The 57,671-nt window shown below is 66.3% G+C and carries 34 protein-coding genes (1 of these 34 only partly in view); 16 read left to right on the top strand and 18 right to left on the bottom strand.

The window, feature by feature from the left end:
• From trmD to ASD86_RS06955, 3 genes are all read left to right on the top strand, one after another.
• Positions 1-641: the 3' portion of a tRNA (guanosine(37)-N1)-methyltransferase TrmD gene (gene trmD / locus ASD86_RS06965; RefSeq protein WP_082578129.1), read on the top strand. It extends 196 nt beyond the left edge of the window; 641 of the gene's 837 nt are visible here — the last part of the coding sequence; its start codon lies off the left edge, out of view; it ends in the stop codon at positions 639-641.
• Between the two features lie 125 nt (positions 642-766).
• Complete coding sequence (rplS, locus tag ASD86_RS06960) at positions 767-1,171, top strand: 50S ribosomal protein L19 (protein WP_056108634.1); 405 nt, start codon at positions 767-769, stop codon at positions 1,169-1,171.
• Positions 1,172-1,469: 298 nt separating this feature from the next.
• On the top strand, positions 1,470-1,835 hold the full coding sequence (locus ASD86_RS06955) for a hypothetical protein (RefSeq protein ID WP_157476264.1): 366 nt from the start codon (positions 1,470-1,472) through the stop codon (positions 1,833-1,835).
• Between the two features lie 58 nt (positions 1,836-1,893).
• On the opposite strand, the gene ASD86_RS06950 is transcribed toward ASD86_RS06955, so the two are convergent.
• Positions 1,894-3,432: an MATE family efflux transporter gene (locus ASD86_RS06950; RefSeq protein ID WP_056108627.1), complete on the bottom strand. Its 1,539-nt coding sequence runs from the start codon at positions 3,430-3,432 to the stop codon at positions 1,894-1,896.
• A gap of 261 nt (positions 3,433-3,693) precedes the next feature.
• On the opposite strand from ASD86_RS06950, the gene arsN2 reads away from it, so the two are divergent.
• Entirely contained in the window at positions 3,694-4,125 is a 432-nt protein-coding gene (arsN2, locus tag ASD86_RS06945) for an arsenic resistance N-acetyltransferase ArsN2 (protein WP_157476262.1), read from the top strand.
• Between the two features lie 771 nt (positions 4,126-4,896).
• Positions 4,897-5,319, top strand: a complete 423-nt coding sequence (locus ASD86_RS06940; protein ID WP_056108621.1) for an RNA-binding S4 domain-containing protein — start codon at positions 4,897-4,899, stop codon at positions 5,317-5,319.
• A gap of 251 nt (positions 5,320-5,570) precedes the next feature.
• Here the strand turns inward: ASD86_RS06940 and ASD86_RS06935 are convergent, their stop codons facing one another.
• Together ASD86_RS06935 and katG are read right to left on the bottom strand one after the other, a co-directional pair.
• The gene (locus tag ASD86_RS06935; protein ID WP_056108618.1) at positions 5,571-6,206 is read right to left on the bottom strand and encodes a DUF937 domain-containing protein; all 636 of its coding nucleotides are present in this window, start codon (positions 6,204-6,206) and stop codon (positions 5,571-5,573) included.
• A gap of 351 nt (positions 6,207-6,557) precedes the next feature.
• The gene (katG, locus tag ASD86_RS06930; RefSeq protein WP_056108615.1) at positions 6,558-8,738 is read right to left on the bottom strand and encodes a catalase/peroxidase HPI; all 2,181 of its coding nucleotides are present in this window, start codon (positions 8,736-8,738) and stop codon (positions 6,558-6,560) included.
• A 436-nt stretch (positions 8,739-9,174) separates the two neighbouring features.
• Between katG and ASD86_RS06925 the strand changes: the two genes are divergently transcribed.
• Positions 9,175-9,603, top strand: a complete 429-nt coding sequence (locus ASD86_RS06925; protein WP_157476260.1) for a hypothetical protein — start codon at positions 9,175-9,177, stop codon at positions 9,601-9,603.
• A gap of 184 nt (positions 9,604-9,787) precedes the next feature.
• Here ASD86_RS06925 and ASD86_RS06920 read toward each other — a convergent pair whose 3' ends face one another.
• Together ASD86_RS06920 and mutS are read right to left on the bottom strand one after the other, a co-directional pair.
• On the bottom strand, positions 9,788-13,153 hold the full coding sequence (locus ASD86_RS06920) for an AAA family ATPase (protein WP_235567686.1): 3,366 nt from the start codon (positions 13,151-13,153) through the stop codon (positions 9,788-9,790).
• A 541-nt stretch (positions 13,154-13,694) separates the two neighbouring features.
• Positions 13,695-16,256: a DNA mismatch repair protein MutS gene (mutS, locus tag ASD86_RS06915; protein ID WP_082578160.1), complete on the bottom strand. Its 2,562-nt coding sequence runs from the start codon at positions 16,254-16,256 to the stop codon at positions 13,695-13,697.
• A 184-nt stretch (positions 16,257-16,440) separates the two neighbouring features.
• Here mutS and ASD86_RS06910 point away from each other — a divergent pair, with 184 nt between their 5' ends.
• Positions 16,441-17,196 (top strand): hypothetical protein, encoded by a 756-nt coding sequence (locus tag ASD86_RS06910; protein ID WP_056108604.1) that lies wholly within the window; start codon positions 16,441-16,443, stop codon positions 17,194-17,196.
• A gap of 171 nt (positions 17,197-17,367) precedes the next feature.
• On the opposite strand, the gene ASD86_RS06905 is transcribed toward ASD86_RS06910, so the two are convergent.
• Together ASD86_RS06905 and ASD86_RS06900 are read right to left on the bottom strand one after the other, a co-directional pair.
• Positions 17,368-17,916, bottom strand: a complete 549-nt coding sequence (locus ASD86_RS06905; protein ID WP_056108602.1) for a C39 family peptidase — start codon at positions 17,914-17,916, stop codon at positions 17,368-17,370.
• A gap of 27 nt (positions 17,917-17,943) precedes the next feature.
• The gene (locus ASD86_RS06900) at positions 17,944-18,675 is read right to left on the bottom strand and encodes a hypothetical protein (protein WP_056108599.1); all 732 of its coding nucleotides are present in this window, start codon (positions 18,673-18,675) and stop codon (positions 17,944-17,946) included.
• Between the two features lie 353 nt (positions 18,676-19,028).
• On the opposite strand from ASD86_RS06900, the gene ASD86_RS06895 reads away from it, so the two are divergent.
• The 5 genes from ASD86_RS06895 (at position 19,029) to lnt (ending at position 26,611) form a co-directional block, all read left to right on the top strand.
• Positions 19,029-19,592 (top strand): ECF-type sigma factor, encoded by a 564-nt coding sequence (locus tag ASD86_RS06895; RefSeq protein ID WP_056108596.1) that lies wholly within the window; start codon positions 19,029-19,031, stop codon positions 19,590-19,592.
• A gap of 9 nt (positions 19,593-19,601) precedes the next feature.
• Positions 19,602-21,908 (top strand): serine/threonine-protein kinase, encoded by a 2,307-nt coding sequence (locus ASD86_RS06890; RefSeq protein ID WP_056108593.1) that lies wholly within the window; start codon positions 19,602-19,604, stop codon positions 21,906-21,908.
• Between the two features lie 402 nt (positions 21,909-22,310).
• Positions 22,311-23,399 (top strand): hypothetical protein, encoded by a 1,089-nt coding sequence (locus ASD86_RS06885; protein ID WP_056108590.1) that lies wholly within the window; start codon positions 22,311-22,313, stop codon positions 23,397-23,399.
• Positions 23,400-23,479: 80 nt separating this feature from the next.
• Positions 23,480-24,100, top strand: coding sequence for a hypothetical protein (locus ASD86_RS26495; protein ID WP_157476258.1), 621 nt, complete (start codon positions 23,480-23,482; stop codon positions 24,098-24,100).
• Positions 24,101-24,151: 51 nt separating this feature from the next.
• Entirely contained in the window at positions 24,152-26,611 is a 2,460-nt protein-coding gene (lnt, locus tag ASD86_RS06875) for an apolipoprotein N-acyltransferase (RefSeq protein WP_157476256.1), read from the top strand.
• Between the two features lie 122 nt (positions 26,612-26,733).
• Here lnt and ASD86_RS06870 read toward each other — a convergent pair whose 3' ends face one another.
• A complete protein-coding gene (locus ASD86_RS06870) occupies positions 26,734-28,173 on the bottom strand; it encodes a serine hydrolase domain-containing protein (protein WP_056108582.1) in 1,440 nt (479 codons plus the stop codon).
• 288 nt (positions 28,174-28,461) lie between these two features.
• Here ASD86_RS06870 and ASD86_RS06865 point away from each other — a divergent pair, with 288 nt between their 5' ends.
• Positions 28,462-29,880 carry an amino acid permease gene (locus tag ASD86_RS06865; RefSeq protein ID WP_056108580.1) on the top strand — a complete coding sequence of 473 codons (1,419 nt, stop codon included), beginning with the start codon at positions 28,462-28,464 and terminating at the stop codon, positions 29,878-29,880.
• A 41-nt stretch (positions 29,881-29,921) separates the two neighbouring features.
• Here ASD86_RS06865 and ASD86_RS06860 read toward each other — a convergent pair whose 3' ends face one another.
• From ASD86_RS06860 to ASD86_RS06815, 10 genes are all read right to left on the bottom strand, one after another.
• Positions 29,922-30,224, bottom strand: coding sequence for a hypothetical protein (locus ASD86_RS06860; protein WP_157476254.1), 303 nt, complete (start codon positions 30,222-30,224; stop codon positions 29,922-29,924).
• A gap of 524 nt (positions 30,225-30,748) precedes the next feature.
• Positions 30,749-31,516 carry a trypsin-like peptidase domain-containing protein gene (locus tag ASD86_RS06855; protein WP_056108574.1) on the bottom strand — a complete coding sequence of 256 codons (768 nt, stop codon included), beginning with the start codon at positions 31,514-31,516 and terminating at the stop codon, positions 30,749-30,751.
• A 16-nt stretch (positions 31,517-31,532) separates the two neighbouring features.
• Entirely contained in the window at positions 31,533-32,786 is a 1,254-nt protein-coding gene (locus tag ASD86_RS06850; RefSeq protein WP_056108571.1) for a hypothetical protein, read from the bottom strand.
• A 341-nt stretch (positions 32,787-33,127) separates the two neighbouring features.
• Complete coding sequence (locus tag ASD86_RS06845) at positions 33,128-34,576, bottom strand: MFS transporter (protein ID WP_056108568.1); 1,449 nt, start codon at positions 34,574-34,576, stop codon at positions 33,128-33,130.
• Between the two features lie 296 nt (positions 34,577-34,872).
• Complete coding sequence (locus tag ASD86_RS06840) at positions 34,873-35,928, bottom strand: NADP-dependent oxidoreductase (protein WP_056108565.1); 1,056 nt, start codon at positions 35,926-35,928, stop codon at positions 34,873-34,875.
• Entirely contained in the window at positions 35,925-37,658 is a 1,734-nt protein-coding gene (locus ASD86_RS06835; RefSeq protein WP_200957215.1) for an NAD(P)/FAD-dependent oxidoreductase, read from the bottom strand. Before ASD86_RS06835 ends, ASD86_RS06840 begins: the two co-directional genes overlap by 4 nt.
• 20 nt (positions 37,659-37,678) lie before the next feature.
• Positions 37,679-39,406 carry an NAD(P)/FAD-dependent oxidoreductase gene (locus ASD86_RS06830; RefSeq protein WP_082578126.1) on the bottom strand — a complete coding sequence of 576 codons (1,728 nt, stop codon included), beginning with the start codon at positions 39,404-39,406 and terminating at the stop codon, positions 37,679-37,681.
• Between the two features lie 96 nt (positions 39,407-39,502).
• On the bottom strand, positions 39,503-41,254 hold the full coding sequence (locus ASD86_RS06825; protein ID WP_082578125.1) for an NAD(P)/FAD-dependent oxidoreductase: 1,752 nt from the start codon (positions 41,252-41,254) through the stop codon (positions 39,503-39,505).
• Positions 41,244-50,732 carry an HSAF biosynthetic non-ribosomal peptide synthetase/polyketide synthase gene (locus ASD86_RS06820; RefSeq protein ID WP_082578124.1) on the bottom strand — a complete coding sequence of 3,163 codons (9,489 nt, stop codon included), beginning with the start codon at positions 50,730-50,732 and terminating at the stop codon, positions 41,244-41,246. The genes ASD86_RS06825 and ASD86_RS06820 overlap by 11 nt, the downstream gene beginning before the upstream one ends.
• 101 nt (positions 50,733-50,833) lie before the next feature.
• The gene (locus ASD86_RS06815) at positions 50,834-51,643 is read right to left on the bottom strand and encodes a sterol desaturase family protein (RefSeq protein WP_200957214.1); all 810 of its coding nucleotides are present in this window, start codon (positions 51,641-51,643) and stop codon (positions 50,834-50,836) included.
• Between the two features lie 701 nt (positions 51,644-52,344).
• Between ASD86_RS06815 and ASD86_RS06810 the strand changes: the two genes are divergently transcribed.
• From ASD86_RS06810 to ASD86_RS06800, 3 genes are all read left to right on the top strand, one after another.
• Complete coding sequence (locus ASD86_RS06810) at positions 52,345-53,118, top strand: ferredoxin--NADP reductase (RefSeq protein WP_056108560.1); 774 nt, start codon at positions 52,345-52,347, stop codon at positions 53,116-53,118.
• Between the two features lie 142 nt (positions 53,119-53,260).
• Positions 53,261-54,184: an arginase gene (rocF, locus tag ASD86_RS06805; protein ID WP_056108557.1), complete on the top strand. Its 924-nt coding sequence runs from the start codon at positions 53,261-53,263 to the stop codon at positions 54,182-54,184.
• A 769-nt stretch (positions 54,185-54,953) separates the two neighbouring features.
• Positions 54,954-57,482 (top strand): TonB-dependent receptor, encoded by a 2,529-nt coding sequence (locus ASD86_RS06800; protein WP_056108555.1) that lies wholly within the window; start codon positions 54,954-54,956, stop codon positions 57,480-57,482.
• The last annotated feature ends 189 nt before the right edge of the window (positions 57,483-57,671 follow it).

The raw sequence follows: 57,671 nt of genomic DNA, 5'->3' as shown, positions 1-57,671 counted from the left end.
CCTTGCGTGCGGCGATCCGCGCCGCGCGCGAGGCCGATCCGGCGCCGGCCCGGGTGATCTACATGAGCCCGCAGGGCGCGCGCCTGGATCAGGCCAAGGTCCGCGAACTGGCCGGGCATGAACGCCTGATCCTGCTGTGCGGCCGCTACGAAGGCGTCGACGAACGGCTGATCCAGGCCGAGGTCGACGAGGAAATCTCGATCGGCGATTACGTGCTGTCGGGCGGCGAACTGGCCGCGGCAGTGATCGTCGACGCGGTCGCGCGGCTGCAGGACGGCGCGCTGGGCGACGCCGAATCGGCGGTCCAGGACAGTTTCGAGGACGGCCTGCTCGACTGCCCGCATTACACCCGCCCGGTCGAACACGAACTGGGCACGGTCCCGCCGGTGCTGATGTCGGGCAATCACGCGGAAATCGCCAAGTGGCGCCGTCAGCAGTCGCTGGGGCGGACCTGGCAGCGGCGCCCGGACCTGTTCGACGAGGCCGCGCTGTCCAAGGCCGACCGCAAGCTGATCGCGGCCTTCCGCGCCGAATTGGCCGCGGCTCAGGCGGCGGAGCAGGGCGCCCAGGCGGCCGCTGGAAGCGTTTCCAGCCCCGAATCGGCCGTTCAGCCAGGCCCGCCGGCTGGCGAAACGCCCTGAGCCCCTAGCGCCGCAGGAAAAAAGCTCGTTATAATTAGTCGCTTAGCTGTACCCCTTTGCTGTACCGATGCCATGACGCGGGTCCACGTGCACTCGCGCAACAACTAATCCAACAGGCCGTAACCATGAACAAGCCCTCGCTCCACACCCTGCTGCAGAATTTCGAAGCCGAGCAGATCACCCGCAAGCTGCCCGACTTCAGCCCCGGCGACACCATCGTCGTCAACGTCAAGGTCAAGGAAGGCACGCGCGAGCGCGTCCAGGCCTATGAAGGCGTGGTCATCGCGATCAAGAACGGCGGCCTGAACTCCTCGTTCACCGTGCGCAAGATCTCGCACGGCTTCGGCGTCGAGCGCGTGTTCCAGACCCACAGCGCGATCATCGACTCGGTCGACGTCAAGCGCCGCGGCAAGGTCCGCGCCGGCAAGCTGTACTACCTGCGTGGTCTGCAGGGCAAGAAGGCGCGCATCAAGGAAGATCTGGCCGCGTACGCGCGCGCCAAGAGCGCCAACGTCGCCGCAGGCGAGTAATCCCCGCATCGCGCGCCTGCCGCGCAATGCCACTAACGGCCGCCGCGAGGCGGCCGTTTGCGTTTGCGCGCGGCACGGTGACAGCGGCCGGCATGGACGCGCGCGGCGCGAGCCGCCTCAGGGCGCTTGGCGTGTCGATCAAGCGCATCCGCGCGGGTCCGCATCGTGGTCTTCACGATGGCCGCGATTGGCCCGCTGCCTGGCCGCGGCGGCGCTGTGCGCCGCGCCCGGTTCGCGCTAGATTCCCGACGCGGCGTCGGCCGCCGGCAGTGCCGCCCCCGCGGCAGGAGAGCGCAACGTGAATCCGGGTTTGTCCGAAGGCGATATCTGCACCTATCAGCGCAGCGACGGCGCATGGGGCTTTTTCTGGGTCCAGCGCATCGACGCCTTGCCCGACGGCCGCGACGCGCTGTCGCTGCGCAAGTTCGACACCCATACCGCCGAGGAAGTGCTGCGCGAGCATGTCGCCGACGTCGACGAACTCAAGGCGTTGCGCCTGCTCGGCCACTTCCCGATCGTCGGTACCCGCGTGGCCGAGGTCGAACCGCGCGTGATCGGCCACATGCCGGTGCGCGACGCCGACCTGGAGGGCTACCGGATCTGGCGCGAGGCCTTCGACAAGGGCGAGGCAGGGGTGTTCACCGTGGCGTTGCAGGACATCTGAGCACGCCGATGGCCGCGGAACGCGGCTGCGTGTTGCCTGCGTCGAGCGGTGCGACGCGTCAGCGCGGCGGCCGTTCGGTTTCGGCGTCGTCGATATCGCGCGCCAGGTTGGCGAGCTCTTCCGGACTCGCATCGGCCACCGGCGCCGGCGGCTGCGCAGCGATTTCCGCCGGCGTGGCGATGGTCTGGGTGGCGATCGGCGCGACCGCGCGTTCGGCCGGGCTCATCATCCGCGAGCGCCGCCAACCGCCCCAGCGGTAATACGCCAGCGACATCAACATCGCGCAGAACGCGCTGACCGGGAAGCTCCACCACAAGGCGTCGGTGCCGATCACCGGCTGCAGCAAGGTCGCGAATGGCACGCGCACACCCCACAGCGCGAAGCCCAGGATCAGCAGCGGCGGCACCACCGCGCCGGTCGCGCGGACCACGCCGGAGATCACGAAGGTCACCCCGAAAAACAGGAACGACCAGATCGAAATATGGTTGAGGTGGCGGGCGATTTCGAACGACGCGCTGCCCTCGGGCAGAAACAGCGCGAGCGTATAGCGGTCGAAAAATATCAGCGGCGCGATCAACGCGCCGGTCATCAGGAAATTGAAACCGGTGCCGGTGCGCGCGGTCGCGTCGACCCGGTCCCAGCGTCCGGCGCCGACGCTCTGCGCGGCGATCGAGGAACACGCCGCGCCGATCGCCATCGCCGGCATCTGCACATAGGTCCACAGTTGCAGCGCCGCGCCGTAACCGGCGGCGGTGCCGGTGCCGTGGGCGTTGACCAGGCTGATCATCGCGATCATCGCCAGCGAGATCAGCACCATCTGCAGGCCCATCGGCACGCCCTTGACGATCAGCGCGCGCAGCACCGCCGGATCGATCTTGAGCAGATGCGCATCTTGCCGGCCGAGCCACAGTACGTGGCGCTTGCGCCGCAGGTACAGCAGCATCGCCAGCAGGCTCAGGCCCTGGGCGAAGAAGGTCGACGCGGCCGAACCGGCGATGCCCATCGCCGGCACCGGGCCCCAGCCGAAGATCAGCAACGGATTGAGCACGATGTCGAGCGCCACCGACATCAACAAGAAGCGGAACGGCGTGCGCGAATCGCCGGCGCCGCGCAGCGCGGCGGAGAAGAACGCGAACGCGTACAGAAACGGCATCGACAGGAAGATCACCCGCAGATAGCTCTCGGCCAGCGCGAGCGCGGGCGCCGGCGTGCCCATCGCGCGCAGCACGGTGTCGGCCATGAACCAGCCGGCGATCGCGATCAGCACCGACAGGGCGATGAAGAAGGTCGCGCTGGTGCCCATGACCTGGCGCGCGCGGGCGGTGTCGCGCGCGCCGATCGCCTGACCGATCAGGATGGTCGCGGCCATGCCGATGCCGAAGATCGAGCCGATCAGGAAGAACATGATGTTGTTGGCGTTGGCTGTCGCGGTCAGCGCCGCCTCGCCGAGGTAGCGGCCGACCCAGATCGAATTGATCGAGCCGTTGAGCGATTGCGCCGCGTTGCCGGCCATGATCGGCAGGGCGAAGGAAATCATGGTTCGGCCGATCGGGCCTTCGGTCAGCAGGTGGCTGCCGCGCGGGGTGCTGGGGGCCATGGCGGGATCCGGTCGGGGATGGCGCAGTATGCCGCCGCGTGGGGTGAGCGGGTCGTGGCCGCGCGATGTCGGGTTGGCGCGAGCGATGGATTATTGCGCGGGCTGGGTTGCGCGGATGTGGGAAAGGTCTCGGTGCCGAACAAGCATCAGTCGCAATGGAAGAAGTGATTGTCGGAAAAGTCCTGGTTCCTTTTTTCAAACGCGCTGTCCCCGATCCGTGTTGGTCAGTTAGGCTTCACAGCGGCCAACCAGGACCGCCCCATGACCGCAATCCGCCAAGCCACTCCGGGGGACAATGAGCGCATCTGTGCTCTCCTGGCCGCGGCCGGTCTGCCCACAGCGGATCTTCCGGTCCCTTCTGTCGAGCTTTGGGTGGCTGAAGAGGCTGACGGGATTGTCGGCGTCGTTGGTGTGCAGCACTTCGGGCAGGCGGGCCTATTACGCTCGCTGGTAGTCGATACCGCTCACCGCGGCTCGGGCCTCGGCGCTATCCTTCTCGGACATGCGCAAAACCAAGCGCGCGCCACGGGCTTGCGTGAGTTGTTTCTCTTGACCGAAACGGCAGCCGTCTTCTTTACGGCCCATGGTTATCGCGCGGTCGCTCGCGATTTGGCTCCGGCGGATGTGCTTGGCAGCTCTCAGTTCCGGTTGCTTTGTCCTGCGTCGGCCGTTTGTATGACCATGACACTCTAGAAAATAACCAGACGTCGCCACCAACACGGATCGGGGACAGGGCGTTTTCAGCATGGACATGATTTCTGGCGGCGCGAAGCGGTGCATTAGTGCTTCGTCCAAATGGGCATGATCGTCGTTGGGCGCGACGCAGTGCGTTTTCTCCTTGGAACAGCAGACGACGGGATTGGTTCTTTGCCTTCGTTGCGCGGCGATCCGCATCAAAAGCGAATCCCCCGCGCGAAAGCGACGCGATGACTGCACAGGTGCGCCGGGCGCTCGCCCCCTTTTTCAAAGTGGGCATGATTTTCGGGGGCGCGACGTGGTGCATTCCCCTTTCTCAAGGTGGGCATGACTCTCGGGCGCGATGTGACGGACGCGATCTTCGACAGGCGCGACGCGCTGCTTTTCCCCCTTTGGAAAAGGGGGGCAGGGGGGATTCGCTTTTGCCTTCGGTGCGCGGCGATCTGCAGGTAAAAAGCGAATCCCCCGCGCGGAAGCGACGCGATGACTGGATTGCGACGCCGGGCGCTCGCCCCCTTTTACAAAGTGGGCATGATTTTCGGATGCTCGACGTGGTGCATTCCCTCTTTCTCAAGGTGGGGATTATTCTTGTGGCACGATGCGATGCATTTCGCGTCGGTCCCTAACTGGACACGATCTTCGACGAGCGCGATGCAATGCTTTCCGCCCTTTGGAAAAGGCGCGGATTTCGCTTTCGCCTTCGATGCATGCGCCCACTTCGCACCTCCCGTCGTATCCTTCGACAATGCACCGCTATCTTCCGCATCGATGAGCAAGCAAGCCGAAACACCTGTCGCGTCGCCGGCCGCCTCGGTCCGCCTGGACCTGTGGCTGTGGGCCGCGCGTTTCTTCAAGACCCGCAGTCTCGCGCGGCAGGCGGTCGAGACCGGCAAGGTCGAGGTCGGCGGCCAGCACGCCAAGGCCTCGCGCGCGGTGCGGGTCGGCGACGGTCTGCGCATCGTGCGCGGCGAGGAAGTGTTAGAAGTCGCGGTGCTGGCGCTCAGCGACGATCGCGGTCCGGCCAGCGTGGCGCAGACGCTGTACGCCGAAACCGAAGCCTCGCGCCTGGCGCGCGAGCAACTGCGCGCGACGCGCATCGCCGAGCGCAACGGCTACCGCGCGCCGGAAGGTAAGCCGGACAAGCGCGCACGGCGCCTGATCAAGGCTCTGGGCGATATCGACGCGTTGTAGCGCCGGCGGCGTCGGTCGTCGCGTTCGCGCGCGTCCAACTCCAGCGGCGATTTCGGATTTCGCCGAACTCCGGCCGCGCCGAATCTGACAGTGCACGAATCTGATCGCGCAGGAATTCGACCGCGCCAGAATTCGACCGCACCGGAATTGAAATCCGCCGCCCAAAACGACGACGGCCGCGCCGAAGCGCAGCCGTCGTCCACCTGATGTCGCTGACACCGCGTCCAGCCGAAGCCGAACGGGATGCAACCTCAGCGCTGACCGCCGAGCAGGCCGCCGCCGATCTTGAGCAGGTCGCCCAGGCCGAGCTGGCCGTCGCCGTCCTGGTCGAGCACCGAGCTGAGCAGGCCGCCAGCCGAACCTTGTTGCTGGATGCGCTCGTGTTCCTGACCGAGCACGTTGCCGAGCTGCTGCGGCGAGGCCGCGGCCTGGCCGCCGCCGGAGAACATGCGCTGGGCCAGATACGACAGCACGATCGGCGCGAGCAGTTTCAGCAGCGTATTGGCCTGGCCGCCTTCCAGTCCGGTGGCTTGACCCAGGCCCTGCGCGGCGGTTTCCTGGCGGCCGCCGAAGATGTGGCCGAGGATGCCGGCGCCGTCGGTCTGGCGATTGCCGTCGCCACCGCCGAGCACCGCGCCGAGCACGCTGCCCAGGTCCAGGCCGCTGGCGGCCGCGGGCGCGGCATGGTCGCGCTGCAGCGCGCCGAACAGAGCTTCAGCGCCCTGCGGCTGGCTGGCGTTGCGGCCGAGCGCGCCGAGCAGCAACGGCAGCGCCGCGCTGACCGCGCTCTGTGTCTGCGGCTGCGACAGGCCGAGCTGGCTGCCCAGTTGCGCCAGCGGCTGGCCCTGAAGTTGGTTGAGAAGATCGTCGGTCAGCGAGGCGCTCATGGCGGGGTTTCCGGGTGCGAGGAAAGCAGATGCTAGCGCCGAATCGTGAGTGGCGGGTGATGCTGGCGGTCGCGAAATCGGCGGTGGCATCGCGATCGTGCAGGCGATGTGGGCGCGCGGTGCGATTGAGGCACTTGGGGCTTTCGTGCGGCGGGTCGGAGGCTTGCGGCCGCGAACGGCGGGCCGCGCCGGGGCGATCGGGCCTGCAACGACAGGCCTGGCGGTGTTTTCGCGACTCCGGCTTTTCCAGGCAACGCGGCCGCCACGGCGAACGGCGAAAAAAAGCCCGGCTGAGGTCGCCGGGCATAAAGTCACACAGGGTCTGTTGTCGGCGAACGGTTCGCCGGTCGATCAGCTCAGATCGAAGCGGTCGGCGTTCATCACCTTGTTCCAGGCCGCGACGAAGTCGTTGACGAATTTCTGCTGCGCATCGGAGCTGGCGTAGACCTCGGCCAGCGCGCGCAACTGCGAGTGCGAGCCGAAGATCAGATCGGCGCGGGTGCCGGTCCACTTGAGTTCGCCGGTCTTGCGGTCGCGGCCTTCGAACACGTCCTTCGCATCGGAATTCGCCTTCCACACCGTGCCCATGTCGAGCAGGTTGACGAAGAAGTCGTTGCTGAGCGCGTCGGCCTTGCGGGTGAACACGCCGTGCTTGCTTTGACCGGCGTTGGCGCCGAGCACGCGCAGGCCGCCGACCAGCACGGTCAGTTCCGGCGCGCTGAGGTTCAACAACTGCGCGCGGTCGATCAGCAGCGATTCGGCGGTGACGTCGAACTTGCCCTTGAGGTAGTTGCGGAAGCCGTCGGCGAGCGGTTCGAGCACCGCGAACGAATGCACATCGGTCTGTTCGGCGGTCGCGTCGGTGCGGCCCGGAGTGAAGGGCACCTTGACCGGGAAGCCGGCGTTCTTCGCCGCCTGTTCGACGCCGGCGGCGCCGGCCAGCACGATCAGGTCGGCCAGCGACACCTTCTTGCCGCCGCTCTGCGCGTCGTTGAATTCCTTCTGGATGGCTTCGAGCGCGGACAGCACCTTGGCCAGTTGATCGGGCTGGTTGACCTCCCAATCCTTCTGCGGCGCCAGACGGATGCGCGCGCCGTTGGCGCCGCCGCGTTTGTCGGAACCGCGGAAGGTCGAGGCCGAGGCCCAGGCGGTGGATACCAGTTGCGACACCGGCAGGCCGGAAGCGAGCACCTTGGCCTTGAGCGCGGCGATGTCCTGCTCGTCGATCAGCGCGTGGTCGACGGCCGGTACCGGGTCCTGCCAGATCAGCACTTCGGCCGGAACTTCCGAACCCAGGTAGCGCGGACGCGGCCCCATGTCGCGATGGGTCAACTTGAACCAGGCGCGAGCAAAGGCGTCGGCGAACTGATCGGGATTTTCGAAGAAGCGGCGCGAGATCTTTTCGTAGGCCGGATCGAAACGCAGCGACAGATCGGTGGTGAGCATGGTCGGCGCGTGGCGCTTGTTCGGATCGTGCGCGTCGGGGATCTTGTCCGCGCCGGTGCCGTCCTTCGCGATCCACTGGTGCGCGCCGGCCGGGCTCTTGCTCAGTTCCCACTCGAAACCGAACAGGTTGGCGAAGAACTCGTTGCCCCATCGCGTCGGCGTGCTGGTCCAGGTGACTTCCAGGCCGCTGGTGATCGCATGGCCGCCGATGCCGCTTTCGAAGCTGCTGGCCCAGCCCAGGCCCTGTTCGGCGATATCGGCGCCTTCGGGTTCGCGGCCGACGTGCGATTCGGGGCCGGCGCCGTGGGTCTTGCCGAAGGTGTGGCCGCCGGCGATCAGCGCCACGGTCTCCTCATCGTCCATGGCCATGCGCGCGAAGGTTTCGCGGATGTCGCGGGCCGCGGCGATCGGGTCGGGATTGCCGTTCGGGCCCTGCGGATTGACGTAGATCAGGCCCATCTGCACGGCGCCGAGCGGGTTTTCCAACACCCGGTCGCCGCTATAGCGCTTGTCGCCGAGCCAGGTGGTTTCGCTGCCCCAGTAAACGGATTCTTCGGGTTCCCACACGTCGGCGCGGCCGCCTGCGAAGCCGAAGGTCTTGAAGCCCATCGACTCCAGCGCGACGTTGCCGGTGAGGATCATCAAATCCGCCCAGGAAATCTTGTTGCCGTACTTTTGCTTGATCGGCCACAGCAGGCGGCGCGCCTTGTCGAGGTTGCCGTTGTCCGGCCAGCTGTTGAGCGGGGCGAAACGCTGCTGGCCAGCACCGGCGCCGCCGCGGCCGTCGAAGGTGCGATAGGTGCCGGCGCTATGCCAGGCCATGCGGATGAAGAGCGGGCCGTAATGGCCGAAGTCGGCCGGCCACCACTCCTGCGAGTCGGTCATCAGCGCGTGCAAGTCCTGCTTCACCGCGGCCAGGTCGAGGGTCTTGAACGCCTGTGCGTAATCGAAGTCGGGATCCGGATTGGACGGTGGCGCCTGCTGGTGCAGGACCTTGAGGTTGAGCTGGTTGGGCCACCAGTCGCGGTTCGACGTGCCGCCGCCGGCGGTGTGGTTGAACGGACACTTCGATTCGGTGTTTGACATGGGTTCTTTAGCCTTTCGCTGGTGACGGTGCGGGTTCGACGGCTGCGTTCCGGGTGACGCCCGAATGCCTATGCGCGAACGGGTCCGATCTCGGACCCGTTGCGGACGTTGCGCTGGTGTTGCGTCGACTGCTGATTCGGCCGGTGCTGCTGGAACGGGTCCTGGAACGGCATCGCCGCATGGGCGGTGAGGCTCAAGTGCCGGCCGCGCCCGCGCATTGGCGGGTTCGAGACGGCGGACGGTCCGGTCGGCTGGCAGTGGTCGTGCAATCGCATCGCTGGCGCTCGGGTGGTGTAGCGGTGACGGAAGGGGCTCCGTGGGGCGGGGTGTCGAGGTGGGTTGACGATAGGTCGGCGCCAATGACAAGTGAAATCGATATTTCCGACGTATTCGATAGAAGCTGGCTATGACGAAGCGGTTCGCGCCGCGGCGCAGCATGGGCGCGTTCGAATCATGGAAGGCCCGCGCCCTGCGATTCGTGATCGATGTGGCAAACGCGCCGGTCGGGCGTCGCGGCTTGCCGATCCGCGCGCGGATGCTGCTTTGCAGCAGCGTTTGTGCATGCCGGCGCCGGCTCATACTCGCCGCGAGCGTCGGCCGCAGCGCCGTGGCGCTCATCCATTCGACCAAGGAGGGAAACACGATGAAGGCAAACACGATGGGGAAGAGCGCGGGCCTGCGGATCGCCGCGGTGACGGCGTTGGTGTTCGGTCTAGGCCTTGGCGCCTCGGCGTTCGCGGCGGATCCCGATTGCATCAACGCCTGCCTGGAGATCAAGCGCGACTGCATCGCCCAGGCCGGCGGCGGTTCGATCCAGCATTGCAATCGCGCTTACCGCGAGTGCGCGGCGGGTTGCGAGTTCTGAGCGAGGCACATTGCGACGCGACAGGCGCCCGCGCGGCGCCTGTCGTTTTCATGTGGCGATCGGTTTGGCGCGCGCTCGCATCGCGCGGCGCACTTGGCCAGAGAGGGTCGGGCGCGCGTTGAACCTTCGGGCCGCGATGCACCCGCGGCAAGAGACCGGCGACGACGCCGGCCGGACGCTGAAATCAACCGCCCTGGATCACGTCGAATTCGCCCGCGAGCACGCGATCGAGCCGGCCGCTGCGCCAGCCGCGCACGCCGTCGCGCACCAACGGCGACGGCGATTCGCGATAGCGCCGGCAGATACGGCGTTCGCCATCCGGCGCGGCCTGGGCCACGCGCGCGCGGCCGGGCAGGTCGGCGGCGACCTGCACCGACAGCGAGGCGCGACGGGTGACACCGTCGTCGAGTTCCTCGAATACATGCAGGCCCGATTCGCCCTGCAGCAGATCCAGCGCGCCGAAACCGCTGACCGCCAACCATGCCTTGCAGTGTTCGGGATCCTGGCGCAGCACTTCGACGCGCATGTTGCGGCGTTGCGCCCAGGCCAGGTACATCGCCAGCAACTGCTGCCACCACAGGCGCAGATCGGCGCCCGAACGCAGCGGATCGGCGTCGCCGGTGTCGATCTGAATGAGTGCATCCTGCGGCCGTTGCTCGCGTACCGCGTCGATCGCCAGCCCGAGCAGGAACAGCAACTGGGCCAGACGGCCGGCGAACTCGCCGTTGCCGCGGTCCTGGCGCAGGCGCCGCTGCATGCGCTGGGCGGTGTCGAGCGCGCTTTCGATGCGGTCGCGGCGTTCGATCCGGTCGAGCACGCCGTGGCGGTCGCCGGCCGACCAGAAGTCGGATTCGCTCATGCGCGCGTAATCATCTTCGCGCGCGCGCACCCAGTCGGCCGATTCGATCGCCGCGTCGAGTTCGCGCAGGCGCGCATCCAGGCGCGCGATCGCCTCGGCATCGGCCGAGGGTGCGTAGACCAGGTCGCGCAGGTCGCCGGCCGCTGTCGGCGCGGTTGCGTCGGCAGTCGCGGCTTCATCGGCAGGCGCGACTTCGCGCACCTGGGGCGCGTCGGGATCGATGAACACCACATCGAGCTTGTCGCCGGCGCTGCGCACGAACAGGAACTGGTCGCCGCGCGGCGCGCGGTGTTCGACGATGCTGCGCGCCAGCGGCGCGAGCAGGTAGTGCTCGATCGCGCGGCGCAGCGGGCGCGCGCCCAGGTCCGGGGTGAAGCCGCGGTCGAGCAGGAATTCGATCGCCGAGGGTTCCCATTCCACCGCCCAGTCGCGATTGCGCAAGCCGCGTCGGGTCAGCACGCGGCCCAGTTCCTTGTGCAGGATCTCGCGCATCAGATTGCGGTCGAGCGGGTTGAACAACACCACGCGATCCAGACGATTGATGAATTCGCGGCGGAAGGTTTCGTACAAGGCCTTCTCGACCGCGCTGCGCGAATAGCCGCCGCTGACCGAATTGAAACCCGGCCCCGCGCTACGCGAAATGGTCGAGCCGACGTTGCTGGTCAGGATGATGATGCTGTGGCGGAAGTCGGCGGTGTGGCCGCTGCGATCGCTCAGGCGCGCGTCGTCGAACACCTGCAGGAACAGGTCCCACACCTTCGGATGGGCCTTTTCGAATTCGTCCAGCAGCACCACCGAGAACGGTTGCTCGCGGATGCGCGAGGTCAGCGAACGCACGCCGCCCTGACCGCCTTCGTCGGCGGTCAGGCGCCAGGCCGAGTCTTCCGACTGGAATTCGCTCATGTCCAGGCGCAGCAGGCGTTCGTCGCTGCCGAACAACAGTTCGCCCAGCGCCTTGGCCAGTTCGGTCTTGCCGGTGCCGGTGGGGCCGGCGAACAGGAACACGCCGATCGGCCGGCCGTTGTCGGTCAGGCCGGCCTTGAGCATCGCGATGCGGTCGAGCAGGGCGTCGACGGCTTCGTCCTGGCCGATCACGCGCTGACGGAAGAATGCGCGCAGACGATCGAGGTCGAGGCTCTGGCGGTCGTCGATCACGTCGAGAGGCAGGCCGCTGCGCTGGGCGATGGTCGCGAGCAGGCCTTCGGCGTCCAGCGGCAGGGCCGGCGGCTCTTGCGCGCTCGCGCTCTGCAGGCTGTCGCCGAGCAATCGCAGCAAGCGGCCGGGTTCCTGCTGTTCGGGAAAATACTGCGCGGCCATGCGCGCGGCTTCGGCCAGCACGCGCGCGTCGGCGACCGGGCGCCCGAGACGTTCGGCTTCGATCCGCGCCCATTCGGCCGCGATCGGCTCCAGCGCGAGCGGTTCGACCGGGGCGAGGTTGAGAATTTCGAAATGGTGCTTGATCACCGGCCGCGCGATCAGCAACTGGGCGAGCTGGCGCGGAGTGATTTCGCCGATCACCCGCAACTGGCCGCGTTCGATCGCCGGCAGCATCAGGTCGAGCAGGCCGCGCGGATCGCGCGAGTGCGAGCCCTTCGCCAGCAGGTCGAAGAAGTCCGGCGCGCGCCACAGCGCCTGCTTGCGATCGAGCACGGCGAGCATTTCGCGCACGCGTTCCTCGAGTTCGCCGATATAGCTCTGCCCGGACAGGATTTCCGCGGCGCTGGCTTCGAACACCAGCCAGCCTTCGTTTTGCAGGCGCTGGCTGAGCAGGTCGATCAGCACGCTCTTGCCGACGCCGTGTTCGCCGGCGACCAAGACCGAGGTCGTCGCCTCGTTGCTCAGCAACTCATGCACGCGTTCGAGCTGCCGCGCCAACGCGTCATGCACGATCCGCGTCTGCGGCTTGATCGCCGCGTTGACCCGGCCGAACGCGCCGAGCACGCGGCCTTCGCGGCGTGCGTTGGCGGCGCGTTCGACCTGCGCCAGCAGCGGATCGAGCAGCGGCGAGGCGAAGCGCTTGAGGGTGTCGCGCAGCTGGCTGGCCTGGGCCTCTTCGAGTTCGTCCAGCGCGGGCGCGGCCGGCGCATCGCCGAACTGCTGCGCCCATTGCAGGTAGTCGCGCAGGTGCTGGCGCACCGGCGCGAAGTCCCACCACCACGGCTGCGCGTGCCGCATCAGATGCGGCAGCGCCTGCGCGTCGCCGCGAGTGCGCAGGTAGTCGATCAGAAAATGCAGCGGGTAGCCGCCGAACTGGGCGGCGTGTTCGAGCACCGGCTCGAGCGCGATGTCGCCGCGTCGCGGCAGCACCGCGGTAATCATCGATTGCTGCACGTAGCCGCTGCCGCCGAGCTGGCGTACCAGTTCCTCGGCGCTGAAGGCCTCGCCGGCTAGCAAGTCCACGCCCTGGTGGAATTCGGGCACGGCCAGCAGGTCCTGCGGACGCTGGATGCGTTCGTCGACCGCGTCGATGGCGCGGAGCAACCGCAGCAGTTGATCGGCGGGTGTTTCGTTGTTGGCCGAAGAGGTTTCAATCGGCGCCTTGGCGTCGCTCGTGTCCTCCTCCTCGGCGGTTGAAGCGACCTGCGCCGGAGAAGCATCGGCAATAGCGGCCACGGCCACCGGCGTGGCCCGATAAAGGCGGGCGAGGATCAGACCGGCGACCACGCCGACGACGAATAGCAAGGCTTCCACGGGGGCTCCGGTGTCCATTCCGGGCGACAGTTTAGCGGGTCGGTCGGCGTGGGCCTTGGGCGGTGGCGGCGGGTGATGCGAAATATGCGACGGCAATGCGATTCGGCGCCGCGGCGCATGCGCGCCACTTCCCATCGTGGCGTCGTCGATCTTGGCCTGCGGGTCTCGCGATGGCGATCGTCGTGGCCATATCCCTGGATCGTTATCCGGGCACCGTCATCCCCGCGAAGGCGGGGATCCAGGGCTTCACCGCGACAGGACTCTGAAGTCTCTGGATCCCCGCCTTCGCGGGGATGACGAGCAAAGCCAGGCGACGCAGTGGCGCGCAAAGCCAGGCGACGCAGTGGCGAGCAAAGGCAGGTAGCGCAATGGCGAGCAAACGCAGGTAGCGCAGTGGCGAGCAAACGCAGGCAATCAAGTGACGAGCGCGAGCAAATGCGGATGTGACGAGCCAATGAAGTCTGGAATGGCGAGCAGAGGTTTCGTATCGGCCGGTTGTTCGCGACGACTTTACGAAACCCGACCTCGCCATGGCTTCCTATCAAACCAACGCCTTGATCCGATACAAGGCTTCCAGCGCTTGCTTCGGCGTCAACTCATCCGGGTCGACCTCGGCCAGCGCATCGAGCGCGGCCGACGACGGCGGCGCGAACAGGCCGAACTGCTGCGGCGCGTCCAGCGCGGCTTTGGCGAACGACGGCTTGGGCGTGTCGCGGCCTTGTTGCTCGAGTTCGATCAGCCGTCCGCGCGCCTGCTTGACCACCGACTTGGGCAGGCCGGCCAGCGCCGCCACCTGCAAACCGAAGCTGCGATCGGCCGGGCCGTCCTTGACCGCGTGCATGAACACCAATTGCTCGCCGCCGTTCTTGTCGTGATGCTCGACCGCGTCCAGATGCACGTTGGCGATGCCGTTGCCCGGTTCGGCCAACGCGGTCAGTTCGAAATAATGCGTCGCGAACAAGGTGTAGGCGCGGTTGCCGTGGGCGAGGTGGCGCGCGCAGGCCTCGGCCAGCGCCAAGCCGTCGTAGGTCGAGGTGCCGCGGCCGATTTCGTCCATCAGCACCAGCGACTGGTGGGTGGCGTGATGCAGGATGTAGCTGGTCTCGCTCATCTCGACCATGAAGGTCGATTGGCCGCGCGCGAGGTCGTCGCCGGCGCCGATGCGGGTCAGGATGCGATCGATCGGGCCGATCACCGCGCGCGACGCCGGCACGAAACTGCCGATATGCGCGAGCAACACGATAAGCGCGTTCTGGCGCATGTAGGTCGACTTACCGCCCATGTTCGGGCCGGTGATGACCAGCATGCGGCGGCCGTTGTCCTCGTCGAGGATCAGGTCGTTGGGTTCGAACGGTTCCTTGCGCACCGCCTCGACCACCGGATGCCGGCCGCGCTCGATCCGCAGGCCCGGCGCGTCCGACAGGTCCGGTCGCGACCAGTCCAGCGTGGCGGCGCGTTCGGCGAAACCGCACAGCACGTCGAGCTCGGACAAGGCCGCGGCGCAGCGCTTGAGCGGTTCCAGGCGCTCGTTCAGCGCGTCGAGCAATTGTTCGTACAGCAGCCGTTCGCGCGCCAGCGAACGTTCGCGCGCAGACAGCACCTTGTCTTCGAACTGCTTGAGTTCCTCGGTGATGTAGCGCTCGGCGTTGCTCAAGGTCTGCCGGCGGGTGTAGTGGGTCGGCGCTTTTTCCGCCTGCGCCTTGCTGATTTCCAGGTAATAGCCGTGGACGCGGTTGTAGCCGACCTTGAGGGTCGGGATGCCGCTGCTGGCGCGTTCGCGCGCTTCCAGATCGACCAGGAATTGATCGGCGTTGGTCGACAGCGTGCGCAGCTCATCGAGTTCGGCATCGAAGCCAGTCGCGAACACACCGCCGTCGCGCGCGAGCACCGGCGGCTGGGTGACGATGGCCTGCGCGAGCAGATGCGCGTGTTCGTCGTGTTCGCCGAGCGATGCGCACAGCGCATTGAGCCGCGGCGAATCCAGCGGGCGCAGGATCGCGCCGACGTCGGGTAACAGGCCCAGGCCGTCGCGCAAGGTCGACAGATCGCGCGGACGCGCGCTGCGCAAGGCGATGCGCGAAAGAATGCGTTCGAGATCGCCGAGCGCGCGGAAACGTTCGCGCACTTCGTCGCCGGCGCGGCTGTCGATCAGGGTCGACACGGCGTGGTGGCGATGGCGCAGCACGTCGCGGTCGCGCAGCGGCCGGTGCAGCCAGCGCCGCAGCAGGCGTCCGCCCATCGGCGTGACGGTGCTGTCGAGCACGCCGAGCAGGGTGGTGCGGCTGTCGCCGTCGATGCGGCTGTCGAGCTCCAGATGACGGCGGGTGGCCGCGTTCATCGCGATCGCGCCGTCGCCGGACTCGACCGCGATCGAAGTCAGATGCGGCAGGCGCTGCTTCTGGGTTTCTTCGACATAACCCAGCAACGCGGCGGCCGCGGCGATCGCCAGCGGCTTGTCTTCCAGGCCGAAACCGCTCAGGTCGTGCAGCGCGAAGAAACGCAGCAACTGGCGCCGTCCGCTGTCGACATCGAACAGCCACGGCGGACGCCGGCGCATGCCGTTGCGTTCGGCCACGAACGGCGCCCAGCCGTCTTCGTCGGCGACCAGCATCTCGGCCGGTTCCAGCCGCGCGATCTCGGCTTCGAGCGCGTCTTCGGTCGCGACTTCGTTGACCAGGAAACGGCCGGCGGCCAGATCGGCCCAGGCCACGCCGTACCCGTGCTTGCCGCGCGAGATCGCCAGCAACAGGGTGTCGCGGCGTTCGTTGAGCAGGGCCTCGTCGGTGACCGTGCCCGGGGTGATCACGCGCACCACCTTGCGTTCGACGATGCCCTTGGCCAGGGCCGGGTCGCCGATCTGTTCGCAGATCGCCACCGATTCGCCCAGCGCGACCAGCCGCGCCAGATAACCTTCGGCCGAATGGTGCGGCACGCCGGCCATCGGGATCGGTTGCCCGGCCGAATTGCCGCGTTGGGTCAGGGTGATGTCGAGCAGTCGCGCCGCCTTGCGGGCGTCGTCGTAGAACAGCTCGTAGAAATCGCCCATGCGGAAGAACAGCAGCACGTCCGGGTGCTCGGCCTTCGCGGCGAAGAACTGGCGCATCAGCGGGGTGTGTTCCGACACGTCTTTGTCAGTGCCGGATTTGTCCTTCGTATTCAAATATATACGCCAAATTCTGGGCCGGCATGTGTGCCGAATGGGGAGGTGTCGGGGGCGCTCGGGCGGTCGCTATAGCGCCTGCGTAGTCTACTGCGTTATTTTCCGGCCACGTAGCCAGGACGCGGCGTTGCGCCATGGCCGTACCCACGTCGCGGTACCGGGCCCGATCTTCGATTTCGATGAACGCAAGGAGCGAGTGGTGGGGAAAATCACCAGGATCGAGCACAAACCCGAGCGGGAAAGGTATTGGATATACGTCGACGGCAATTACTGCTGCAGCATCCGCGAGCGGACCTTTCCGGCCATGCAGCTGTCGCTCGGGATGGCCGTCACCTGCGATGAATTGATCGAGCGCGAGACGTTTTTCTGGAAACACCACTACGATCAGGCCGCCTGGAAGAAGGAAGCGGTGCGGCTCGGCAAGGTCAAGGCCTTGATCGATGGCGTCGATCCGCGTGCCGCGGCTCAGGTCGTGGGGTTCGGCGCGGGCAGCACCGAGTTCATAGCCGAGCATCCGAAACAGGCCGGGCGGCCCGACATCGAAGTGGTCAGCACGGATGGGCATCATCAAACCTTGCTTGCGGTCGAAGTGACCGGCACCGAGCAGATGCGCGGCGCGACCTATTGGGTCCGGCCCGACAAGCTCGATTACGTGCGGGCGCATCCGCAGCAGGAGGTCTGGCTGATCCTCCACTATGCCGAGCCGCAAGAGCGGTTCGTGTTCATTCGGCCGTCAAAAGACCAGCACTACCGTCCCGTCGAAAAGATGATTCGCGGCGCCAAGGAGCGGTATGTGGAGTTCACCGACGACAGTCCGGAGGTCGTGTCGTTCGAGCTGTTCAAGCGAAGCGTGATCGAGAAAATCAACACTGCGGCGGGATGATCGCGCAGTGCATCGGCGACCTGGCCGGCGTCGCCGCCGCGCCGCGCCGCGACGGGCGGCAGGGGAAATCCTCGCGGCCGCGCGCGAGCGCGCCGCCGGTGTCGCGACGAGGCGATCGCCGCGGCATCCGCGTTACCGCGCGCCCGCTCCCCGGAGCGGGCGCACAGCCTGTCAGTACTGGAGCAGGGAATCTTCCCAGTTGCGATCGCTCGACCGCACCGTCGCGGCGTAGGTCATGGTGTAGCTGCCGTCCCACGGGTCGTTGAAGTACACGTAGTTGCCTGAGTAGCCGGTCACCACCACGTCGTGCGCGCCGCCGCTGCTCCAGCGCCAGGACATGATGAAGGGCTTGTTGGCGTTGATGCGCGACTGCAGGCTGGCCTGGGTCAGCGAGCCGTTTTGCTGATAGAAGCGCTGGCTACCCCAGAAATAATTCATCGAATCGTCGACGTAGTAGTTCCAATTGCCCTGGTTGGCGTTGCTGTTCCAGTAGAAGGTGTTGTTGCCGCAGGCGTAGTTGATGCGGAACGACTGGTTCACCATCGTGCATTGCGCGACCCACTTGCCGTGGTACTGCAAGATCATCGAGGCCGACGCGGCCCAACACCAGTTGCTGTGTTCCTGCGTGTACAAGGGCACGTTCAACACGCCGGCCGATGCCGTGCCGACCGCGGTCAACGCCAGCAGCAGGGCGGTGGACAGTTTCTTCTTGAAATTCATTGGATGGCTCCGGGTTCGTTCGGTCGGTCAGCGCTGGCCGCGCTGCAGGTTGCCGCGCACGGCGGTTTGCAAGGCAGGCAACAGACTCTCGCTGCTCAGCGCCTGGTTCTTCGCCGAGGTGGCCGAGATCGACAGGGCGTGCTGCGCCGAGCGCATCGGCAGGAACCGCGAGCCACCGCCCGCGCCGCGCACTTCGACCAAGTCCGAGGTCGCCTGGTAGATGCGCACGAAGCGGAACGAACCGTCGCCGGTCATCGGCGCGGTCGCGGCGAGGTCGGCGGCGAGGTTGGAGGAACCGGCGCCGATCACCTGCCAAGCGCCGTCGACCTTGGCCACGTCGAGCAAGGCGACCGGCTTGCCGTCGGCGAGGATGAAGAACTTCCACGCGTCGGTGCCGCGCGCGATGCGGCTGAGATCGGCGTCGCGGGTGGCGTACATCAACGCCGCCGGATCGATGGTGTTGACCTCGAAGCCGACGCCGACCGAGAGCGTTCGCAGGTCGCCGTAGGTCGCCACCGGGATAGGAAAGCCGCTGGGCAGCTTGGCGCTGGCGACGTGGCCGCGGGCCATTTCGAGGGTCATGGCGCGCAGTCCGCGTTCGGCCGCCAGGCGCAGGCTGAGGTTGGATTGATCGCGCAACGCGATCTTGCCGACGGACGCCGGGGTCTGGGCGGACGCGGGCAGGGCGCTGGCGGCGACGATCAGCCCCAAGGCCATCGCCGGCGCCAACAGGGCGTGGTGCATGTAACCGGTTTTCATCTATTGACACTCCCGAGTGTGATTCTTGTGCGGCGCAACACTGCGACGCAGACGTTCGGTGCGCATCGTCGGGCCCTCCCCGAGTCACGAATCGATCCCGTCTTGTTGAATCACCCGGTCTGAGCGGGAATTCCGCCACCGTTCGGTGCTTGCTGCATTGCATCACTAAAATCTGTGACTAACGTTTGCTTTTTGAGCATGCAGGCGGCAAGAATTCGGCCATCAGGTTTGTGCCAAATGGCACCGTGAGTACACGCGATGCGGCAGTAGGCGGCGAACCACGGGGCGGCCGTCGCGGCATGTGAAGGACCCCATGCCATCGCTCGCGCCACATCCAGCGAGGCGCTTCAACCATGGGCGAAATCACCGTACTGCTCGGGCAGGCGCGCGGCGGCGACGCGGCCGCCTGGGACCGGGTGGTGCATCTTCTGTATGCCGATCTCAAGCGTCTGGCGCGCCGGGCATGCTGGGGTTCAGGAGGGCAGGACGTGACCGCGCTGGTGCACGACTGCTACCTGCGCCTGGATCGATCCGGCGCCGACGCGATCCACAGCGGCGCGCACTTTCTCTCGATCGCCTCGATGGCCATGCGCCAACTGATGATCAACCACGCGCGCGATCACATCGCGCACAAGCGCGGCGGCGCGCAGTCGCACACCACCTTGGGCAAGGCCGACCTCGACGCCTCGCGGGCGGCGTATTCGGAGGCCGAGGAACTGCTGATCATCGATGCGGCGCTCAAGCGACTGGGTCATACCGACGCGCGTCTGGTGCGGGTGGTGGAATGCCGGCTGTTCGCCGGCCTCAGCGATGAAGAGACCGCGACCGCGCTGGGTCTGCCGTTGCGCACCGCGCAGCGGCTGTGGCGGCAGGCGCGCGAGCGCTTGCGCGAGTTGGTCGACGACGAAGCGGCCTGAGCCGGCCGCATGTCCTTGCGCGATCGCCTGCTGGAACCGCAAGGGCTGCTGCGTGGCGCACTGTTTCGCGATCTGCTGCGCACGCGCTTCGCCGAGCAGGCGCTGCATCGCGACGATCGCATCGGCGTGTGGCGGATCGTGCGCGAGCTCGGCCGCGGCGGCATGGGCCTGGTGTACCTGGCCGAGCGCGGCGACGGCGAGTTCGATCAACGCGTCGCGCTCAAGCTGCTGCCGGACGCGGCGACCTCGCCCGACAGCGAGGCGCTGTTCCGGCGCGAGCGCCAGTTCCTGGCCGGCCTGTCGCATCCCAACATCGCCCGGCTGGTCGACGGCGGGCATACCGACGATGGCCATCTGTGGTTCGCGATGGAGTATGTGGAAGGCTTGCCGATCGACCTGCATGCGCGCACCGCCGCGCTGGACGAACGCGCGCGCGTCGCGCTGCTGCTGCCGGTGCTGGAGGCGGTCGAATTCGCCCACGGCCGGCTGCTGATCCACCGCGACATCAAACCGGGCAATGTGCTGGTCGACTCGCGGGGGCAGGCCAAGCTGCTGGATTTCGGCATCGCCGGACTGGCCCAGGAAAGCGATCAGGTCAGCGCGTTCACGCCGGACTACGCCAGTCCCGAGCAACGCGAGCTGCAGCCGGTGGGCACCGCGTCCGACGTGTGGCAGCTCGGCCGCCTGCTCGATGCGGTGCTGCGGGCGGGCACGCTCGCCGCGCCGTCGCGCGACCTGCAGGCGATCGTGGCCATGGCGACGAGGGACGATCCGGGTTCGCGCTATCAGACCGCGACCGCCTTCAAACACGAGTTGATGCGCTACCTGCAACGCAGGCCGGTGCATGCGCGTCAGGGCGGCGCGGCTTATCGCCTGCGCCGGCTGGTGCGGCGTCATCGGCTGGGCGCGGCCGCCGTTGCGCTGACCGCGTCGACCCTGGCGGCGCTGACGATCGGGTTCGTGATGCATTCGGCGGTCGAGCAACAGCGCCTGAGCCAGGCACGCGATGAAACCGCAGCGATCAACCGGTTTCTGAGCGAGGACATCCTCGGCGCCAGCGACCCGTTCGAAGGCCCGGGCGACCACAGGACGATGGCCGATCAACTGGAACTCAGCGTGCAACAGGCGCAGGCGCGTTTCCACGATCATCCCCGCATCGCCGGCCAGATCGTCGGCGCGCTCGGCAAGAGCCTGCTGTCGCGCGGTCGCTACGCCGCGGCCGCGGCCGCCGCCGATCGCGCCATCGCCTTGCTCCGTGCCTCGGGCGCCGACGCGCGCGGCACCGCGGACGCACGCCTGCTGCGCGCGACAGCGGACATGTACCGCGGCCTGCCGGATCAGGCGCAGCGCAGGCTGGACGAATTGCAGGCGCAGTTTCCGTATCGCGCCGACACCGGCTCGCCGTTGGAATGGCAACTGCAGATCGCGCGCGGCTGGAACGCGATGCTGCGCAATCGCCTGGGCGAATGCATGGACATTCATGCGCTCATCCTGGCGCGTCCGGGCGCGGTGGGCGACGGCGACCTCGGCGATGCCTACAACAGCCTGAGCCTGTGCCAGTCCGCGGCGGGCCGACCCGCGCAGGCCCTGGCCAGCGCGCGCCGGGCCGAACGCCTGGCTATCGCCGCCTACGGCGCCGGCAGCGGCAATGCGGCGATCGCGCGCATCCGCAGCGCCGTGGCGTTGAGCGGACTGGGCCGGCATCGCGAGGCCACGCAGGGGTTCCGGCGCGAAGTCGAAACCCTGATCGGGCTGCTCGGCGAGTATCACGGCACCACCGCGACCTACATGGACCACTTGGGCCTGCTGTACCTGTGCGGTGCGGACAACGCCAACGGCGTGACCTGGACCGGGCGTGGCCTGCGCGCGCGCGCGCGGGTGTTCGGGCCGCGCCATTCCTGGACGATCGGCGTGCGGGCGCAGTACGCCGTGGCGCTGCTGCGCAACGGCCAGGCCGATCTGGCCCGGCCGCTCGTCGCCGAGGTCGAGCGCCTGCAGGGGCAGGTGGACGATCCCGGTTCGCAGGTCGCGATGTATCGCGGCCTGGGCGAATGGCATCTGCGCAGCGGCGAATTCGAACGATCGATCGGCTACTACCGCGCGGCGCGCGCGCTCGCCGCGCGGCCGGGCATGCAGGTGCGCTGGAACCTGCATGCGATCGACGCCGGCCTGGCGCTGGCGTTGTCGCGCGCGGGCCACCGGGATCGGGCGCGCGAAGCGTACGCGTACTACGCCGGCAGCGCGCGCTACGACAACCGCTGCATCAGCCCGTTGCGGCAGGAGGCCGACGCGGACGCGCCGCGGTACCTGCGCTGATCGCGCGCGGCGGGTTTCGAAACGCAGCGGGTCTTCCCCGCGTTCGGCCGTGTGGATGCCAGCGGCGATGCGTCGGCGGCAGTGCGCAGGCGCGAAGGAACGCAGGGGCGCCGCAACGCGGGCCGTGGCCCCGCTGACGCGTCGTGCCGCCCGCGCGGTTTGCCGACGCGAATGCGAAAACGTGATGCAGCCCCCCGTCGCTGCTGCAGCGCACATTGCGTGCCGCCGGAACCGTACGCTAGCGTCCGGGGGGCGATGGCAGGGGGAGCGATGCCGGAACGTGTGGGCGTCCTCGCCGTCAGTCGGACTTCGCTGTTTCGTCGCATCACTTTCGTCGGACCACCTTCTCATCGGACACCAGCAGGTGTCCGCAGCGCACATCATCTCGAAGGGGAATTAAGGATGAAGACTCTGTTCCGCAACAAGGCGGGGCGGTTGCTTTCGGCTGTGGCGCTGATCGCGCTCGCGGCCCCCGCGATGGCCAATACCCTCAATCAGAACGTGTCGTGGACCATCGACCGGTCCGGCACCACCGCCAAATATCGGACCGTCGCCTATGGCGATTCGATCTTCGCCGGCTACAACGGCTCGATCAGCAACGCGGGCAAATACTCGGCGCCGACGGTGGACGCCGAATACCTGTCGGCGCGCTGGAACGCCGATATCGAAAGCGTGCGTCGCGCCAAGTCCGGCGCGGTGGCGCGCGATGTCTACGAAAACAAGATCGTGGCCGAGCGTTCCTACATGCAGGCCGCGTCGACCCGGGTGGTGAGCTTCGAGATGTGCGGCAACGACGGCCTGCAGGCGCGTTCGGCGTTCAAGTCGCAGACCGGCACCTGCGACTACAGCGGGCTGGATGCGGCGATCAATTCGTGCAAGACCTACGTGGCCGCGGCGATGGATTACATCAACACCAACGCGCACGCCAACACCCGGCTCAAGGTGATTTCGAATCTGCACTATCCCGGCTACAACACTGACAACGTGCAGAGCGCCTGCCGCGACGCCGGCACCGGCCAGACCGTGAACATGCGCGACCGCTTCCTGCCCGCGATCGCCAAGATGAACTACTGGATGTGCGAATACGCCCGCCAGAAGGGCTTCAAGTGCGCCGACAGCTTCGCCCAGTACATGGCCGCGGATTACGACAGCAACGGCGACGGCCTGATCGACTCCGACGCGCTGCGCTATGTGTCCGGGGAAAGCGAGGCCAGCTACATCACCCGGACCTCGGTGACCCTGCGCTCGACCTTGCGCGATGCGAACACCAAGTTCGTTTCCTCGTCGAGTTCGTTCGATTACATCCAGTCCGATGACACCCATCCGACCTACACCGGCGGCACCGTGTCGGCGGGTCTGTGGGGTGGCACCACCGGCACCGGCGCGCCGCGCTATTCCAGCTTCAGCAACGGCCGCAGCCCGATCTGGAACCAGTACGGGCACGAGCGCATGGGTTGGGCGTTGTCGGTGTATCAGCCGACCAATCCCTGATCGCGAGTCCGGCGGACTAAACGACCGTGTCCAAGCGCAGTAATCCGCATGCCCCGTCGTCCCGAGCGGACGGCGAGGGCATGCGTGTGATCGCGAAACCCGCCACTCGCGGCAGCAGATTGCCGTGGGTGATGGGTGTCGGCGTGGTCGCGCTCTCCGTTGCGTTGGTCGGGTGGTGGTGTCTGCGCGAGCCTGGGCACGACACGAGTAACGTCGTCTCGAGTTTCGGTACGGATCGCGACGCGATGGCCACCGCGATGGACGACCGATCCGCATCCACCCATCCCGCAGGACGAATCGCATCGCCGCAGCAAGCGCAGGACATGCCGAGCAACGATCCCGACGATCTCGCCAGCTACTTCCAGCCCGGCGATCCGGAACCCACCGGCGCGCAGGTCATCGAGGCATTGCAACAGGCCGGCGTGCGCACCGGCCTGGGTGCGTTCAATCCGCCCGGTACCAGCCCTCCGCTGGTCGGGCTGGCGGTGCCGGAAGGTTATGAACTGCCGCGAGGTTATGTGCGCCATCATCAGGTGACCGACGAGGGCGTTCCGATCGAACCAATTCTGATGTTCTCGCCCGACTTCACTTTGCACGACGCGCAGGGCCGGCCGATCGCGATGCCGGCCGACCGGGTGGTGCCGCCGGAACTCGCACCGCCCGGCATGCCGCGACGGCAGATCCAGATTCCCCCGCGCTGATTTCCCGCGCTCACCCCGCGACACGGAGTGTTCGACTTGACCCATGAGCGGTTGTCCCGCTGGCGTAGCCTCGCCGGCATTCTCGCCACCGCCGTGTTGCTCGGCTTGTACGCGCTCGGTGGCCTGGCCTGGATTTTGGGTTTCGTCGCGCTGGTGCCGTGGTTGCTGGTACTTAACACCGACAGGACGACGCCGCGGGCGCTGGCGAATGCCGCGCTGATGAGCGTCGCCTTCGTGGCGGCGGTTTTCTATTGGTTCGGCGCGGCGATCGGTGCCTACACCGGCGTGGGCGCATCGACGGCGACGGTGGTACTGCTCGTATTTGCGCCGTTGGTGCAGCCGCAATTCATCGCCTTCGCGTTGGTGCGTCAATGGGCCGGACGCCGTTACGGGCCGGTGCTGCGCGCGCTGGCCGCGACCTGCGCGTGGGTCGCCTGCGAATGGCTGGTGGCCAAGCCTTTGGGCGATACCCTGGGACATGGCGTGTTTCCGTCGGCGGTGCTGCGTCAGGTCGCCGATCTCGGCGGCGCGGCGGGCATCACCGCGCTGCTGCTGCTGGTCAACGAGGCGATCGCGTTCGCCATCGTCGAATATCGCGGCCGAGGTGCAGATCGCAGCATGCGCGTGCTGCTGCGGCCGCTCGCGCTGGCGATCGGCATCGTCGCGTGCATGGCCGGTTACGGCGCGGTGCGCCGAGCGGCCTTGCAGGCGCCCGCGCTCGCCGACGCGCCGACGCTGCGCGTGGCGATGGTCCAGGCCAACATTACCGACTACGAGCGGCTGCGCAAGAAAATCGGCGCGTACGGCGTGGTCCGGCAGGTGCTCGACACCCATTACGCGCTGTCGTGGTCGGCGATCCGCGACCACCAGGCGGACGTGCTGCTGTGGTCGGAAACTGTGTATCCCACCACCTTCGGCCACCCGCGCAGCGAGGACGGCGCGGCGCTGGATCGCGAGATCCAGGGCTTCGTCGATACGGCCGGCGTGCCGCTGGTGTTCGGTACCTACGATCGCGACGCGCAGGGCGAGTACAACGCGGCCGCGTTTCTCGAACCCGGCAAGGGCCTGCTCGGCGTCTATCGCAAGACCTATCCGTTCCCGCTGACCGAACACGTGCCGCGCTGGCTCGACGGGCCGCGCTTGCGCAGCGTGTTGCCGTGGACCGGCACCTGGAGCCCGGGCGACGGCGCGCGCGTGCTGCCGTTGCGCAGCGCGGACGGGCGCGAGGTCAACGTGGTGCCGCTGATCTGCCTGGACGATGTGCATCCCGATCTGGCCATCGACGGCGCGCGGCTCGGCGCGCAGGCCATCGTCGGTATCTCCAACGATTCGTGGTTCACCGCGTATCCGGTCGGCGCGCGCCTGCATCTGGCGGTCGCGGCGTTCCGCAGCATCGAAACGCGATTGCCGCAGGTGCGCGTCACCACCAACGGCTTCAGCGCGATCATCGACGACACCGGCGAGGTGCTAGCGAACACCGCGATCGGCGATCAGGCTGTGCTGACGGCGTTCGTCAGCGCGCGCGATCCGTCGCCGACTTTAATGGTGCGTTGGGGCGATTGGGTCGGGCGCGCGGGCGCGGTGTTTCTGCTCGGGTTAGCCGCGCTGGCAGCGTGGCAGTCATTACGTCGTCGCGCCGCTACCGCGCCGCAGGTGGAAGCGGTCATCACGGTGGTGATGCTTACGCCGCCGTGGCGTGCAGTGATCGGCGCGCTGCGGCTATGCGCGGGCGCGGGACTGTTGTGGCTGGCCTTCGACATGCTGACGCGCACGGGCCTGCAGATTCAGTCCTTGTCGCAGCTGTGGCTGTTCGCCGCGGCGGTGCTGGCGCCGGCCGTGGCCGCGTGGGTAATCGAGCGAGCGTTCGTCGCACAAGCACGCGTCGAAGGTTCGCTGCTGGTCTTGGATCAACGCCGACGACGGATCGAACTTCCGCTGGCGTCGATCGACGCATTGCGGCCCTGGCGCATTCCGCTGCCGGGCAGTGGCGTCGATGTGCGCTTATCCGCGGGGCCATGGTGGACGTGGAGTCTGGCATCGACCCGCCCGCGGGCATTGCAGCGCCTGTTGGCTTCGACCGGCACGCCGGTCCGGCTGGAAGGCGGCGTCGCGAACGGACTGGCCGATCTGGCCCAGAACCGCGCCGATGCACGCCGACGCCGGTTCGATCATCCGCTGGTGAAATTCGGCCTGTTCGCGCTGCTGCTGGCACTGATCGCATTCCGCCTGCACCAGATCATCGCCTTCGGCGGCGTGTTCGGCGAGTACTACAGCTATGGGCTCGGCGCGTATCTCACCGGCTTGCTGATCTGGTGGGCGTCGTGGTCGATCGGTTTGATGCTGTTCGCCGCGGTGCTGCGGATCGCGATCGAAACCGTCGTCATGCTGGCCATCGCGTTGCGCACCGCGCATGCGGCCGCGGTGCGCGATGCAATGGAATGGCTGGGGCGTCTCGCGTTCTATCTCGGTGTGCCGGCGTGGCTGGCGATGCGCTTGCTGGCTGCCGGATGAAAGCGCGGATGCCGCGTTACCACGCTGACGCTGACGCCCTGGCTACGTCGTCGCATATCGGACAAGAATCATCGCATTAGCCGACCGCGCGGCAGCAATTCCTGCAGCTTGCGTCACAGCAATCAGCGCGGTGGTTTCGACAGCATCAATTGCTTGTGCCTGGCAGCGTTCGCCGCGGCCTCGTAGCCCTTGGCCTCATAGGTTTCGGCCAGGCTGTCCCAGGCGTTGGCGGACTTTGGAAACAGCACGGTGTTGAGAATGAACACGCGCAGAGCGGTGTCGGCACCGTGGGTTTCGCGCAAGGCGTAACCGGTGTTGTTGATCGTTCGCTCGAGCTGTTGCCGGTCCACGCTGCGATCGGCGCGCAAGGTTTTGGCGAAGGCTTGTTTCTGCTTGTCGTCCGTCGCGCGCAGCGCGAACGCGGCAATCCTGTCGGCCAGGGCCTGCGTCGGGAAGCGCTGCGGCGCCAGCACGCCCATCAGGTCGTCGACCAGGGTGCGCGACCAGACGTTGCGGGCGCTGCCGTTGGTCAGGTAGACGACGGTGTAAACGTCGTGGTCGAGCGAATCGCCGAACAGGATCCGCGCGCGCACCACGGTGCCGCCGTCGTGGCCGACGTCGCGGTAGTGGCCGCTGTCGCCGCTCTCCCAGCCACTGAGGAATTCGCCGCGTTGGCCGCCCGGCAGCGTCTGCGGTTGCCACAACTTCATCAGCGAGGTCTTCGATACCAACTCGCCGGCCGCGACCGCGCGCAGGAACGCCGACAGATCGCCGCGGCTCATGTACAGCGCGCTGTGGCCCAGTGCATACGCGGGCCAGACCACATCCGGCATCGGCTGCGCTTTGCCGTCCTGGCCGCGATAAGCGGCGACCACGCCGCGCGCGGGCAGGCCGTCGCGGCCCAGCCAGGTGCGTTGCAACTGCAGCGGGACGAGGATGCGTTCGCGCGCGATCCGCGTGTAAGGCTGGCCGTAGTGGGTTTCCAGCAACTGCGTGAGCACCAGGTAATTGGTCTGGGTGTAGCGCGTGCGAGTGCCGGGCGCGAACTGCATCGGTCGGGCGGCGGCGACGGCCAGGGCCGCCGGCAGGCTCGCGGGAAAGGACGCGTTGGCTTCGGCGGTGCCGGCCATCTGTTCGGGCGTGTAGTACTCGGCCACGCCGGAGGTGTGATTGAGGAACTGGCGCACGCTGATGGCGTTCCAGCTTGCAGGCAGGTCGCGCAGGTACGCGCTCGCGGGCCGGTCCAGGTCGATCTTGCCTTGTTCGACCAATTGCATGAGCAAGGTCGAGACGAACAGTTTGGCGACCGAGTACACCGGGAAGATGTCGTCCGCGGTCACGCGTTGGCCGTTGCCGAGGTCGGACGCGCCGTACACGCCCTGGAACACTGGCTTGCCGTCGTGGCTGACTTCGACGGACTGGCCGACGATGCCGTAGCGCTGCGATTCGATCCGCAGCTGATGCCGCAGGCGGTCGGCGGGATCGGGCCGGACCGTGGCATTCAACAAGCCCGGCGCGAGAGCGAGCAGGCAGAGCAGGGCGTGGCAGAGGCGTCGATTCATTGCGGTGCGGCTCGAAGGTGTTGATTGAAGGGCGGTGTACTGCGGCCATCGAGCGTGCGCGAAATCCAGGCGCGAACCGGCCGGGACGCATGGTAGTCGATGTCGCGTCACGGTCGATCCGTCGCACCTGGGTTTAGGCGGGTCGGTTGCGGCGATAAACGCGCGCGCAAGCCGCGACGCTCCGATTGTGCGGACTTCCGCGTCCCAGCCGGGCAAGCGCGACTATTCCGGCGCGGCGCGCCGGTGCGAGCATCGGCGAGGCCTGCCAACTTCGCCGCTGGAGCTTCGATGAACCTCACCGCCCGCATGTTGCGCCGCAAGTCCGTCGAGCAATTGCAACGCGAGGCGTTGACCCGCGGCGAGCTGCGCCGGGTATTGGGGCTGTGGCATCTGACCGCGATCGGGCTCGGCGGGATCATCGGCGTGGGCATCTTCGTGCTGACCGGCACGGTCGCGGCCGATACCGCCGGGCCGGCGGTGGTGCTGTCGTTCGTGCTGGCCGGCATCGCCAGCGCCGCGGCGGCGCTGTGCTACGCCGAGTTCGCCGGGTTGATTCCGGTGTCGGGCAGCGCCTACACCTACGGCTACGCGGTGCTCGGCGAGTTCGCCGGTTGGTTGATCGGCTGGGATCTGCTGCTGGAGTTCGCGCTGATCGCGGCGGTGGTCGCGGTGGGCTGGTCCGGCTACGTGCAGGCCCTGCTCGACGCCGCCGGGATAGCGCTGCCGCTGTGGGCGCAGGGCGGCTGGTTCGGCGGCAAGGCCGGGCAGGTGGTGAATGTGCCGGCGGTGTTCGTGTCGCTGGCGATCACCGCGCTGCTGGCATTCAAGACCGAATGGGGCGCGCGCTTCAATACCGTGGTGGTGGCGATCAAGATCGGCGCGGCGGTGCTGATCATCGTCGCCGGGGTGGCCTATGTGGATCCGGCGCGCTGGCAGCCGTTCATGCCGTTCGGCGTGCACGGCGTGGTGGCCGGCGCCTCGATCGTCTTCTTCGCGGTGTTCGGTTACGAAATGATGACCACCGCCGCCGAAGAAGCGATCGACCCGCAACGCGACCTGCCGCGCGCGGTGGTGCTGTCGCTGGCGATCGCGATGACCCTGTACATCGCCATCTGCCTGGTGCTGACCGGGATCGTGTCCTACACCACCCTCGGCAACGATGCGCCGGTCGCCAACGCGTTCGCGGCGATCGGCATGCCCAAGGTGATGGTGGCGATTTCGCTGGCTTCGATCTGCGGTATCACCAGCGTGATATTCGCCAATCTGCTGGCCGGCGCGCGGATCTGGTTCGCGCTGTCGCGCGACGGGCTGCTGCCGGGCTGGTTCGGAAAGGCGCATCCGCGCTGGCGCACGCCGTGGCGCACGACTTGGCTGATCGGCGCGGTCGCGGCGGTGGCGGCCGGGCTGTTTTCGCTGGAGGAACTGGCCAAGCTGGTGAATATCGGGGTGCTGTGCGCGTTCGTGGTGATCTGCAGCGCGGTGCTGGTGTTGCGTTACCGCTCGCCGGAACTGCCGCGGCCGTTCCGCACCCCGTGGTCGCCGCTGGTGCCGCTGATCGGTATCGGGTTCTCGCTGTGGCTGATCAGCGGATTGCCGTATCTCACCTTCGAGCGGTTCGCGATCTGGCTGCTGATCGGCTGCGCGGTGTACTTCGGTTATGGCATTCGCCACAGCAAGCTGGCGCGGGACGCGGCCGAGCAGGCGTAAGCCGTCTTGGTGGCGTCGCCTGAGCGCGTCGCCGCCGCGGCTCAGCGCTGGCCGCGCGCGCTGTTGCCGGGCTCGGGCGTGGCCGCCGCGCGCGCCGGCTCGGTCTCGGCGACCTCGGTTGCGGGCTTGGCCTGGATGACCTTCAGGCCGGCCGCCTTGGCCGGTATCGCATGCGCCTTCGGCAATTCGAGCGCGGGCGGGTTGGCCACGATCGGCGGGATGCGCGTCTGGTCGGGCACGCAGGCGTGATAGGTAGGCAGGAACGCGGCCGCGAGCACACAGGCGCCGGCGATCAACGCAGCCGCTGTCGGAGGCGTAAGCGCTACGCCGAGTGTCGTTTTCATGAAGTCCCGAATCAATCTGCCGCACACGGCGGCGGTGCGCGCGAAGGCGCTAATCGTTATGTGGTGCGTACCGCGGGTGCTGCCGACCGGGCGAACCGGTCTGTCCGGCGCCGTCCTGGCGCTAACTCGGTCACGATGCGTCGCGGCATTGCACGATACCGCAGCGTCCGGCGCTAGCTAGTGGTGACCCTAGCAAGGTCTGGGCCGTGACGCTGTAACCAAAATTGTGAATTTGTATTTTTGCGTGACGCAGGTCCATATCTGAGGCCCGGCGCCGGGTCCCGCCGGTCTCGCTGCGATACCCATCCCGGATCGCGTTGGCGGGCCCAGTGGATTCTATGGTCCTGTTTACGTCGTGTGGAGCCACCGTGCCGACTCACCGACTGCGGCCGCGGCGCGGGGCCGTGAAATCGGCCCGGAACGATGGCGAAAGCAGCATTCCGGACCGGTCGACTCGCCAACGCACTCTGGGCCGGAGTCGATCTGGGCCTGGTTTAATCTGGACCATCGCATCCGAAATCCCTTCATTTCAGCCATTGTTTCACCTGGTCAATCAAGGGATCGGTCAAGCGCAGCGCGCGGTTGTTGTTCTGGCCCGTATCGTCACCGCGGATATGCACACCGACCGCGTACGCCCGTTTGTTCCTCATCAAGAACAAGGGTGAGCCGCTTTGGCCGCCACCGGTATCAATGGCATGTCGCAGATAGGCGTCGTCAAAGATCACGCCTGGGCAGACGTGGCAGTACAACAAGCTTCCATTGCCCCGATCTGTCGGATAGCCCGCTATGGCGAAGTTATCGCCCGCTTCGCTTTCGGCCAGCCGTTGCGTTCCGAAATGCCCAAGCGAGCCCGATGGAGTCTTGTTCAAGCGGATAAAGCCCAGATCCGAGCTGTGCTCGCCGGTCTGCTTCCATTTGTTCAATGTGTTCCAGGTCTCCGCGACCAAGCGGATTCCGCTCGCGGTATATACCTCTAGCTGGCTGGCAAGCGAACCGTTTTTGTGGAGGCAATGTCCAGCGGTCAACAAGGTGGAAGGACCAACCAGGAACGCGGTGCCGCTGTTGACTTCTCCGTTGATCACCGAGGCCAACCGCATGATGGTGCGGAATGGATAGATGCCGAGCTGGCCAACCTGCCAGCGATCGTCATCACCAATGACGCTGAACGTATTGAGTTTGTTTTGTCCTTGGCTCGTGGCCGTCGCCAGCAGCTTGAGCGTGGTGTTGGTTTTGTGGGGTCGCGAACTGCGTTTGGGCCGCGATCCGCCGCCGGGCACTGTTTTCTGGTTCATCGATGCCGGCCCTCGTTCAATCGATCACGGTGGTTTGAATATCGCCATTGGCGGAATTGGATTGGTTGTTCAAGACTTTTGTCCGACTCGCCCAAGGTGCGAAACGCTGATTGAGCTGGGTGCGAACCTGCTTGCTTTTGCGCCAGGACACGGCGCCGGTTTCCAGGCTGGTGAGGGTGTAGTCCACGCTGGCCGCCGCCACGTAAGACACCTTGGGCGAGAGGAAGAATAAATTGCTGCGTTTATAGACGGTGCCGCCCTGGTCCATGATCTGTACGGTCAATACATGAGTGGCGCTGTTGTGAGATAGCAGTTGCGCGGCGGTTACCAACAACGGGATCCCACCGTTGTTAGTCGACAGTTCGGTTTTCAGCGCATCGATGCTGTTGACCAGCGAAGCGCCCTGCACCTTCAGGGCGGCGGGCAGCGCCTTCGCGGCGTCTTTGTCCAACTGCAGGCGGATGGATTCACCGATCAACAGCAAATCAGCGTAGTCATCGAGCAAAGCGCTGGCTCGAGGCGCGGCCATTTCCGGTAGGCGCGCGCCCGGACATTGCGCGGCGACCGCCGAACGCAGGGACTGATCCGATAGTTTCACGGTGATGGCTTTGAATTCGGTATCGGTACGGAAATACTTCAGCAGGTCCAGACTCTGGGTAACCAATGACTGGGCGATGGTGAAAGCACCCGCCACCGAGCTTTCGGGCTTGAACGCGTTGCCTTGGGCTCTGGCCGCGGCATTGGCCTTGCGGGCATCCGCCAACCATTTCGCACTGGCGACGTGCAAGCCGGAAATGGTTGATTTGATGGCGCGCGCGGCCAATATTTTGCCGGGCAGGGCAGGATCGTTGCTGACCAGTAACGCATCACAGCCCTGGGCTGGCGCGGTTATCACGGGTAGCAGTTTGTCGATATTGGCCGACAAGGCCCAGTTGGCCAGGAAGGCGGTGTGCTCATCGCCGGTTGTATCGCCGGCCTTCAGTTCAGCGATCTTGGCGACGGGGTACTTGCTATCAAGGACTTTCTTTTCGGCTGCGAGCAGTTTCTCCCGTGCGTCCAGGAGCTTGGTCTGCTCATCGAGGAGCGCGATCCGATCCTGCAGATCTTTGATTCGAGGATCTTGCGCCGCGCCGTCGTCATCGGTGGCGGCCGCGGCCGCTCCCTGCAGATCTTGCATGGTGGTGTTGCCATCGCCGCCGGTGTCGGGAGGCGTTTGCGCGGATGCGCAAGCGCATATTGTCAGCAGAGCCAATGCGGTCATCACTTTCATGGTTTTCCCCCTGGATTGTCGAGCCTGCCGCGCTGCCGCGCTCAGCGATGAACGCGTGGCGGTTTTGCAAGTCCGCGTTATCGATGCACATACCCGATTCGCGGCGAATGAAGCCGCGAATCGTGAAAAACGGATGCATTCGTGCGTTCCGGTGGGATTCCGGCGATCGACGTCCGATGTTTCGATTCGCGCTCCTCGGTCTTAATAACGAGGAAGGATAATCGTGACGGCCATCTGGCGTGATTAAAGAGCGATTGGATGGATATTTTGTGAGGTTTCGTGTCTATATTTTTTCTATTGTGAATTCTGCACGCCTGGTGCCTGGCTTCGCGATATTTCGCTCAGGCTCCAGCAGTACTTGTCAGTTCCCGCCCGGTGCTCACCCGCAGATGGCGCGCGCGGATGCTCATGAACACGATCGCCGCCAGCAAAAGCCCCGCGGCCGCTGCATGGAACAATCCGCCGAATGCGGCGCGGAACAGTTCGCGCGCCGCAGGCGACAAGGCGTGGGCGGCGAGTTCGCTCAGGCTGCGCGCGCCCGAGCCGTCTTGAGCGGTGCCGATGCCCGCTTCGGCCAGGCGCAGCAGGATCAATGCCGAGCCCGCGGTCGCGACCACCGCGGTCCCGAGCGTGCGCACGAAGGCCATCGCGCCGGTGACGCTGCCGAGTTGCCGCGCCGGCGCGGCGTTCTGGGCGACGACGTTGATGATCGCGGTGCTCGGGCCGATGCCGAAACCGACCGCGCCGAGCAGCAGCGATGCGCTCAGCGGCGTCAGCTGCTCGGCGAACAGGCCCATCGCGAACAAGGCCGCGATCGCGATCGGAAAGCCGAGCAGCACCGGCCCCTTGAAGTCGCCGCTGCGCGCGGCGTGGCGGCCGCCGAGCAGGGCGCTGATCGCGCCGCCGACCAGCGCCGGGATCAACAGCAGGCCAGCGTGCGAGGCGCTCAGGCCCAGGCCGATCTGGTAATACGCGGGCATCAGCACCGCGACCGCGATGTAGAAGCCGTAGGTCAACAGGCCGACCAGCAGGGCCGGGCCGATCACCGCATGGCGCAGGAACGTCGGCGGCAGCACCGGATCAGCGACCCGGGTCTGGCGCAGCGCGAACGCGAACCCGACCACCGCGGCGAACGCGAACAGACCCAGCACCTGCGGCGAAGTCCAGGCGTAACGCACGCCGCCCCAGGTCAGCGCGAACAGGAACGCGGTGGTCGCGAGCGCGAACAGCAGCGTGCTCAGGTAATCGATGCGGCCGCTATGGCCGGCGGCGACGAAGGCGCGCATGCCGGGCCAGGCGATGGCCAATGCGAGCAAGCCGATCGGCAGATTGATCCAGAAGATCGCGCGCCAGCCCAGCCAATCGGTCAGCGCGCCGCCGAGCAAGGGACCGATCAACCCGGCCACCGCCCAGACGATGGCGAAGTAGCCGGCGAAGCGGCTGCGATCGCGCGGCCCGGCGATTTCCGCGACCGCTGCCTGGGCGACGATGATCAGGCCGGCGCCGCCGACGCCCTGCAGAGCGCGCGCGGCGACCAGCATCGGCATGCTGGTCGCCAATGCGCACAGCACCGAGCCGAGCAGAAAGCCGCCCATGCACACCAGCAGCATGATCCGGCGACCGTGCAGATCGCCGAGCTTGCCGATCACCGGTGTCGCCGCGGCGCTCGCGAGCAGGTAGGCCGACACCGCCCACCCCATCAGGTCGAAGCGTTGCAGATCGCCCACGATCGCGGGCAAGGCGGTGGCGACGACGGTCTGTTCGATCGCGCCGAGGAACAGGGCCAGCATCAGGCCTGCCAGTACGCGTTTGGAACCACGTGGATTCGCAGACGGTGGGGTGACGGTGGACCGATCAGGATTGGACTGATGAGGGTCAGGTCGATCAAGGCCTGCTTGATCGAAGCCGGCTTTATCGGTGCTGGATTGATCGCGGTCGGATTGATCGAAGGCTGAGCGATCTGACGGAGCAGAAGACATGAGGATTCTCGTGGCGCGCGCCGTCCATGCGCGCCGCCCGCAGCTCGGGCGGCGCGCGCGACTGTCGCAATCGATGGGGCCTGCGATGCAGCGTTGCGAGCGAGCGATTACAGCTTGACCAACACCTTGCCGCGATTGTCGGCGCCGCCGACGAACAGGCTCTGGTACGCCTGCGGGATGTCGTCGAAGCCGTGGCGGATGGTGTGGGCCGAGCTCAGTTCCTGACGCCGGATCATCCCGCCCAGGTCGCTGTGCAAGGCCTGCCAGTTGGAATCGGTGAACCACTCCAGCGAGAAGATGCCGCGGATGGTCGCGCGCGGAAACATGATGTACGGCAACAGCCGCGGCCCGGTGTAGTCCTGTTCGACCTGGCTCGCCCATTGCCAGCACACCGCGACCTGGCTGTCGACGTTGAGCATCGAGAACACCACGTCGGTGACCATGCCGCCGATGCTGTCGAAGTATTTGTCGACCCCGTCGGGCGCGGCCTGCTGCAGCGCTTCGCGCATCTTGTCGGCGGTGTCGTTGGCCTTGTAGTCGACGATCGCGTCGAAGCCCAGCTCGGTGAGGTACTGCGCTTTCGCCTGCGAACCGGCGGTGCCGACCACGCGCGCGCCGGCGCGCTTGGCCATCTGCCCGACCAGGCTGCCGATCATGCCCGAGGCGCCGCTGATGACGATGGTGTCGCCGGGCTTGACCGCCATGAACTTGGTCAAGGTGCCCCAGGCGGTCATGCCCGGGCCGCCCATCACCCCGAGCGCGGTCGACAGCGGCAAGGTTTCGTCGTAATTAGCCGGATCGAGTTTGCGATAAGCCGGAAACACCATCGGAAACGTACCGGTCTGCCACAGCGCCGGCTTGCCGTCGCTGACCAAATGCGTGCGCCAACCGCCAAACCCCTGCAGCAGATCGCCGGGCTTGAACGGCGCATCGGGGCCGGCGTCGAGCACTTCCATGATCGAATCGGCGCCCATGTGGTTGCCGATCGGCGTGTCCAGGCAGATGCCCTGCAGATACGGATCGACCGACACGTACAGCGTCTTGAGCAGCATCTGCCCGTCGCCGAGGGTCACGTCGAGTTCTTCCTCGACCTTTTCATAGATGCGGCCGGCATCGGGCACGCCTTCGACATGCTCGCGCACTACCCATTTTTCGATCTTCATGTGCTCAAGGTCCTGGTGGTGATCAATTGCGGGTAAGCATCGGCGGGGCGGTAAGCGGGCGCGGCCGGGCCGACCGGATGGATCAGATGGGTCGGCAGCGGCTTGTGGTGGTCGATGCTGGCGGTGAAATCCTTGTCGTCGTCCTTGCAGATGAACTGCATGACGTGACGGCCCGCGGCGGCGGCGCGAATCAGGCCGCCGGTGGTGGCCCATACGCCGGACACGTAGAAATTCGACAGGCCCTCGAGCACCGGGCCGTTCTTCTTGATTTCCTCTTCCAGGGTCTCGCCGCTTTCGACGAACGGCTGCCAGCCGAGCACGGTGCCGTCGTAGTTGCCGGTGTAGCGCACCTGAGTCAGCGGGCTGGACACGTCGCGCACGGTGATCGAATCCTTCAGTCCCGGATAGCGTTTTTCCAGGAACCGGATCATCGCGTTGCTGACCTTGCGCTTGGCCGCGTGGTACTCGTGGCCGCGCCGCACCGGCAAGGTGTGGAACTCCTCGCCCTTGCGCTTGCGGCTGACCTGCTCGGGGCCTTCGTTGAGCGCGCGCCACGGCGCGATGTCGCAAAAATACGTGGCGTAGACGATGGTGGTTTCGCCCGGCGCGAGCTCGGGATAGTGCTGGCTGCGGAACTGCACGTTGATGCTCGGATGACGGATGCCGACCATCTCGGCGGCTTCTTCCTCATCGAGCAGATAGGTGGTGCAGGGCTCGCCTTCGGGAAACGGCTTGTCCAGGCCGAGGAAGGTGATGAAGTAACCCGGGAACACCATATGCGGCTCGGTGATCGTCTCGGTGTAGAGCTTGCGATAGGTTTCGCTGAGGTACTTGCCCTTGAGGAATTTCATCATCGTGGTGTGGCCGTCGGCGGCCGAGACTACGATGTCGGAGAACACCTCGCGGCCATCGCTCAGGCGGATTCCGACGGCGCGATCGTTCTCGACCAGGATCTCCTCGACCTTGGCGTTGTAGTTCACTTCGCCGCCCAGGCGCCGGAAGCGTTCCTCGATCGACTTGGCCAGTCCCAGCGAGCCGCCCTCGGGTACGCCGGCCGACAAGTTGGCGTGCGAGGCGAGCTGGAAATAGAACGGCAGCACCGGAAAATTCTGGTGCTTTTCGTACAGGATGAAATTGAACGCCTCGCGCAGGAACGGGTCCTTGAACTGCGCCGAGTAGTCGGTCATCAACACGCTGATCGACTTGCGGATGGTGTTGAAGTAGGGGATGAACGAGGCCAGCATCTTCCAGCGTTCCCAGCGCCCCATCAGCCCGACCGGCTTGAGGAAGGGGTACACGTTCAGCGCCTTGCGGAACTTGCGCAGGCCGCCGACGAATTCGCGGATCAGCTTGGTGTCGGCCGGCGAGATCTCGATCAGATGCGCTTGCAGCCGATCGGGATCGGAATAGAAGTACACCTCGCGGCCGTCGGCGCCGCGCACGATGTTGAACACGTCGAAGTGGCGCATCTGCTTGCCTTGCAGCGCGCCCAGTTCCAGCCAGATCTGGTGCATCTCGTTGCCCGGGCCGTTGCCGAGCAGCCAGCTGATGCAGCAGTCGAAGGTGAAATCGCCGCGTTCCCAGGCGGTGCAGCAGCCGCCGGGGATTTCGTGCATCTCGAAGATCTGCGTCTTGTATCCGTTCATTTGCGCGTAGCAGCCGGTCGACAGACCGCCGAGCCCCGCGCCGATGATGATCATGCTTTCTCTGTTGCCCAGCGTATGCGACATGGTCCTGGCTTCCTTGGAGGTCAGACGGCGGTGGCTTGTTCGAGCGCGACGGGCGCGTCGACGAGGCGCAGCTTTGCGGGCCGTTCCGGTGGGGTTTTATCGAGTTGCGGGAAATGGCCGAGCTTGCCGGTGTGCCAGGGCGCGGCGCCGCCGCTTTCCCAGGCCTTGAACTCGCGGCCGAGTTCCTTGCAGATGAACTGCATGACGAAGCGGCCCGACGAGGCGGCGCGGATCAATCCGCCCAGGCCGACCCATTGCCCGGCCATGTAGAAGCCGCCAAGCCCCGGCAATTGCATGCGGCCCTTGTTGACCAGTTTGTTGGCGAGGTCTTCGGCATCGCTGAAGGCCTTCCAGGCCAGGATGCTGCCGTTGCTGTTGCCGGTGTAGCGCTTGGTCGTGGCCGGCGAGGCCACGTCGACCAGTTCGATCCGCTCGCCGATGCCCGGATAGAGTTTTTCCAGGAAGCCGCGCACGAATTCGCCGACCTGCTTCTTCTCGGCCCAGTAGCGTTTGCGATCCTCGGTGCGCAGATTGCGCCAGTAATTGAATTCGCTGAAGTAGGTGCAGTGGATCACCGAGCGCCCGGCCGGGGCGAAGCCGTCGGAATAGCGCGAGCGCAGCTGCACCACGATGCTGGCCTGCAATGCGCCGGGCAGTTGCTTGGCTTCTGCTTCGCTCAACATGTAAGTGGTGCTGTGCGAATCGTTCGGGTCGAGATCGCCTTCCAGGCCGACAAAGGCCGAGACCACCGCCGGGAACAAAATGCCCGGCCTGTTGAGCATCTCGTCGTACAAGGTGTCGATGGTCTTGTTCTTGTACTTGCCTTCGAGCATGCCGTAGATGGTGGTGTAGCCGTCGGCGGCCGAGACTACGAAGTCGGCGTAATGGCGCGCGCCGCCCTTGAGTTCGACCCCGACCGCGCGTCCGTCCTCGACCAGAATGCGGTCGACGCGGGCGCGGTAAGTCAGGATGCCGCCGAGCGCGGCGTAGCGTTCCTCGATCGAACGCGACAAACCCAGCGAGCCGCCCTGCGGGAAGCCTGCATTGTTGTTGTAGGCGCAGGCCATGTTGTACAGGTACGGCAACAGCGGGAAGCATTCCGGGTCTTGATAGAAGATGTTGCGGAACGCGCGCTTGAGCAGCGGGTCCTGGAACTTGTCGGCGAAGTCGTGCATCGGCGTGGCCGCGTTGCGCCAGAACAGCCGGAACGCGGGCAGGATCTCGAGCATGGTCTTGATCTTTTCGCTCACGCTCTTGAGCGGATCGGGCTTGAGGAACGGGTACAGTTCGATCTTGATGAAGCGGCGCAGGTCGGCGCAGAACGAACGGATCAAGGCTTCGTCGGCCGGAGAGATTTCCAGCAGATGGCGTTCGAGCCGATCGGGATCGTTGTAGAACGTGACCGAGCGGCCTTGTTCGTCGACGACCTTGTTGAACATGTCGAAGTCGCGCACCGTCTTGCCGTCGAGCGCGCCGAGTTCGCGCCAGATCCGGTTGGCGTCGTTGCCCGCGCCGGTGCCGATCAGCCATTCGATGCAGTAGTCGAAGATGTAGCCCTTGCGCGACCACGCGGTGCAGCAGCCGCCCGGCAGCACATGGGTTTCGAAGATGCGCGTGTCCATGCCGTTCATCTGGCCGTAGACGCCGGCGGCCATGCCGCTGACGCCGCCGCCGATGACGATCACGCGCGGTCGGCCGTTCGCGCGCGGTGCGCGATCGCTCCAGTCGGGGCCGGTGTCACGCGACATGGGCGGCCTCCATGGATGGGCGCGCGCGCGGCGGCGCGGCGATGGTGTGAGGTGAGTGGCCCGAGTCAGGCGTCATGGTCATGGCTTCCTTGCGGCTCAGGCGGCGGGTGCTGGCGACAGCGCCGGCGAGGTATCGACCAGACGCAGCGGTCGCGGACGTTCCAGCGGCGGGTCTTTGTCGAGTTGTGGCAGATGGCCGAGTTTGTCGCGATGCCAGGGTTCGCGGTTGCCGCTTTCCCAGGCCTTGAACGGCACGCCGAGTTCCTCGCACAGGTACTGCGCGGCGAAGCGTCCGCTCGATGCGGCCTTGATCAGGCTGCCGCCGTTGATCCAGTGGCCGGCCATCGAGAAACCGCTGAGTCCTTTCAGACGCATGCGGTCCTTATTGACCAAGGCGGCGAGCAGGTCGTCGGCATCCGGCGATTTCCAGGCCAGGATCGCGCCCTTGTGATTGCCGGTGTAGCGCTCGGTGGTGGCCGGCGTGCCGACGTCGACCAGTTCGATCCGTTCGCCGATGCCCGGATACAGTTTCTCCAGGAATCCGCGCACGAACTCGGCGACTTCGCGTTTCTTCGCCCAGTACTGCTTGCGATCGGTGCTGCGCAAGGTCTTCCAGTAATCGAAATCGCTGAAGTAGGTGCAATGGATCACCGACTTGCCTTCCGGCGCGAAACCATCGGAATAACGCGAGCGCAGCTGCACCACCAGGCTGCCCTGGTCGGCGCCCGGCAGCCTGGCCGCGTCCTGCGCATTGAGCAGATAGGTCGTGCTGTGGGATTCGCTGGCCGGCACGTCGCCTGCGAAACCGACGAAGGCCGAGACCACGCCCGGATAGCGTTCGCCGGGCCGGTGCAGCACGTCGTTGAACAGCTTGTCCAGGCGCGGATTGGTGTACTTGCCGTCGAGCAGGCCGTGCAGGGTGAACATGCCGTCGCAGGCGGCGACGACGTGGTCGGCGTAATGCTTCTCGCCGTTCTTGAGTTCGACCCCGACCGCGCGGCCGTCCTCGATCAGGATGCGATCGACCCGGGTGCGGTAGTTGATGATCCCGCCCAGTGCGAGATAACGCTCCTCGACCGAGCGCGACAGCCCCAGCGAGCCGCCCTGCGGAAAGCCCACGTTGTCGTTGTGCGCCTCGGCGAGGTTGTACAGGTACGGCAGCACCGCGAAGTTCTGCGGGTCCTGGAAAAACATATTGCGAAAGCCGCGACGCAGCAGCGGATCGGCGAAACGATCCGCGTACGGTCCCATCTGCGCCGCGCCGGTGCGCCAGAACAATCGGAACGCCGGCAGCACCTGACGCATCATCGCCAGTTTCTCGCGCCAGTTCTCCAGCGGCGCCGGTTTCAGGAACGGATGCAGGGCGAGCTTGGTGAAGCGGCGCAGATCGTCGCAGAACGCCTTGATCAGCGGCGCGTCAACCGGCGAGACCTCGATCAGATGCTTTTCCAGACGATCGGGATCGTTGTAGAAACGCACCTCGCGGCCGTGTTCGTCGACGACCTTGTTGAACAGATCGAAGTTCTTGACCGTCTTGCCGTCGAGCGCGCCGAGTTCGCGCCAGACCTGGTTGGCGTTGTTGCCCGGCGCGGTGCCGTTGAGCCACTCGATGCAGTAATCGAAGATGTAGCCCTTGCGCGACCACGCCGTGCAGCAGCCGCCCGGCAGCACGTGCTTTTCGAAGATGCGGGTTTCCAGCCCGCTCATCTGCGCGTAGCTGCCGGTGGCCATGCCGGCCACGCCGGCACCGATGATGATCACCCGCGGCTTGCCGCCTGCAGCGCGCTCGCGCGCGCTCCAGTCGGGGCCCGACTTCGACGGTTTGGCCGCGTCCGCGTCAGGCGACATTGGTCTCGTCTCCCACCAGGATGCCGCGCGCCAACGCCGCGTTGAGCGCGATGTAGTCGTGGTCGAGCATGTCGGCGTGCTTGCCGAAACCCTTGAACACCTTGGTGTGGGTGGTCGAGCTGCCATGCCAGGTGCCGCGGTGGCCGGTGCCGTAGAACACCAGCTTGTCTTCGTCGGAGATCACGCTCACCGGCGCGGCGATCTTGCCGATGTTCGGGGTCTGGCTGCAGAAGCGGATGTAGTCCTTGGCCTGCTCCATGGTTTCCTGGGCCACGATCGCCGAGCCGGTGTGCTTGCGCAAATGCTCGGTGAGTTCGCGTTCGAAGGCTTCGAAGTGCTCGTTGCCCAGTTCGAAGGATTCCGGGATGCGGTAGGAATCCATGATGACCACGTTGGGCACTTCGCGGCCGCGGCGTTCTAGTTCCTTGGCCACTTCGAAGGCGAGGTTGCCGCCGAGCGAATAACCGAACAGAGTGCAGTGGCCGTCGGGCGCGTGGATGCTTTCGATCAGGTCGGCGTAACTGGCCACCTTCTCGTCGCCGAGGATGTAGTTGAACGAGACGAACTCGTACTCGGGCATATGCACCGCGAGCTGGCGATACACCAGGCCGTGGCCGCCGGCCGGCGGGAAGCAGAAAATGGTCTGCTCGTGCTCCTTGCCCTGGTTGAAGCGCAGATAAGGTTGCGCGCCGGCCACCCGGCCCAGGCTGATCGCCTCGACCGTCTTGGCCATGCCGTGCAGGGTGGTGACCTTGAACAGCTGGCTCACCGCGATCGCGATGTTGAACTCGGTCTGCAGGTTGTAGATCAGTTCGATCAGCTTGATCGAGCTGCCGCCGACTTCGAAGAAATCGTGCTGCAGGCCGACCTGTTCCAAACCCAGCAACTGCTTCCAATGCTCGGCCATGCGCACTTCGTACAAGGTCACCGGCGCTTCGAACTCGGCCTGGCCGGCGTCGAAGTCGGGCGCCGGCAACGCGGCCAGATCGACCTTGCCGTTGGCCGACAGCGGCAGCGCGTCGAGCTGGACGTAGTGGGCCGGGATCATGAAGGTCGGCAGATACGCGGCCAAGTGCTCGCGCAGCGCGCGCCAGTTCAGGCGTTCGTCCGCGTCGGCGGCCACGCAGTAAGCGCACAGCGCCGCTTCGCCGCGCGCGTCCTCGCGCACGGTCAGCACCGCCTGCTTGACCGGTTCCCAACCGGCGAGCTGGGATTCGATCTCGCCGATCTCGACGCGATGGCCGCGTACCTTGACCTGGGTGTCGACCCGACCGATCAACTGCACTTCGCCGTCGCCGCTCCAGCGCGCGAGGTCGCCGGTACGGTACAGACGCTGCGGTTTCGCGCCGGGGCTGAGGGTCAGGGTGACGAAACGCTGCGCGGTCTGTTCCTCGTCGCCGACGTAGCCGGCGCTGACGCCGCCGCCGCCGATCCACAATTCGCCGGGCACGCCGGCCGGCAGCGGCTGCAGATGTTCGTCGAGGATGTATAGCGCGCTGTTCGGGAACGGCCGGCCGATCGGCACCATGCGGCTGGGTTCGAGGTGTTCGGTCGCGCCTTCGAAATAGGTGCTGTCGATGGTCGCTTCGCTGAGGCCGTAGGAGTTGATCACGCGGGTACGTGGCCCGGCCAGCGCGCGCAGGCGCTGGTATTCCTCGACCTTCCACACGTCCGAACCGACCACCAGCAGGCGCATGAAGTCCAGGCGCTTGCCTTCGCGATCGCAATAATCCATGACCCCGCGCACCACCGCCGGCACGAACTCGGCCGCGTCGACCTGTTCGTCGAGCATCACTTGAAACAGGCGCGCGGTGTTGAACAGCAGTTCGCGGGTGATCAGTACCAGCTTGCCGCCCGAGCACAAGGCGCGGACCAGATCGCCGGCGAACACGTCGAACGAGAAGCTCGCCATCTGCAGATGCGCGTTGGCTTCATCCAATCGGTATTCGCGCTCCCAGCCGGCGTAGGCCGAGGCGAGATTGGCGTGGGTGACGCGCACCGCCTTGGGCTTGCCGGTCGAACCGGAGGTGTAGATGACGTAGGCGCTGTCGTCCAGACGCACCGGGAAATCGACCGGCGATGCATCGGTTTCGGCATCGGCGATCAGATGCAGTTCGTCCAGGGTCAGCACTTCGCCGGACCACGAGGTCAGGCGTTCGCGCCGGTCTTCGTCGATCACCGCGAACTTCGCATCGGCGTGTCCGACCATGTAGGCCAGACGCTCGGCCGGGTACTCGGGATCGAGCGGCAGATACGCACCGCCGGCCTTGAGCACCGCGAGCAGGGTGACGATCAGTTCCGGCGACTTGTCCAGGCACAGCGCGACCACCGCGCCGTCGCGCACGCCGAGCTCGCGCAGCTTTCGGGCGAGGCGATTGGAACGGCGTTCGAGTTCGCCGTAGCTCAGCTGCCGGGCCGGACCGGTTTCGCCCGGCGCCGCCACCGCGATCGCCTCGGGCTTGGCCAGGGCGATGTCGGCGATCAGCTGATGCACCGGACGAGTAGCCTGCGCGGTTTCGCTCGCGCCGCTCCACTGTTCCAGCACCGCGGCGCGCTCATCATTGCCGAGCAACTGCAGTTGGGCGATCGACTGCGTCGACGGCACCCGGGTCAGTTCGTCGAGCAGGTTGACGTAGTGCGAGGCCAGCCGCTGCATGGTCTGCGGCAGGAACAGGTCGGTGTTGTACTTGAACACGCAGTGGAAACGCTGGTCGGCTTCGTCTTCATACGCGGACAAGGTCAGGTCGAACTGGCCTTCTTCCTCGGGCAGTTCGATGTATTCCAGGCGGTAGCCGTACTTCTCGGTCGCGACCTTGTGCGCGAGCAGGATGAACATCGCCTGGAACACCGCCGAGCGGCTCGGATCGTGCTGCAGTCCGAGTTTTTCGACCAGCAGCACGAACGGGTATTCCTGGTTGTCCAGGCCGTTGAGCACGATCTGCTGCACCTGCGCGAGCATCTGCGCGATGCTCGGCTGCTCGGACAGGTTGACGTGCAGCGGCAGCGGATTGACGAAGTAGCCGTAGACCTGGGCGAACTCTTCCTGGGTGCGGCCCATCACCGGGCTGCCCACGATCACATCGTCCTGGCCGGTGTAGCGGTGCAACAGGATGTAGTACGCGCTGAGCAGCACCATGAACACGGTGACGCCGTTTTCGCGCGCCAGCGAGTGGATGCGCGCGCTCAGCTCGGGTTCGAGCACGAAGAACTGCGAGGCGCCGTTGTGGGTCTGCACGATCGGCCGCGGCTTGTCGGTTGGCAGATTGAGGATCGGCACTTCCTCGGGCAGGGCCGACTGCCAATAGTCGAGCATCTTGCTGGCGTCGCGGCTGGCGAGGAACTTGGTCTGCCAGTTGAGGAAGTCCAGATAGCGCGCGCGGATCGGCGCCAGCTCGGTCTTCTCGCCGCGGCGCAGGCCTTCGTAGATCGACAGGAGCTCTTCGATGAAGGTGAAGGTCGAGATCGCGTCCGAGATGATGTGGTGGACGGCCTTCATGATCACCCAGCGATCCTTGCCGCGCTTGTACAGGCGGAAGCGCACCAGCGCGTCGTGTTCGAGATCGTAGGGTTTGCGGTATTCGCGGATGATGTGCTGGTAGATCTCGTCCCAACTCTTGTCCTGCGCGTCGATCAGGGCGATGTCGTGCTTGCCCTCGGCCGAGATCTTCTGCACCGCGTGGCCTTCGTCGAGCATGAAGTTGGCGCGCAGGCTCGGGTGGCGCGCGATCAGCGCGCGCACGGCCTCGAACATCAGCTCCGGTTCCAGTTCGGCCCGCACCTCGACCGCGCCGCCGATGTTGTAGGCGAAGCCGTCGGGATTGAGTTGCTTGAGGAACCACAGCGCGTTCTGGTTCTGGGTCAGCGGGTAGCGGGTGTCGTCGGTGTGGGCGATGAAGCCGGAGGTGCCGTCGTCCTCGCCTTCGGCCGCGACCAGGTCGATCAGCGCCGCATGCAGTTGCTCGCCGAGGGTGCCGATCGAGGAACTGCTCAGCAGGGTGACGACCGGCAACGCGACCTTGAGTTCGGTGTGGATGCGCGCGCGCAGTTCCATCGCCAGCAGCGAATCCAGGCCGAGCGCGTTGAGGCTGGCGTCGGTGTCGATCTGCTCGTGCTTGATCCGCATCACTTGCGCGATCAGGCCGTGGAAACGTTCGTTGAGCAGGCTCCAGCGGGTCTCGGCGTCGCCGTCGCGGAAGGCGTCGACGAAGCTGCCGTGTTCCTGATTGCCCGCGCCGGCGTTGTGCTTGGCCAGCTCGACCACCAGCGGCGGCGGCGAGGCGTACCAGGCCAGGAAGATCGGCCAGTCGACCACGGTCGCGACCAGTAGTTGGGCACGATCCTGCCCGATCACCCGTTCGAGCACGTCCATGCCCGCGTCGGGCGACAGCGAACTCATGCCGCGGCTGTTGCGGTAGTGATCGATCAGGCCGAGTTCCTCGATCATGCCGGTCGCCCACGGGCCCCAGTCCAGCGCGAGCGCGGGCAGGCCGCGCGCGCGGCGGTGGTGGGCGAGGGCGTCGAGGAAGGCGTTGCCGGCGGCATAGTTGGTCTGGCCGGCGGTGGTGACCAGGGACGCGATCGAAGCGAACAGCACGAAGTGTTCGAGCGGCTGATCGGCCAGATACTTGTGCAGCAGCCAACCGCCGACGACCTTGGGTTCGTACACCGGATCGAAACTGTCGCGTTCCATCTCGGCGAGTAACGTGTCGCGCACCTGGCCGGCGAGGTGGAAGGCGCCGCGGATCGGCGGCAGTTCGCGCTGGCGATAATCTGACAGCCAGCCGTTGAGCGCGCCTTCGTCGGTGATGTCGAGCTGGGCCAGGATCGGCTCGGCACCGAGGGTTTCCAACTCTTTCAGGAAGCGCACGTTGCGGCCGACCGGGCTGTTCGGATCGGTGTCGCGCCATTGCGCGCGCGGCGGCAGTTTGCTGCGGCCGACCAGGATCAGCTTGCGCGCGCCGCGCTTGACCAGAGTGCGGCAGAGCAGGCGGCCAAGCGCGCCGAACGCACCGGTGACGAGGTACGCGCCGTCGGCGCGCAGGCGCAGCGGCAGCGGCTTGGTCAGTTCGGTCGCCGGCATCAAGCGGCTGGTATAGCGCTTGCCGTCGCGCAGGGCGATTTCGTCCTCGTCGACCAGCAGCACTTCGCGGCGCAACGCGAGCGCTTCGGCGCGCAGTGCGGCGGCGTCGTAATGGCCCGACGATTGCAGATCGATCAACTTGCCGCGCTGCGCGACCAGTTCCTGATACCACAGCACCCGGCCGATGCCCCAGGCCGGCGCGCCGAGCGGTTCGACCGCGTCAAAGCGCCGCACCGCCTGGGTGCCGCGGGTGACGATATACAGCTTGCCGTGCGGATGCGAACTCTGCAGCGCCTGACTCAGCGCGATCAATGCATACGCGCCGCGGCTGTTGCCGGCCTGCAGGCCGGGCGCGTCGATCTGATCGAGGGTGGGATGGTCGAGATTCCACAGATGCACGACCGAACCGAAGCGGCCTTGCTCGTGCTTGGTCAGATCGGCGAACAGGCGCTGCAGATCCTTGACCGAGCCGGGCGCGACGGTCGACTCGCGCAGATCCTTTTCCAGCTTGTAGCGCTTGCCCGGACGCACCAGATGCACGCGCTCGCCGCGATTGGCCGCCAACGCGGCCAGTTCGTCGCCCACGCCCTGGGCGTCGGCGAAGATCAGCCAGCCGTCGCTTTCGCCGGCCAGACCGGGTTCGGCGATCGCCAATCCGGTTTCGACCTGCGCGGCCTCCTCGGCCTTTTCGACCCAGGTGATTTCGGCCAGCCAGTTGTCGATCGTGTTCAAGCTGACCTTGGCGCTGGCGTTCTCGACGTTGGCCGCGCGGAAGCCGCCGACCCGGCCCAGCGGCGCGCCGTGTTCGTCGTAGACGAAGATGTCGCCGATCAATTCGTCGCCGCCGTCGAAGGTGATCACCGCATGCACCCACAGCGCGCGCTCGCCGATCGCGTCGGTGCGCACTTCCTGGATCGACAGCGGCAGGCGGATGCCGGTGTCGCTGGCGTCGTCGCTTTGCTGCTTGAGGATCTGCGGCGTCAACAGCGCCTGGAAGCAGGCGTCGAGCATGGCCGGATGGAAATGGTGATCGGCCGCGCCGCCGAGCAATTGCGGGGTCGGCGCGATCCGCGCCAGCGCTTCGCCGGGCGCGACCCACACTTCCTCGATGCCCTGGAACGCCGGGCCGTAGTGATAACCCATCGAAGCCAGCGCGTCGTAGCAGGCCGAACGCGCCAGATACAGCGGGCTGCGTTCGCGCACCGCGGCTACGTCGAGCTTAGGCCCGCTGCGGCGGCCCTGGCTGGCGCGGATGCTGCCGCTGGCATGCACGGTGCGGTCGTTGCCGTCGGCCGATACGGTCGAGACGTTGAAAGTCGCGCCGTCGGAGGCGAACGACAGCTGCACCGTCGTCGCTTCGGCGTCGGGCAGGAACAACGCCTTGCGCAGTTCGATGTCGGCGATCGCGGCCGAAGCGCCGCCGGTCATCGCGCGCACCGCCTGGGTCGCCATTTCGATATAGCCGGCGGCCGGGAACAACACATTGCCCTGGATGCGATGGTCTTCGAGGTAAGGCTGGTGCTCGACGTCGAGCTTGGCTTCCCAGGTCGGTTCGGCATTGGCCATGCGCCGGCCCAGCAACGGGTGATCGAGCTGTCCCAGGCGGATCTGTTCGACCGGACGCGGTTCGATCCAGTAGCGATCGCGCTTGAACGGATAGCGCGGCAGGGTGACGTGCTGGCCGCGCGGATGCAGCGCTTTCCAGTCGATCGTCAGGCCGAGGTTATGCAGGCTCGCGAGCGAGGCGGTGAAGCGCGCGGCTTCGTCTTCCTGGCGGCGAATCGACGGCACGCTCTTGGCGCTGCCGCCGCGCGCGGCGAAGCATTCCTGGATCGAGTGGCCGAGCACCGGATGCGGGCCGATTTCCAGGAACAGATCGTAGCCGTCGTCCATCAGCTGATCGATCGCGGCGCGGAAGCCGACGCTATTGCGCACGTTCTCCCACCAGTAGTTCGCGTCGAGCTCATGGCCATGGGCGATGCCGGGACGCGCGGTCATGTACAGCGGCACCTGCGCCGGATGCGGCGCCAGGCCGTCGAGGCATTGCAGCAATTCGTCCTTGATCAGATCCATCTTGGCGCTGTGATACGGCACGCGCACGGTCAGGAACTTGGCGAACAACTGCTCGGCCTGCAGCTTGGCCGCGAGTTCGGCCAATGCGTCCTGATCGCCGGCCAGGGTGATCGCGGTCGGGCTGTTGACCGCCGCGACCGACACGCGATCGCCATAGGGTTTCACCCGCTTGAGCGCTTCGGCCTCGCTCAGACTGACCGCGAGCATGGTGCCGGTGTCGACCAGCTTCTGCTGCAGGCGGCTGCGATGCACCACCACCTTGACCGCCTGTTCCAATGTGTACACGCCGGCGGCGTAGAAGGCGGCGACCTCGCCGGTGCTGTGGCCGACGATCGCGTCGGGCACGATGCCGCGCGCGCGCCACATCGCCGCCAGCGCGATCTGCACCGCGAAGTTGGCCGGCTGCGCGAGCCAGGTGTCGCTCATCTTCGAATCGGCTTCGGCCGCGTTCATTTCATCGATCAGCGACCAGTCCACGTGCTTGGACAGTTCGCGGTCGCATTGCTCGATCACTTCGCGGTAGATCGGATCGTGTTCGAACAACTGCCGGCCCATCGCCCACCACTGCGGGCCCATGCCGGTGAACACCCAGGCCAGTTTCGGCGCGGCGGTGCCGCGGCGCTCGTCGGCGACGATGTGCGGATGCGCTTCGCCGGCGGCATAGGCGCCCAGGCGTTCGAGCAGCGCTTCGCGGCTGTCGTAGACGAACGAGAGCCGCGCTTCCAGATGCTGGCGGCGATGGGCGAGGGTGTAGGCGAGGTCCTTCAGCGATACCGCGTCGGCGCCGTCGCGTTCGAGTTCCTTGCGGATGCCGTCGACCAGTTCCGGGAACGCGGCCGAGTCGCGCGCGGTCAGCGGCAGGATGTTGTAGCGCGGCGCGATGTCATTAGCGGCGTCGGCCTGGGCGTGCAGGTCCGCGCGCGGCGGCGCTTCTTCCAGCAGCACGTGCGCGTTGGTGCCGCCGAAGCCGAACGAGTTGACGCCGGCGCGGGCCGGGCCGTCGTGCGCCGGCCACGGCGTGACCTGGGTCGGGATCTCGTACGGCATCGAGGCGATGTCGATGTCGGGGTTGATGGTGTTGAGGTTGATGTGCGGCGGGATCAGCTTGTGCTTGAGTGCCAGCGCGGTCTTGATCAGACCGGCGACGCCCGCGGCCGCTTCGGTATGACCGATATTCGTCTTGACCGAACCGACGAAGCACTTGTCGCCAGGCTTGCGGCCGATGCCGAGCGCGCGCCCCAGCGCCTTGGCTTCGATCGGATCGCCGACCGGGGTCGAGGTGCCGTGCGCTTCCATGTATTGCAGGCTGCCCGGTTCGATCCCGGCTTCCGCGCACACCCGCTTGATCAAGGTCACCTGCGCATCGGGATTGGGCACGGTGATGCCGTTGCTGTGGCCGTCCTGGTTGACGCCGGTGCCGACGATCACCGCATAGATCGGATCGCCGTCGCGCAGCGCATCGTCCAGGCGCTTGAGCGCGACGATGCCGACGCCCTCGGCGCGCACGTAGCCGTTGGCGGCGGCGTCGAAGGTGCGCGACTTGCCTTCCGGCGACAGGAACCCGCCCTTGGTTTCGGCGATGGTGTATTGCGGGGTCATGTGCAGCAGGGTGCCGCCGGCCAACGCCAGGCTGGTCTCGCGTCGGCGCAGGCTGTGGCAGGCCAGATGCACGGCGACCAGCGACGAGCTGCAGGCGGTGTCGATCGACAGGCTGGGGCCGCGGAAGTCGAAGCAGTACGAGATGCGGTTCGACGCCATCGTCATCATCGTGCCGGTCGCGGTGTGCGCGGCCAGGGTCTCGAAGCTCAGATCGGCGAACTGCACGATCTTGTAGTCGAGGGTGAAGGCGCCGACGAACACACCGATCTCCTGGCCTGCGAGTTCGCCGGGCTTCTGGCCGCCGTCTTCCAGCGCTTCCCACGACACTTCCAGCAACTTGCGCTGCTGCGGGTCCATGTAGTCGGCTTCGCGCGGGCTGATGCCGAAGAACGCCGGATCGAATTCGTCGAAGCCGTCGATGTAGCCGCCACGCCCGCCGACCAGGCGGCCGGGCTTGCTCTTGTCCTTGCTGCCGAGGGTGCCGACGTCGTAACGGTTGGCCGGGGTCGCGGTCAGGCAGTCCTTGCCCTCGATCAGGTTCTGCCAGAACGCGCGGTGATCCGATGCGCCGCCGGGCAGACGGCAGCCGATGCCGACGATGGCGATGCGGTCGTCGCCGACGCCCGCTGCCGCGGTCGTGGATGCGCTGTCCGCGCTGGAGGCGTGGTGGGCCGCATCGTCGCTCGGAGTCTCGCGGGTCGAGGCCTTGCTGATGGAATCCGTCATGATCGAGTCCTTGTTGTTACATCGCCGGTACGTGGGTGTGGATTGCGAGGGGAGGCTTGCGATAGCAGTGCGGCTTCCGGTCGGAAGCTCAGCGGAAAGGCTCAAGGCGGCGTGGGCGCGGGCTTCTTGCGCGGCCGCAGCGGGTGGACGAGGGTCGAGAAGATCGCGCCGTTGCGCGGGAACGAGCCCGGATCGAACAGGCCGATCGCGCGCGGCTTGCGGTCGGGCCGCCAGGTGTAGCTGCCGAACAAGCGGTCCCAGATCGACAGGTCCGAGCCGAAATGCCCGGCCTCGGCCTTGTCGGCGCTGTGATGCATGCGGTGCAGCTCGGGGCTGGCGAGGATGTGGTTGAGCCAGCCCAGGCGCACGTCGATGTTGGCGTGGACGAAATAGCCCTGGGCGATGATGAAGATGCCGACCGCGAACACCGCGTGCTCGGAAAAGCCGATCAGCGCCAGCGACACCTGCACCAGGAACTGGGCCAGGACGATGTCGAACACGTGGTTGACGCCGTTGTTGCCGACGTTGACCTTGTCGGGCACGTGATGCACGCCGTGCAGCCGCCATAGCAGCGGGATGTCGTGGCCGGCGCGATGCACCGCATAGCTCGCCAGCGAACTGAGCAGCAGCGCGAGCGGGATCTCCGCCCACAGCGGCAGCACCGGGTGCAGCGGCGCGACCATCGACACCACCACCATCACCGGCAGCTGAGCCAGCCCGCCGCCGATCATCGTGATCACGAAGTAGACCGCGTACAGGCCCCACTCGCGCCGCGAGGGCAGCCATGCGCGCTCGTACGGAATAATTAATTCGAGCATCGCCAGGTAGAAAATAGTGGCGAGCAGAAAGCCGAAGCTGGCCGCGCCCGGATCCCAGTCCAGGCCGATCGCGGCAATTACGTAGATAACCACGGAAATTAATAATAACGGGTGCGCGATATAACTAACAAAGCCCAACGGGTTTATCCGGGCGGGCGTGACCCGGGTTGGGTTTTCACGCCCCGTGACAGCGCTGTCAGATAATCCGGCGATATTAAGCGGGTCGCGGTCACAGTCGAATCGGGAAGCGTCCGTCAGGTTGGAACTGCGATCGGCGTCCGTATTCATGGCCGGCTCCGGCGGATATTCCCGGGGGCGTGGGTATTTTTCCGGCCGACGCGAAGCTGGAATACCGGCCGCGGCGATAGCGAGACGCCGTTCGCGGCTACGCGAAGCCTTGCGGTTGTTGACGCGCAGAGCAAGACCGAATCGTCCATGCGACCCTCGTGAGTGACGTGATTGGTCAGCTGACATAATGCGTCACCGCATCCATGCCGGCGGATGAAAAACGCCGTGCGGCGTCTTCGAATATCTCGGCGCTAATATTCGGGGCAGGCGGAGGCCGCAGTCAAAGGAGCAAGCCCGATTTAGCAGTGACGCGGATCATTCTTCCGAACATTGATTCCCATGCGGGAAAGATAATGTGCTGGTATTGGCATGCCATTCCGCCCCCGCCACGGCGAGCCGCAACGCGATGGCACTTATTAATTACAAGCGCGCGTCGGCCGGATGACGAATATCCCCGGCCGACGCGCGCGAACGGAATAAGCCCATAACTACTAGGAGTCACGACGATGCAGTTGGCGACCGAGCGCGTCATCGAAGTCAGGCACTGGAACGACAGCCTTTTCAGCTTCCGCACCACCCGCGATCCGGGCTTCCGCTTCGACAGCGGACACTTCGTCATGGTCGGGCTGGAGGTCGACGGCAGGCCGCTGATGCGCGCCTACTCGATCGCCAGCGCGCACTACGAAGACCATCTGGAGTTCTTCAGCATCAAGGTGCCCGACGGTCCGCTGACCTCGCGCCTGCGCCACATCAACAACGGCGACCCGGTGCTGGTCAGCCGGCGGCCGACCGGCACCCTGGTGCTCAACGACCTCAACCCGGGCAAGCGCCTGTACCTGCTCGGCACCGGCACCGGCCTGGCGCCGTTCCTGAGCATCATCCGCGACCCGGTGACTTACGAGCGCTTCGAAACCGTGGTCCTGGCCCACGGCGTGCGTCACGTCAGCGACTTGGCCTATGCGCAGTTCCTTGAAGAAGAACTGCCGAAGCACGAGTTCCTAGGCGACTTGATCCGCAGCCAGTTGATCTACTACCCCAGCGTGACCCGCGAGCCGTTCCGCAACCAGGGCCGGATCACCGATGCGATCGCCGACGGGCTGATGGCGCAGACCCTCGGCTTGCCGCCGCTGGACCCGCGCGAGGACCGGGTGATGTTGTGCGGCAGCCCGCAGATGCTCGAGGACACCGCCGCGCTGCTCGAAGGCCGCGGCTTCAAGCCCTCGCCACGCACGCGCGAACCGGGCGATTACGTGATCGAGCGGGCGTTCGTGGAGAAGTGAGCGGGAACTGCCGGGAATCGGGAATGGGGAGTCGGGAATCGGAAAGCGGAGCGTAGTCGCTTCGTTGCCGCCGGTCCCGTCGCCTCGCTTTTCCGATTCCCCATTCCCGATTCCCCATTCCCGCAATTCAAAGAGACCACACATGAGCACCTGTCAAACGGCCGTAACGCTGATCGGCGCACCGACCGACATCGGTGCGGGCTACCGCGGCGCGCGCCTGGGGCCCGAAGCGCTGCGCATCGCCGGACTCACCGAATCGCTGAGCGCGCTCGGCCTGGACGTCGCCGATCGCGGCAATCTGGAAGGCCCGCCCAATCCCTGGACCGAACCGGTCGACGGCTATCGTCATCTCGACGAAGTCGTGGTCTGGAATCAGCGGGTGATGGACGCGGTCGGCAAGGAACTGCGCGGCGGCCGCATGCCGATCCTGCTCGGCGGCGATCACTGCCTCGGCCTGGGCTCGATCACCGCGGTCGCAAAGCATTGCCGCGAGCAGGGCAAGAAGCTGCGGGTGATCTGGCTGGACGCGCACGCCGATTTCAACACCCACGACATCACTCCGACCGGCAACATGCACGGCATGCCGGTGGCCTGCCTGATCGGATTGGGGCCGCAATCGCTGACCCATCTGGGCGGCTCGGCGCCGGCGATGCAGGTCGACGAGATGCGCCAGATCGGCACGCGCTCGGTCGACGCCGGCGAGAAGCAGCTGATCAAGCGCCACGGCCTGCCGGTGTACGACATGCGCAAGATCGGCGACATCGGCATCAAGAAGGTCATGGAGCAGGCGTTGGAAGGCGTCGACGACAACACCCACATCCATGTCAGCTTCGATGTCGACTTCCTCGATCCCAGCATCGCGCCCGGCGTGGGCACGGTGGTCTCGGGCGGGCCGAATTATCGCGAGGCGCAACTGGCGATGGAGATGATCGCCGAGAGCGGCCGCATGGGCTCGCTGGACATCGTCGAACTCAATCCGATCCTCGATCGCGACAACGGCACCGCGCTGGTGGCGATCGATCTGGTCGAAAGCCTGTTCGGCAAGTCGACCTTGGCGCGCGAGTGAAGCACGGCGGATCGCTTTAGTTGTGCGGCTGAGTTGATCGGCTCGATGCGCGATTGAGGCGATGGACGTTTGAAGTTCTCAACGATCGATGCGTATCGCCCCGGCATTGTCGGGGCGATACGCATGGGGTTTGTCTGCGTGCGCGAATCGATCGATGGCCGTGATGCGCGGCCGCGTCGCGGCCCGATAGCCCGGGTCGCTACGTAGTCTCGTAGCAGGGGCTTTCAGTCCCGGTTACATCCGATCGCCAAGTGCTTGCATGTAGACGCACCGCTTCGACGGTCAGTTCTGACGCCCCACCCAAGAAAACCTCGCGGCGTTGCACCGGCTTTGGGCTTGGACTTGTTGGTTATCGGCAGGCGATGAGGCGCATACAGGTCCACCGCCACCAGTCGGCGAACAAATCGTCTCGAACTAAAACCCGAACGTTCGTTCGTTTATCGCCCACGCATCGGCGAGGCAATTGCTTGCCCGCACAAAGGTGCTGCGACGCCGCATGACGTGTGCAAATGGCGTGTTAAGTTCCGACGGACGATCCACAACCTCACACGCCAAGGCCGCAATCGTTCCCGTATTGCGTATCGAATCCAGGATGCGTCGCGCACAGGGGAAGTGCGCGCGACGCTGACACCGGCCGCAGGCAGCACCACGCGTCGCCCTTGCACCGCCCAGCCGCAACGCCGCACCGGCTCGGGTTCGCCATCGCCGCAACAGACATTGACGTCAGCCACGTTGCAACGAAACGCTTCAATACAAAGGGGGAAATCACATGATCGCTCGCCAGTCGAGTCGTAAAGCCTTGTCCTGGGCCATCGCATTGAGCCTGGCCTCGCTCGCCGCGAGCGCGCAGGCGCAACAGGCCGCCGCACCCGCGCAGGAAGAGGAAGCCAAGACCCTGGCCGGCCTCACCGTCACCGCGCAAAAGCGCGAGGAGGCGATGCAGGACGTGCCGATCTCGATCACCGCCTTGCCGCAGCAGTTGCTGCAGGACAGCGGCGTGCGCGACGTCAAGGACGTGCAGGTGTTGGTGCCCGGCCTGACCGTCAGCAGCACCCAGAGCGAAGTGCAGACCGTCGCGCGCATCCGCGGCGTCGGCACGGTCGGCGACAACGCCGGCCTGGAATCCTCGGTCGGCGTGGTCGTCGACGGCGTGTACCGTCCGCGCAACGGCGTGGGCTTCGGCGACCTGGGCGAGATCGAACGCATCGAAGTGCTCAAGGGCCCGCAGGGCACGGTGTTCGGCAAGAACACCTCGGCCGGCGTGATCAACGTGATCACCCGCCGCCCGACCTACGACACCACGGTCGAGGGCGAATTCACCGTCGGCAACTACGGCGCGCTCGGCGCGTCCGGGTCGCTCAACACCACCATCGGCGAGAACGCCGCGTTCCGGATCTACGGCGCCAAGCGCAAGCGCGACGGCTTCACCGACGTCGAAATCGGCCGCGGCCCGCGCGCCGAGCGCGACGACGGCGACCAGAACTTCCACACCCTGCGCGGCCAGTTGCTGTTCGAGCCGACCGAAAACCTCGACATCAACCTGATCGCCGACTTCACCAGCCGCGAAGAGAACTGCTGCGTCGGCCTGACCACGGTGCGCGGCCCGACCTCGGCGATCATCAACGGCCTGGTCGGCGGCATCGGCGTGGCGCCGGTCGCCGATCCGTTCGCGCGTCGCGCCTGGAGCAACCGTCCGACCACCCAGGACATCAAGGACAAGGGCCTGTCGGCCGAGGTCAACTGGATCACGCCGTGGTTCAACGGCGCGACCCTGACCTCGATCACCGCCTCGCGCGACTGGCAGGCGATCAACGGCCTGGATTTCGATTTCACCACCGCCGACATCATCTACCGCAATCCGAACCCGAACGAATCGTTCACCGGCTTCAAGCAGTTCAGCCAGGAATTCCGCCTGACCGGCTCGACCGACAAGGTCGACTGGATGTTCGGCCTGTTCTATGCCGACGAAGACCTCAAGCGCAACGATTCCTACAGCATCGGCGCGGCCTACGAGCCGTATCTGTCGACCGCGGTGCTCGGCCAGATCGCCTCGCGCTTCCCGGCCGGCGTGGTCAACATGGCCAATGCCGCGACCTTCCTGTCGCAGGCCGCCGGCCGCCCGTTCGGCAGCAGCTTCGCCGGGCTCGGCGCGCTCGATCGCTACAAGCAGAACAGCAGCAGCGTCGCCTTGTTCACCAACAACACCTGGCATGCGACCGACAAGCTCGACCTGACCTTGGGCCTGCGCTACACCAAGGAAAACAAGGAACTCGATTCGGTCTACAGCAATCCCAACGGTGGCCTGGGCTGCGGCGCGGCGCTGGGCAATCCGGCCCGGGTCGGCCAGGCGCTGGCCGCGCGCGGCGTGCCGGTCGCGGCGCTGGGCGCGCTGGTGCCGCAGGTGGTCGGCTTCATGTGCCTGCCGTGGGCCAACACCCTGCATAACGGCCGGGTGAGCAATCAGGAACGCGACGAGAAGGAATGGTCGGGCACGATCAAGGCAGCGTACCGCTGGAACGAACACGTCATGGGCTACGCCTCGGCCGCGCGCGGTTACAAGGCCGGCGGCTTCAACCTCGATCGCGTGCAGTCGTCGAACGGTCTGTCGGCCGGCACCGCCGGCATCACTCCGGTCAACGACACCTCGTTCCCGGGTGAGTTCGTCGACAGCTACGAGCTGGGCGCCAAGACCACCTGGGCCGGCGGCAACCTGCTGCTCAACGCGACCTTGTTCCATCAGACCTATAGCGACTTCCAGCTCAACAGCTTCCTCGGCACCAGCTTCGTGGTGCGCTCGATTCCGGAAGTCGTGTCCCAGGGCATCGACACCGAAATCCTCTGGCAGCCCGGAATCAAGGGCCTGATGCTGCAAGGCGGCGTGATGTACGCCGACACCAAGTACGGCAACGATCCGCTGCCCGATGCGGACCTGGCCAAGTTGCCGGGCGCGCGCGCGAGCTTCGCGCCGTTGTGGTCGGCCTCCGCGTCGGTGACCTATCAATGGGATTTCGGTTCCAGCCTGATCGGCCGCGCCAACATCGGCGGCAAGTATTCCTCCGACTACAACACCGGTTCGGATCTGGACCCGGAGAAGGGCCAGAAGGCCTACACCGTGGTCAACGCGCGGGTCGGCATCGGCGCCAAGAGCCGTCGCTGGATGGTCGAGGCCTGGGCCTTGAACCTGTTCGACGAGGAATACAAGCAGGTCGGTTTCGACGCGCCGCTGCAGACCGGTTCGTGGAACGCCTTCCTCGGCGCGCCGCGCACCTATGGCGTGACCTTGCGGATGATGTACTGATCGATCCGCGTCTGCGTCTTCGCCGCATCGCGAGGTGCGGCGGAGAGCGGGAGGCCCGGTCCTCGTGATCCCCGCGAGAGTGCGGCACGGATTTCGGAGTCATGCGGTGGTGAAGCCCTGGATCCCCGCCTTCGCGGGGATGATGGGCAACCATCCGCACGCGTCCGCGTCTGGTCGCCGAGACCGCAC

Source organism: Lysobacter sp. Root690, from assembly GCF_001427785.1.
In the GTDB taxonomy this organism is placed as follows: Bacteria; Pseudomonadota; Gammaproteobacteria; order Xanthomonadales; family Xanthomonadaceae; genus Lysobacter.
This window is presented reverse-complemented; position numbering and strand designations above follow the sequence as displayed.

What these genes read in the sequence shown, in the direction of transcription:
- rplS (WP_056108634.1), top strand. Translation starts at nt 767, where the DNA reads ATGAACAAGCCCTCGCTCCACACCCTGCTGCAGAATTTCGAAGCCGAG.
- ASD86_RS06950 (WP_056108627.1), bottom strand. Translation starts at nt 3,432, where the DNA reads ATGGCCCCCAGCACCCCGCGCGGCAGCCACCTGCTGACCGAAGGCCCG.
- arsN2 (WP_157476262.1), top strand. Translation starts at nt 3,694, where the DNA reads ATGACCGCAATCCGCCAAGCCACTCCGGGGGACAATGAGCGCATCTGT.
- ASD86_RS06940 (WP_056108621.1), top strand. Translation starts at nt 4,897, where the DNA reads ATGAGCAAGCAAGCCGAAACACCTGTCGCGTCGCCGGCCGCCTCGGTC.
- ASD86_RS06935 (WP_056108618.1), bottom strand. Translation starts at nt 6,206, where the DNA reads ATGAGCGCCTCGCTGACCGACGATCTTCTCAACCAACTTCAGGGCCAG.
- katG (WP_056108615.1), bottom strand. Translation starts at nt 8,738, where the DNA reads ATGTCAAACACCGAATCGAAGTGTCCGTTCAACCACACCGCCGGCGGC.
- ASD86_RS06925 (WP_157476260.1), top strand. Translation starts at nt 9,175, where the DNA reads ATGGGCGCGTTCGAATCATGGAAGGCCCGCGCCCTGCGATTCGTGATC.
- mutS (WP_082578160.1), bottom strand. Translation starts at nt 16,256, where the DNA reads ATGCGCCAGTTCTTCGCCGCGAAGGCCGAGCACCCGGACGTGCTGCTG.
- ASD86_RS06905 (WP_056108602.1), bottom strand. Translation starts at nt 17,916, where the DNA reads ATGAATTTCAAGAAGAAACTGTCCACCGCCCTGCTGCTGGCGTTGACC.
- ASD86_RS06900 (WP_056108599.1), bottom strand. Translation starts at nt 18,675, where the DNA reads ATGAAAACCGGTTACATGCACCACGCCCTGTTGGCGCCGGCGATGGCC.
- ASD86_RS06895 (WP_056108596.1), top strand. Translation starts at nt 19,029, where the DNA reads ATGGGCGAAATCACCGTACTGCTCGGGCAGGCGCGCGGCGGCGACGCG.
- ASD86_RS06890 (WP_056108593.1), top strand. Translation starts at nt 19,602, where the DNA reads ATGTCCTTGCGCGATCGCCTGCTGGAACCGCAAGGGCTGCTGCGTGGC.
- ASD86_RS06885 (WP_056108590.1), top strand. Translation starts at nt 22,311, where the DNA reads ATGAAGACTCTGTTCCGCAACAAGGCGGGGCGGTTGCTTTCGGCTGTG.
- ASD86_RS26495 (WP_157476258.1), top strand. Translation starts at nt 23,480, where the DNA reads ATGCGTGTGATCGCGAAACCCGCCACTCGCGGCAGCAGATTGCCGTGG.
- ASD86_RS06870 (WP_056108582.1), bottom strand. Translation starts at nt 28,173, where the DNA reads ATGAATCGACGCCTCTGCCACGCCCTGCTCTGCCTGCTCGCTCTCGCG.
- ASD86_RS06865 (WP_056108580.1), top strand. Translation starts at nt 28,462, where the DNA reads ATGAACCTCACCGCCCGCATGTTGCGCCGCAAGTCCGTCGAGCAATTG.
- ASD86_RS06860 (WP_157476254.1), bottom strand. Translation starts at nt 30,224, where the DNA reads ATGAAAACGACACTCGGCGTAGCGCTTACGCCTCCGACAGCGGCTGCG.
- ASD86_RS06855 (WP_056108574.1), bottom strand. Translation starts at nt 31,516, where the DNA reads ATGAACCAGAAAACAGTGCCCGGCGGCGGATCGCGGCCCAAACGCAGT.
- ASD86_RS06850 (WP_056108571.1), bottom strand. Translation starts at nt 32,786, where the DNA reads ATGAAAGTGATGACCGCATTGGCTCTGCTGACAATATGCGCTTGCGCA.
- ASD86_RS06845 (WP_056108568.1), bottom strand. Translation starts at nt 34,576, where the DNA reads ATGCTGGCCCTGTTCCTCGGCGCGATCGAACAGACCGTCGTCGCCACC.
- ASD86_RS06840 (WP_056108565.1), bottom strand. Translation starts at nt 35,928, where the DNA reads ATGAAGATCGAAAAATGGGTAGTGCGCGAGCATGTCGAAGGCGTGCCC.
- ASD86_RS06835 (WP_200957215.1), bottom strand. Translation starts at nt 37,658, where the DNA reads ATGTCGCATACGCTGGGCAACAGAGAAAGCATGATCATCATCGGCGCG.
- ASD86_RS06830 (WP_082578126.1), bottom strand. Translation starts at nt 39,406, where the DNA reads ATGTCGCGTGACACCGGCCCCGACTGGAGCGATCGCGCACCGCGCGCG.
- ASD86_RS06825 (WP_082578125.1), bottom strand. Translation starts at nt 41,254, where the DNA reads ATGTCGCCTGACGCGGACGCGGCCAAACCGTCGAAGTCGGGCCCCGAC.
- ASD86_RS06820 (WP_082578124.1), bottom strand. Translation starts at nt 50,732, where the DNA reads ATGACGGATTCCATCAGCAAGGCCTCGACCCGCGAGACTCCGAGCGAC.
- ASD86_RS06810 (WP_056108560.1), top strand. Translation starts at nt 52,345, where the DNA reads ATGCAGTTGGCGACCGAGCGCGTCATCGAAGTCAGGCACTGGAACGAC.
- rocF (WP_056108557.1), top strand. Translation starts at nt 53,261, where the DNA reads ATGAGCACCTGTCAAACGGCCGTAACGCTGATCGGCGCACCGACCGAC.
- ASD86_RS06800 (WP_056108555.1), top strand. Translation starts at nt 54,954, where the DNA reads ATGATCGCTCGCCAGTCGAGTCGTAAAGCCTTGTCCTGGGCCATCGCA.